This is a genomic window from Amycolatopsis sp. NPDC003676 (assembly GCF_053587275.1).
In genome coordinates this window covers 1-57671 of record NZ_JBSFNS010000006.1, presented here as the reverse complement: position 1 = coordinate 57671, position 57671 = coordinate 1, and the positions used below count along the sequence as shown (strand labels likewise).

The window sequence follows — 57671 nt, the reverse complement described above, 5'->3', positions numbered from 1 at the left end:
AGCTGCCTTCGGAACATGCCGTTCACCGGTCTGGATGCCTGGTCGAGTGCCCGAGCCGCCGCCGACGAGTTCTCCGGGGCGGTGCTGATCCAGCGCGGCGCGGAAGTGCTGTTCTCGGGCGCGTACGGGCTGGCTACCCGTCGATGGGCCGTGCCGAACCGGCTCGACCTCCGGTTCGACACGGCTTCCATCACCAAGTTCTTCACCGCGGTGGCCGCGTTTGCGGCTGATGGACCAAGGACGACTGGACCTGCTCACGCACCTCCGGGATCGCCGACGACGCTGACGAGGAAGCGGGGGAGAGCTACGGGGCGCTGAGGGTCGGCAACCGGTCTACTCGGTGACGCGAACGCGGGACCATCTGCCGAATTTCGTCCGCAAGCCACCCCATTTCCCGCCGGGGGAGGTGCAACACTGGGTACGTCCTCGTCGGCCTGGCGATCGAGGAAATCACCGGAACCGCCTGCCGCGACCACATCCGGAGCGCTGTTTTCGCGCGGGCGGGCATGACCGCGGCGGACTTTTACGACCGAAGGGAAGCCGCACCGATGTCGCGGAGGGCTGGGATCCGGTCACCGATTCCGAGGGCCGGATCACCGGGTGGAAGCAGAACATCTTCAGCTATCCGCCGATCGGCTCGCCCGATGGCGGCACGCACGTCACGGTGGCTGATCTGGTGCGGTTCCTGCGCGCTGTCCGCGGCGGCGAGCTCATGTCGGCCGAGCGGACCGAGCAGTTCCTCACCCCGCAAGTGCTGCATCACCGCGCCGAGGAAGGCGACGTGTGGTACGGCTTCGGACTGGAATTCACCTTGGGGCAGAACGGTTCTGTCCGGAACTACTACAAGGACGGCCGCAATGCCGGCGTCGGCGGCATCGCGCGGCACTATCCGGCCTAGGACCTCGACGTGGCGGTGCTGTCCAACGCCGCCCGCGGCGCGCCGGCCGTGCTCCGCGAAATCGACCGCCGCATTTAACTGATGGCGGGTTAATTGTCGGTGCAAAGTATGCGACAGTGCTCCAGTTGAGTTTTCAACCTGCTACGCAATGGCCGCGCACGAGTGTGCGAATGTCCGAGTTTATTGGGTTGTGATAGGTGTGTTCATCTGTTGTTAACCTGTACGTTCCTGTCTGGTTAACCTGGGCAGCGTCACCATAGTGCACCATGCCCACCCCCGCCCAGGCTAGTGAAAATGCTTTCCTGACCCCGCCGGGAACCCCCCTTTCTCCCGGCGAACTCGCCGTCTTCCTTCGGTTGGAAGAAACTGAAAAGTTCGCACCGCCGGACCTTGCCGCGCACTACGCGGAATGTCTTCCGGAGGCGCGAGCGAAAACGATGTCCCGGCTGCTCTCCGCTTTGGCGCGCGAAGGTTTGCTGAAAATGGACCTGGCCCGCGAACGTGGTCTGGACCTGGTGCTGCGCGAGGCGACCAAGACCGGTCGCCTGGTCCTCGCCGGTCCGGTGCGCCTCGATGGCCACGAGGTCGCCGACCCGTTGCGGCTCTGGGATTTCCTGGTGAGAGAACAGTTGTGTTCCGGCGACGGCGACTCTTGGGACCGGCTGCGCGCCGAACTCGCCGACAGCGTCGCCGGTCACGCGCTGTCCCTGGCGGCCGCCAGTCTCTTCGCGGCCGACCTGCGCGATCAGGATGATTCCGACAACGAGCGCGCAACCCGGCCGTTCACCGCGCTGGTCGCCGCGCTCCGCGATTCGGGAGAGACTGGGTCGCTGCTGGTTCCTTTCGAAGGAATGGTCGTCGAAGGGCACCCATTGCATCCGGTCGCCAAAATGAAAGTCGGGATGGCCGTCGAGGACGCCGTCCGCTATTCTCCGGAATTCGGCACGGAATTCGGGCTGCCCCTGATTTCGGTTTCCCGGGACTTCGCCACCGGAGCGAATGACCTTGATTCTTCGCAAATACTGCTGAGCGAAGCCTTTCCGCGAACTGTCGCCGCGGCGACAGTCGAGATGCGCGCGGCCGGGCTGATCCCGGAGCAGCGCGTGCTGATTCCCGTTCATCCGCACCAGCGGTTCCATGCCTTACCGGTGCTGCACGCCGACGCGATCGCCGACGGCACGGTGGCGCCGCTGCGGACCCGGATCCCGGCGCGCCCGCTGATCTCGGTCCGGACCCTGTCGGCACGCGAGACCTCGGCGAGCACGGGGCTGCACGTCAAAACCGCGCTGGAAGTGCAGCTCACCAGCGCCGTCCGCGGGGTCTCGCCCGCTGCGGTGCACAACGGCCCGCGGCTGTCCGCGCTGCTCGAACACATCGTCGCCGGAGACCTGGACCTGTCGCTCGCCACGCCGGACGGGCGCCCCCGGTTCGCGGTGCTGCGAGAGCTGGCCAGCGTCGCGTATGTGCCGCCGGAAGGGGACCCCGCCACCGCCCAGGCACGACGTCGTTCGCTGGCCGCTGTTCTCCGCGAAGACAGCGAAGATCTGCTCGGCCCGGACGAACTGTCGATGCCGATCGCCTCGCTGTTCGCGAAATCTCCGTTGACCGGTGCCAGCCTGCTCCACGACCTGATCACCGAGACCGCGTCGGCCACCGGCGCTCCGCTGACCGAAGTGGCGCAGCAGTGGCTGGCCGCACACGTCGAATGCTGCGTCCCGCCGGTGCTGACGCTCCTCGTCCGCTACGGAATCGCGCTTGAACCCCATCCGCAGAACACCGTTCTCGTGCTGAAAGACCGCTGGCCGCACCGCGTTCTGGCCAGGGATCTCGGCGCCGCGCGGCTGCTGGAATCCCGCCTCGCCCGGCGGGCGATGTCCGGCGAGTTCCTGCCCGGCTCGCCCCTGCTCGCCCGGGACGCCGCGACGCTGCGCGCCAAGCTGTACTACCCGCTTTTCGGCCACCACCTCGGAGAACTCGTCGCTGAGCTCGCGCACACAGCCGGGTGCTCGGAGGACCTGCTGTGGCCGGTCGTGGGGGAGTGCGTGCGGCGGACGTTCCACCGGCTCGCCATGTCCGCCAGCTGTCCCGAAGAGGCCGAGGACGCCAGAGCGGACGCCGAGGCGCTGCTGAGCGGGCCGTGGCAGCACAAAGCGTTGCTGACGATGCGCTTGAAGAACCTCGTCACCGACCAGCAGTACGTCGAAGGCCCGAATCCGCTCGCCGCACCGGACACGGAGCCGGAACCGCCGGACCTCAACGAGGCGGAGCGGGAAATGTTCGCCTGCCTGCGGGATCGTCGGCCGGAACTCGTGCGGCCGTGGCTGGCCGAACTCGCCGGGGCGCGGCTCAGCACCCTCAACGGAGCCTGCAGCGCGTTGCTGCGGGAGCGGAGATCGTTGTCCGCCAAGCGGATCACCGAGATCGTCCTGCCCTTCACCGGAATTCCGCCGGTGTCCCCGAGCGTTCTCGCGCTGCTGGGGCCGCGCACGGGTCGGCTGATCTGCGTGACCTTGGCGTCCGGACGACGGCTGGCCGCGGTGTGCGAGCTGGAGAACGGATTCGGGGCCAACGAAGTGGTGAGCCCCGTCGTGGTGAGCGACGGAGTCGAAGTCCGCGCGCTCGACCGTCCCGAACAACTCGTCGACGCCGTCGCTTCACCCGGCGGAGAGATGGATTGGGGAGCGCTCCGCGACGATCTCGTCGACTCCGCGCGCAACCTCGCCCTGTCTCGCGCCTGCGTCCGGCGCAGCCTGCCTATGCACCGGCTGCGTGCCGCGTCCGACCTCACGCTCGACCTGGACGCGGCAAGCGCGGAAGGGCACACGATCCACCTCTGCCCGAGGGTTCGCCGCGGCTTCACCCCGGCGGATTCCCTCGCCTACTGCCCGGAAAGCGCTGACACGGTAGGCCTTTCCTTCGTCGCGGTGCGCAAGGACTCGGTGCGCTCGACCCCCGATCCGTCGGGCGCGTCGGTGGGAACGATCGTGGCCGACCACTTTCCTGCGATAGCCGCCCGCGCCATCGACGGACTCGCCGCGCGCGGGCACGCTCCCGCCGAGTACGAGCTGATTCCCGTGCATCCGTGGCAGATGCGGAGCCGGCTGGCCGCCGAGTACCACGAGGAACTGGTGGCGGGCAGCATCGTCCCGCTCCCCGAAGCGCAACTGGCGTGCCGTCCGACCGTCTCGGTGCGCACCCTGGTCACCGCCGCCGCGGGCAGGCACGGACGCCGCCTGACGGTCAAAACGTCGCTCGACGTCCAGCTCACCTCGCGGCGGCGCACGATCTCGCCCGCCACCACCGACAACGGCCCGCGGATGAGCTCTCTCCTGCAACGCCTCCTCGCGGACGACCCCGCCACGCGCGGCAGGGTCATCTGCGTGCCGGAGCTGGCTGGCATCGCTTTCTCCCCACCGACCGGCGACGCGGCGCCCGAGCGAGAGCGCGGCCTTTCCGCGCTGCTCCGAGCCGATCCCGCCGACTATGCGATGCCCGGCGAGATCGTCCTGTCCGCCTGCGCTCTGCGAGGCGCCTCGCAGCCGGACGGAACCGTTCTGGCGGAGTTGGCCAAGGAACGCCCGCACGAGTTCTTCGAGCAGTACGTGGAGCTGATGCTGACCGCGGGGCTGCCTTTGCTGTGGCGGTACGGCATCGGCCTGGAAGCCCACTTGCAGAACACGCTGCTGGTGGTTCGCGACGGACTCCCGGTGCGAGTCCTCGTCCGCGACTTCGGCGGGATCCGCGTCCACCCCGGCCGGATGCGGGAGGCGGGCCTCGATTTCGCCCCGCACCCCGATTCGATCACCTTCAGTGACGACATCGACCACGTCCGCCGAAAGGTTTCGTATGCGCTGCTGCAGGCCAACATCGCGCAGGTGGTGACGATGTTCGCGGCGACCTGGAACCTGCCCAGTGAACAACTCTGGGCGACGGTGCGCACGAAGATGACCGACCTGCTGGCTGGCCTGCCGGAGAACCTGCTCGCCAGGGCGTCTGCCGACGTGGCGTTCCTCCGGACTTCCCATCTTCCGCAGAAAGCGTTCGGGCTCATGCGGTTGCTGGCGGCCGACCACGACATCTACCTGCCACAAGCCAATCCTCTGCACGGCGCGGGCGACCCCGTGCGATGAGCACCGGCCCTGCCGGACGGCTCCCGCTGCGCCTGTTCCTGGCGGGCACGCTGTCCTCCCGGATCGGCGACACCGCGGATCTCGTCGCCCTCAACTGGTACGTGGTCGAGCAGACCGGTTCGGCGACCGCGCTGGCGACGGTGAACGTAGTGCGGCTCGCGCCCATCCTGCTGTTCACCGCGCCGGCCGGGTGGCTCGCCGACCGCTACGACCAGCGGCGGCTCCTCGCGGGCCTGCGCGTGGCGCTCTTCGGCTCGACCCTGTGCCTGGCCTGGATCGTCACCGCTGGCGGCCCGCTGTGGCTCGTGTGCGCGATGGTGTTCGCGCGAGCCTCAGCGGGCAGCGCCGAACCCGTGCTGAGACAGACGCTCCTGCCGCTGCTGCGGGGCCAGCGACCGCTCACCGCCGTCATCGCGATGCACTCCGCCTGCCTGAACGCGGCGATGATCCTCGGCCCCGCCGTCGGCGCGCTCGTCCTCGCGGTCAGCTCGGTTCCCACCGCGTTCTGGTTCAACGCTTTCTGCACGCTGGTCGCCCTGTGCTGCCTGACCGTCCTGCCCGAGTCCGCGCCGCCGGCACCGTCCACTTCGGACTCGCCGACGGACTCGGTCTGGCATCTCCTCCGGCGAAACCCGGCGATGCGCCGCCAGATCGCTCTCGCGATGGGACCGATGCTGTTCGCTTTTCCTTACACCGCAATGATGCCGCTCCTGTCGAAAGACCTCTTCGACGGCGACGGCAGCACCGCGGCCCTGCTGCTGACCTGCGGCGCGGCGGGCGCATTGGCCGCATCGACCACCATGTCCCGCCGCCCGCCAGCCAACCCCTCGCGACTGGCCGCGATCGGCGCGGTGCTCCTCGGCTGCGCCCTGCTGGTCCTCCTGGTGCCGAGCGGCTTCACCGGAAAGCCCGCCGCAGTAGGCGCCGGAGTGACGATGGTCGTGGTCGGCCTGGTCGGGCAGTGTTACCGCACCGCCAACCGGGCGGCCCTGCAAGCGACCGCCCCCGGCAACCTCCTCGGCCGGATCATGGGCATCGCGAGCACCGACCGCGCGATGATCCCGGTCGGCACCGCGGTGCTGGGCCCGATCGCGGAACTCGCGGGCACCCGGGCGATGCTCGCGTTCATGGGCCTCGGATGCGTGCTCACGACCCTGCTGACGATCCGGATCTACCGGGCCCCGCCGCGGCCGGAACCGGGTCTGGCCCCTGGCTGACTCCGTCGCGTACCGCCGCCCGGGTGAGCCAGGGTTGCGCAAAACGGGCGCCCCGGCGGTACTTTGGCGGCATCGCAGCACAGCCGCTGTCTTCGACTACCGGCTGGAGAGGGGGTTCCAGCGCCGCGTTCCCGGTCCCCGCCCCGCTTTTCGCGAGGAGGGAACGAAAACCATGCACAGCAACGCCCCGCCGTTGAGCCTGACCGTCATGTGTCCCGCCAGCCGTCCCGCCACGACGCTGACCCGCACCGCGAGGTCGACGGTGGTAACCCTGGCGGGGGAGCTCGATTCCGCCGACGTCCCGCGGCTGCGCCGGATCCTGTCCGGCGAACTCGGCCCGCGGCCCGCGACCCTGCTCGTCGACCTGACCGAGGTGGCCTTCTGCTCGGCCCGGGTCCTGGAATTCCTCGCCGAACAGGCCACGACCGCCCGCTTCGCCGGGGTGCGGTTCGCGGCGGTCGCGCGGCAACGAGCCATCCTGCGCCCGCTGGGTCTCCTGGGCCTCGACCGCGCGCTGCCGGTCGTGCGCAGCCTCGACGAAGCCGCCATGCACGCGAGGACGCGCCGGAGAACGGGCTGGCTGACCGAACCGGGCCAGCCCATCCCGTCGCGGCCCGAAAGCGATCGCTGACCAACTGTCCGCTGCGGATCTTCCAGCTGGGGGATTGCTCCATCTGCCCCCATGGCGCCGGACCACAGCGGGTATCCCCACCTCATGAACCGGATCGCCCACACGGTCGCCCGCGGCGAAAAGACCGACACCGCCCAGTTGCTCGGCCGGGCGGGGATGGCGTGTTACGCGCTCGTGCACCTCATCCTCGCCTACCTCTGCGTGCGAGTCGCCTTCGGAAGCGGCGAACAGACCGACCAGAAGGGCGCCCTGCAGGAGGTCGGCTCGACAGTGCTCGGCCAGGTTCTTTTGTGGGTGCTCGCGGCCGGCCTGGCCGCCTTCGGGCTGTGGCAGTTCCTCATGGCCGCGACCGGATACACCTGGACCAGCGGCGGAAAGCGAACCCGCAAACGGTTCGGCGTCGCCGCCCGCGGAATCGTGGTGCTCGCACTGAGCGGCACCGCCTTCCGCCTCGCCGCGGGCGAGGGCGGGGGAGGTTCGAGCGATCAGACCCAGCAGGAGTTCACCGCGAAGCTGCTCCAGCTCCCCGCTGGTCCGGCTTTGGTGGTGGCCGCTGCCGCGGTTGTGCTCGGCGTCGCCGTTGCCGCTGGGGTCAAAGGCGTGAAGCAGACCTTCCTGGAGGACCTAGACCCCAGCGGACTGCCCGGCAAGACCCGCCGCTGGGTCGGTTGGCTGGGCAGTACTGGATATCTGGCGAAGGCTGTCGTGTTCGCGGTGACCGCTTTCCTGCTGGGCTACGCGGGTTTCCGCGCTGATGCGAGACAGGCGGGCGGGTTGGACGCCAGCCTCAAGACCCTCGCCGCCCAGCCGTTCGGGACTGTGTTGCTGACGGTGGTCGCGCTGGGTCTGGCGGCGTTCGGTGTCTATTGCCTGGCCGCGGCTTGGGCACACCGGCGCTAAGGAGGCTCAGTCGGTGCCCGCGAGCAGGTCGACGACGTCCTCACCGCGGCCCCGCTCCGCGAAGCGCTGTCGTTGCCGGTCCGCGCCGCTGCCCTCGGCACACAACCGCGCCACGGCCTCCTGGGCGAATTCCAGGTCCCCAGCTGAGTCCAGCGCCGAAGAGGCCAACTCGACCAGATCAGTCAGCACGGTCTTCGTCGGCGCCAGATCGCCGCTCCGCGGGTGCGGGCAACTGCCGATCACCCCGTCCCGCGACGCGCGCCAGAGCTGGGCGCGCAGCACCTCGTTCGACAGCTCCGGAGGGGGAGCGTCGTCCGCCAGCGCGGTGGCGACCAGGCCGCGAGCCAGCACGCCGAGCAGGACCGCCTCGTTCGGGGTCGCGGCGACGTCGGCCATGCGGAACTCGATGGTCGGCTGCTTCTCCGAGAGCCGGACGTCCCAGTAGACCATCCCGCGGTCGAGGATCGCGCCCGAACGCAGCCACGCGTCGACCACGCTTTCGTACTCGTCCAGCGACGCGAAGCGCGGCGGCGGGCCGGCCGAGGGCCAGCGGCTCCATTGCTGGTAGCGCCAGCTGCGGTATCCGGTGTCGTAGCCGTCGGCGATCGCGGAATTCGCGGTCACGGTCAGCAGTGCCGGCAGCCACGGCCGGATCCGCCCGAGCACCTGGATTCCGGTCTCCTTGTCCGGGACGGCGACGTGCACGTGACAGCCGCAGGTCCGCGCCGTCCGCGCGGTGGCCCCGAAATGCTCGGCGATCCGCTCGTAGCGCGGATTCGGCGTGACGCCGGGCAAACCCGCTTCCGCCGCCGGCGGCGAGCCCGCGGGCAGCAACCGGCAGTCCCGCCGGCGCGCGGCCGCGGCCAGGTCCTCGCGCAGTTCGCGCAGCCGCTGCAGCGCCTCGTCGCGGGTCCGGCAGACGTCGGTCGCGATCTCGGCCTGCGGCTGGATGAGTTCGTGCTGCAGTTCGCCCTTGTCGCCGCCCGTTTCCGCGGCGTCGTCGACCACGTCGTCCGCCTTGGCCAGCCTGCCCTCGCGGTCGACGACGAAGAACTCCTCCTCGATGCCGAAGGTCAGCTCGTCGCCGGTCTGGTCGTTCACCGAGGTTCTCTCCTGGGGTCGGGGCATCGGAATACCCCCGTCGGCGCCCGCGCAAACAGCGGTTCCCGGGCGGCGCTAAGTCCACAAAGGACCAACTCAGGTGAGTGTGCCGCCACCGGCAAGCGAACTCTTCAACGCGCCAGCCGCCGCGGTGAGCGCCTTGGTCGCGGCAGTGACGTCCATACTGTCGTCCCAAGTGCTCATGACCGCGACAGCGAACGTCCGAGACTCAGTCCGCACCAAGCCGGTCGTATTGAGCACCCGCCGCCCGTCGGAAGTGCCCCATCCTTGTTTCACCGCCCATTTCGCGCCGGGGAACGCGCGCGGGATCCCGAAGTGCTGGTCGAACCCGTCGGCGGCGTTGCGCGGGGCGCTTTCCAGGGCCTCGGTGAGGAATTCCCGCTCGTCGTCGGACCGGCCCGAGGTGATGTGCCGGTAGACCGCGACGACGTCGTCGGCCGACATCTGGGTGGAACCCCATTGGCCGGGATCGGCGGGCGGCGAGGTGTGCGCGAGCCCCAGTTTGCCGGCCTGCCGCCGGACGATCGCCGGTCCGCCGAGCTGCTGCCACAGGCGGTTGGCGACGTGGTCGTCGCTGGCCGAGAGCATGGTGCGGACGGCGGTGGCGTCGTCGTCGGAGGGAACCCCGGAACGGTCCATCAATTCGAGCGCGATCAGCAGTTTCACCACGGACGCGGTCGGCTGCGGCTGATCGGCTTTCCAGCTCACCTCGGCCGCGCACGCGTCGAGATCGACGACCTCGATCTCCAGCCGGGGATCGTTTCCGTTGCTCAGCAACGCTTTCCGTGCTTCAGCGACGGCTCCCGGATGCTTGCCCGCCGCCGCGGCCGGAGCCGTTCTGCACGAGGCGCTCCAGTCGGTCCCGCCGGAACTGCCGGCGACGGCGATCGCTGCGACCAAACCTCCCGCAACCGCGAGCGCGGCCACCCCCACGAGCATCTTCATCGATGCGACTCCTTCGGCAACGGTCCGCTTCTCCGGGAAGCGGGAGCGAGCCGAAGGTATTGAGAGCGGGGGAATGGCAGGATCGTCCGAAGAGTCCGTCCATTCAGGCCAGTCGGCGGGCAACGCTGTCCGGGCATCGGCCATCTGGCCGACCCGCGAGGCGCTGAACTGCGAAGACGCGACGGCCGTCAGCGATGCGGAGACGGCGGCCGGGAGCGCGCACAAGACGGCGACGGCGAAAGCCGGAGGACGTTCAGGCAGATCCGCTTGCCCGATCTTGCCTTTCCGGCCGCCTTTTCGCCGTCGTCGGTTTCCGGGGTTCGTTCAGTCGGTTTCGGGTTGCTGCCACGTCCGTCCGGCCCGCTGGGCGGCCAGCTGGATTTCGTCGCCCACCTCCTGCCAATTCTGGTCCGTCGGGTCGTGGTCGCCGATCCACGTGCGCCGCGGCGCCGCGAGGGAGCCGCCGGCCGGCTGCGGGTTTTCTGTCATCTGAGCCATGATTCCTCCGTCTCCTGGCGAAGACCACCACGGACTGCCCCTATCGAGCCCCACGAAACAGGCCCGCGTTTGAACTCGGCCCGGATGGGTACGCGGGGCGCGTGGCCGATCATTCCCGCGCACCAGTGCTCGAAGCGATCCGGCGGTTTCGCGCGTCCGGGCACGTGTCCTTCCTGCCGCCCGGACACAAACAAGGCCGAGGCGCAGACCCGAGACTGGCCGAGATCGTCGGCCGCGACGTGTTCGCGTCGGACATCATCCTGATGAACGGCTTGGACGACCGGGCGCTCAACCGCGGCGTGCTGTCCGATGCCGAAGACCTCATGGCGGACGCGGTGCACGCCGACCGCGCGTTCTTCTCGACCTGCGGCAGCTCCTTGTCGGTCAAATCGGCGATGCTGTCGGTCGCAGGGCCCGGCGAAGAGCTGCTCATTTCCCGCAACGTGCACAAATCCGTGGTCGCCGGGCTCATTCTCAGCGGCATCCGGCCGGTGTGGGTGTCGCCGCGCTGGGACCGGACGCTGAACTTCGCCCACCCGCCAGGCCCGGAGGAAACCGAGGCGGCCTTCGCGGCACATCCGGCGGCGAAGGGAATGCTGCTGATCACGCCGACCGATTACGGTTCCTGCGCGGACATCCGCGGCGTCGCGCGCGTCTGCCACGAGCGCGGGGCGCCGCTGATCGTCGACGAGGCCTGGGGCGCGCACTTCCCGTTCCACCCGGACCTGCCGGCCTGGGCGATGGACGCGGGCGCCGATCTCTGCGTCACGAGCGTGCACAAGATGGGCGCGGGCCTCGAACAGGGCTCGGTCTACCACCTGCGCGGCGACCTGGTGGACCCCGATGTGCTCGCCATGCGCGCCGACCTGCTCGACACGACCAGCCCGTCGTCGCTCATCTACGCCGGGCTCGACGGTTGGCGCCGGCAGATGGTCGAGCACGGAAAGAGCCTGCTCGACGACGTGCTCCAGTTGGCCGCGGACACCCGCGAGCGGCTGTCGAGGATCGCCGGGATCACCGTGCTGGGCGACGCCGAACTCGTCGGTCCAGGCCGGGCCGACGATCGGGATCCGCTGAAACTGCTGATCGACGTGTCCGAACTCGGGTGTTCCGGCTACGCCGCCAACCACTGGCTGCGAGACCGGCAACGGGTCGACGTCGGGCTTTCGGACCACCGCCGGATCGCCGCCCAGTTGACCGTCGGCGACGACGAGGAAACCGCCACCCGGCTGGTCGACGCACTTCAGGCATTGTCCGAGCACGACCTGCCCCGAGCCACCCCCGTGGACCTGCCCGCGCCCGAGGACCTGGAACCTGACCAGGCCTTGCTGCCGCGCGACGCGTTCTTCGGCCCGGCCGAACAGATTCCGGCCGAGGACGCGGCAGGACGGATCGCGGCGGAGACGATCAGCCCGTACCCGCCCGGTGTCCCGGCGGTGCTGCCCGGCGAGGTGCTGACCCGCCCGGTCCTCGACTACCTGCGGAGCGGAGTGGCCGCGGGCATGTTCCTGCCCGACCCGGTGGATCCGTCGCTGCGCACTGTGCGAGTCGTCGCCCGCTGAGGAGGCGATCGAAAATTCGCGCCGAGGGGTGTCGATCGGTGCTGCGGTCGTTCGACGCGCAGTCGAAGGCCCCCGCAACGGGCGGCTGCCGAGACCCCAAGGACCTTCCCATGACTGAACTGCCCGCGGAACTCGTCCGTAAAGCGATCGTCGACCACACCCGGCGCCTGGCGGAATCAGCCGTCGCCGCCGGACCGGACGCGGCCGTGCCGACTGCTCCGAAGTGGACCGTCGCGGACCTGGTCGCGCACGTCGGCCAGACCCAGCACTGGGTCGCGGAGATCATCGAACGCCGCATCACCGACCCGACCCAGCTGCCCACCGACATGGCCACGCCGCCCTCGGACCCGGCTGAGTGGCAGGCTTGGCTCTCGGAATCCGCGCAACGGGTCGCGAACGCGTGCTCGGACGACGCGCTCGACGCACCGGTCTTCAACGCCTCCGGAGACGCCCGGTCCGGGACGCGATTCTGGATGACCAGCATGCTCAACGAGGCGGTCGTCCACGGCTTCGACGCCGCCAACGCCGCGAACCACCCGCTCGACATCGACCCCGGCATCGCGGCCGGGCTCGTCACCAACCACCTCACGATGCTCACCTCGCCCACGTGGGAGATGCAGCGATCGGAGTCCGCACACGCTATCCGAGGCACCGGTCAGATCCTGCAGTGGCTGGCCACCGACACCGCAGGTGCCTGGTCCGTCGAACGAAAGCCGGACGGCGCGACCTGGCAGCCGGGAACCCGTGAAGCCGACGTGACCGTGACCGGCCCGGCGCGATCCCTGCTCCTCATCTTGACCCGACGCCTCCCGCTAGCCGACTGCGAAACCGTCGACGGCGACGCGGCCCTCGCCCAGCACTGGCTCGACCACACCGCCCACGCCAGCGACTGAGCGCTGGCTAACGGCGCGGAACCGGCCGGGAGAGCCGCAGTTCGATCAGGTCCGCCCCGCGCCGCAACAGGTCGACCCACTGCTCGGGATCGTGGTCGAAGCGCGCGGAGGACCAGCCGACCGACAGGCTGCCGTACGGTTCGCCGCGCAGGAAAACCGGCACCGCGAGTGTCGCCACGCCGGTGTCGTACTCGCCGGTGGTGAACGCCCAGCCCCGGTCGGCGACCTCGGCCAGCTGCTCGCGCAGGACGGCGAGGTCGGTGACCGTGTCCGGCGTGAACCGCGCCATCGGCCGGTCGGCGAACAGCCGGTCGCGCTCCGCTTCGGGCAGGAACGCGAAGTACGCCTTGCTGGTCGCGCCCGCGTGCGCCGGGTACAGCTCGCCGACCAGCGAGTAGCCGCGCAGCCGCCCGTCGCTGCCTTCCGCGGCCAGCACGCACCGGGTGTGCGCGCCGTCGGGCAGCGACAGCAGGGCGGCGTGCCCGGTCTGGGCGGCGAGGTCGGAGAGGACCGGGACCACCAGCAGGTCCAGCGCGCCTGCCCGGTCCCACAACCGGCCGAGGTGCAGCGCGGCGGGTCCGATCCGGTACCGGCGGGTGCTGTCGTCGCGGACGAGGAAACCGCGATGCGCCAGCACCGCGAGCAGCCGCTGCGCGATCGACGTGTGCAGCCCGAACTCGCGCGCCACCGCGGTGACGCCCCATTCCGGGCGGGCGCGGTCGAACGCGAGCAGCACCTGCAGCGCCCGGTCCGCGGTCTGCGGCAGACCGGCCGGGGTGGCGCGTTCGTCGTGGTCCGGCATCCGGCCATTGTGCGAATAACGGGAAATGTTTGTAAAGCCGGTGTGCGCGGGCTGAGTCTGGTCGGACCCCCGCGGCCTGACTTTTCAGAGGAACCACATGCTCAAACACGTCCTGGAACTGCTCGAAATCCTCGACGACCCGGCGGTGACCGGGAAAGAGGTCGTCGCCTACCTCGACGCCGTCGCCGGCGCAGCGGGCAGCGGCGCGGAGATCACCACCGTCACCGGCGACGCCGGCCAGACCGACTTCGTCCGGGTGCGGGTGCCCGGCAGCCGCGGTCGCACCGCTGGCGGCGACGCGCCCACCCTCGGCGTGGTGGGCCGCCTCGGCGGGGTCGGCGCCCGGCCGGAGGTGACGGGTTTCGTGTCTGACGGCGACGGTGCCGCCGCCGCGCTGGCCGCCGCCGCCAAGCTGCTGTCCATGCGGGCTCGCGGGGACGTGCTGGCCGGCGACGTGCTGATCGGCACGCACATCTGCCCGGACGCGCCCACGCTGCCGCACGACCCGGTGCCGTTCATGAACTCGCCGGTCGACATCGCCACGATGAACAGCTACGAGCTGTCCGCCGAAATGGCCGCCGTGCTGTCGATCGACACCACCAAAGGCAACCGCGTGATCAACCACCGCGGACTCGCCCTGTCGCCGACCGTGCGCAGCGGCTACATCCTCCGGGTTTCCGAGGGGCTCGGCGAACTGCTGGAGACGGTGACCGGCGCGCCGTTGGTGACCTACCCGATCACCACGCAGGACATCACGCCCTACGGCAACGGCGTCTACCACCTGAACTCGATCCTCCAGCCCGCGACCGCGACGGACGCGCCGGTCGTCGGACTTGCGATCACCTCGGCCGCGACGGTGGCCGGCTGCGCGACCGGGGCGAGCCACGAGACGGACATCGCCGCCGCCGCGCGCTACGCGGTCGAGGTCGCCAAGCAGTTCGGCACGGGCGCGCTGCGGTTCCACGACGAGGCGGAATTCGCCAACCTGCAGACCCGCTACGGCTCGATGGCGCACCTGCAAACCCTGGGCACGGAGGTGGCCGGATGAGCACCGCGACGAAACCCGCGAAGCACGCGAAAAAGCGGATCGGCAACGACGACTACTCGCTGCGCCGCGTCCCCGAAGAGGCCCGCTACGGGTTCGGTTCGATGCTGCTGCAGTGGCTCGCGCAGTCCGGGTCGCTGTCCCAGTTCGTGCTCGGCGCGACGCTCGGCGTCGGGATGCGGTTCTCCGACGCGTTCTGGGCGTTCACCCTCGGCGCGGTGATCCTGGAGGTGGTGATCTTCCTGATCGGCCTCGCCGGGCAGCGCGAGGGCCTGACGATGACGATGCTGACCCGGTTCACCGGCTTCGGCCGCAACGGGTCCGCGCTGGTGAGCCTGGTGATCGCGATCAGCCTGGTCGGCTGGTTCGGCGTGCAGAACGGCATCTTCGGCAAGAGCATGAACGCGCTGGTCGGCGGACCGGTGTGGCTGTGGTGCGCGGTGTCCGGCGTGGTGCTGACGCTGCTGGTGATCTACGGCTTCAAGTACATGATGTGGCTCGCGAAAATCGCGGTGCCGCTGTTCTTCGGGCTCGTGGCGTGGAGCGTCATCTCGACCCTGTCGGAGCACTCGGTGGGCGCGCTGATGTCGGCCGCGCCGACCGCGACCGCGATCTCCATCCCGGCCGCGGCGACGATCATCGCGGGCGGCTACATGACCGGTGCGGTGGTCGCTCCGGACATGACCCGGTTCAACCGCAAGGGCTGGCACGTCCTGCTGCAGAGTTCGGCGTCGATCGTCCTGTCCGAGTACATCGTCGGCATGACCGGCGTGCTGCTCGGGCACCTGGTCGGCAGCTCCGACGTCACCCACATCGTGCTGTCCACCTCGGGCTTCGTCGGGCTGATCGTGGTGGTGCTGGCGACCGCGAAGATCAATGACTGGAACCTGTACGGCTCTTCGCTGGGCGTGGTGAACTTCGTCCGGACCGTGTTCGGCCGCCCGCTGCACCGCGGCGTGGTCACGCTGGTGATCGGGATCGCCGGGACGGTGCTGTCCGCGATCGGTTTCCTGCAGCACTTCACCGCGTTCCTGTCGCTGCTGGGCGTCGCGATCCCGCCGGTGGGCGGGATCATCGTGGCCGAGTACTTCCTGGTGCGGCGGCTTTCCACGCCGCTGCGGGAAACCCGGGCGGCCGGGCGGGTGCCCGCCACGATGCCGGTCTGGGTGCCCGCGACGCTCGCGGTGTGGGCGGCGGCGTTCTGCGTCGGCAAGTTCGTGCACTGGGGCATCCCCGCGCTGAACTCGCTGCTCACCGCCGCGATCCTGTACACGCTGCTGGGCCGGGCCGGGCTGATCCGGCCGGTGGGCTCGGCGGAACTCGAGGAGGTGCCCGCGTGACGAGCGCACAGGACGAGGTGGTCGACCTCTGCCGGGACCTGATCCGGATCGACACTTCCAACCCGGGCGCGACCGAACGGCCCGCAGCGGAGTACGTCGCGGAGAAACTCGCCGAGGCCGGGCTGGAGCCGACTCTCGTGGAAAGCGCGCCAGGCCGGGCCAGCGTGTTCGCCCGACTGTCCGGAGTGGACTCTTCGCGGCCCGCGCTGCTCCTGCACGGGCACCTGGACGTGGTGCCCGCCGATGCCGGCGAGTGGAGCGTCCCGCCGTTCTCCGGAGAGATCGCCGACGGCATGCTGTGGGGCCGCGGCGCGATCGACATGAAGGACTTCGACGCGGCGATCCTCGCGCTGGCACGGCAATTCGGCCGCACCGGCGAGAAACCGCCGCGCGACATCGTGTTCGGCTTCCTCGCCGACGAGGAGGGCGGCGGGAAGTTCGGCTCGCACTGGCTGGTCGAAAACCGCCCGGAGCTGTTCGAGGGCGTCGGCGAGGCGATCACCGAGGGCGGCGGCGTGTCGTTCGACCTCGGCAACGGCAGCCGGCTGTATCCGATCGAGTGCGCGCAGCGCGGTCAGGCGTGGCTGCGCCTGGTCGCCACCGGCCGCGCCGGGCACGGCTCCTCGCCGAACGACGAGAACGCGGTCACCGATCTGGCCGAATCGCTGGCCCGGATCGGCCGCCACCGGTTCCCGGTCCGGCTGATCGAACCGGTGCGGGCGCTGCTGGAACGCGCGGCGGACCTGCTCGGCGTCCCGTTCGATCCGTCCGATGTGGACGGAAGTCTCGCGCGGATGGGCCGGGTGAGGGAGCTGGTGAACGTGATCCTGCGCAATTCGGCGAACCCCACCATGATCTCCGGCGGATACCAGGTCAACGTCATCCCCGGCCGGGCCACCGCCGCCGTCGACGGCCGGTTTCTCCCCGGGTACGAGCAGGAGCTGCTGGACACCATCGACGAGCTGCTGCTTCCGTCGGTGCGCCGCGAATTCATCCACCACGACATCGCGATGGAGGTCGGCTTCGACGGGCCCTTGGTGGATGCGATGTGCGCGGCCATCACCGCGGAGGACCCGGATGGCCACCCCACCCCGTACTGCAATGCCGGCGGCACCGACAACAAGGCGCTGTCCGCGCTCGGCATCCGCGGCTTCGGGTTCAAGGCGCTGCGCGTCCCGCCGGAACTGCCCTACAACCGGCTGTTCCACGGCGTCGACGAACGGGTGCCGCTGGAGTCGCTGCGGTTCTCCGTCCGGGTCCTGGACCGGCTGCTGCGGACTTGCTGAACAATAGCGGGCGAACCGAGGAGAATCGCGTGACTGACTTGCTGTTGCTGTCCAACTCGACCAACCACGGCCGCGACCCGCTCGAACACGCGCTGGACGCGGTCGCCGAGGTGCTCGACGGACGCACCGAGCTGGTGTTCGTGCCGTTCGCGCTGGCTGACCACGACGGCTACACCGAGCGCATCGCGACCGCGGTGGCACCGCTCGGCGTACAGGTGCGCGGGCTGCACACCGCCACCGACCCGGTCGCCGCGGTGCGCTCGGCTCCGGCGGTGTTCACCGGCGGCGGCAACACCTTCCGCCTGCTGGCCGAGCTGTACCGCCGCGAGCTGCTGGAACCGTTGCGGGACAGGGTGTCCGAGGGAATGCCCTACCTCGGAGCGAGCGCGGGAACCAACATCGCCGGGCCCACGGTGCGCACCACCAACGACATGCCCATCGTGGAGCCGCCGAGCCTCGCTTCGCTGGGCTTGGTGCCGTTCCAGCTGAACCCGCACTACCTCGACCCCGACCCGGCCAGCAGGCACATGGGCGAGACCCGGGAGAAGCGGCTCGCGGAATTCCACGAGTGCAACGACATTCCCGTGCTCGGCCTGCGCGAGGGCACGTGGCTGCGGGTGCGCGGAGACTGGGCGGAACTGGCGGGAGTGTCCACGAGCGGCGGCGCGCCCGGGCGGTTGTTCCGACAGGGTGTGCCGGGCGAGGACGTGTCCGGTGATGTCAGCGATCTGCTCGCTCCGGCGAGCGAACCGGTGTGGGGCTGACTGCCCGACTGTTCTGCTGCTCGATAACGGGGAAGGGCTGGGCCAGCGGGCTCGGCCCTTCCCCGTTGCTGTTTTCTCGGCAGCCGTAGGCCCGCAGCGGTGATGCGGGGCAACCGCTGGGCTGCGCCGGGTCGGGTGCCTCTCCGCTCCGGCGAAGGTTCGTGAGGGGAACCCTGAGGGAATCTGATTCCGTCAGGGTTCCCCTCACGAACCTCTGCAACCGCGGCCTCGGACCCCGAACCTCCGCAACCCCGGCCTCCGGCCCCCGGGCCGCGCCTCGCCCATCGGCATCAGGGAAGAGGACTCTGCCGGAATAGCTTGACACAAGCATCTTAGGACAAAGATACTTCCCGGCGACCCCGCCGGCCGAGGCGGCCGGTCCGGTCTCGCGGCGGTTCCGCGCGGTCCGGGCCGCCTCGCGATGGTCCGGCCCGGAAAGGAACCGTCGTGACCGTGCTGAGGGAAGGCCGCCCGTCCCGTGCGCCGCTGTCCGCGTGGCTGGGCGTGCTGGCGCTCCTGGCGGTCGTGGCGGTTTCCTACATCGACCGGGTCAATGTGTCCGTCCTGATCACCGATCCCGCCTTCACCCGGCATTTCGGGATCGCGGGCAACCGGGCGGCGCAAGGCGCGCTGATGACGGTTTTCCTTGCCGGCTACGGAATCGCGGCCATGCTGATCACCCCGTGGTACGAAGCGGTGTTCGGGGTGCGGCGCGGGCTGCTCGTCAGCCTGGTCTGCTGGGCGCTCTTCACGCTCGCGTCCCCGTACGCCGGGGGAGCAGTGGTGCTGCTGACGCTGCGGTTCCTGCTCGGCGCCAGCGAGGGCCCGCTGTTCTCGCTGAAAACCATGTACGTCAAGGACAATTTCGCCGAAGGCGCCTGGGGCAAGCCCAACGCGGTCAGCTCGATGGGCGTTTCCCTGGGCACGGCGCTGGGCATCCCGGTGATCACCTTCGCCCTCGTGCACTTCGGCTGGCACGGCTCGTTCCTCCTGCTCGCGGCCCTCAACCTGGTGGTCGGGCTGCCGCTGGTAGCCGTGTTCGTCCGCGCCTCCAGGCACCGCACGGCCACGCGGCAACCGGCGTTGCGGCGGTTCGCCGGAGCGCTGCGCACGCCCAAACTCGGCTGGATCCTGCTGATCGAGGTGGCCACGCTCGGCTATCTGTGGGGCAGCACCTCGTGGCTGCCGTCCTATTTGCTTCAGGCGCGGCATTTCTCGCTCGCGCAGATGAGCGCGCTGTCGGCACTGCCGTTCGTGGTCAGCCTCGGATCCGGTTTCCTCGGCGGTTATTTCATCGACCGGATGCCCGCTCGCCGGGTGCCGCTCGTGCTGGTGATCGGCAGCGTCGGCACCGCCCTGTGCGCGACGGCCGTGACTTTCGCCGATTCGCGCTGGCTGGCGGCGGCGACGCTCATCCTCGCCAACGCGTTCTGGGGCCTGCAAGGACCGGCGATTCCGACGCTGGTGCAGCAATACGCGCCGGCGGGCACCGTCGGGAGCGCCTACGGCCTGATCAACGGCGTCGGCAATCTCGTGTCCGCGCTGCTTCCGACCTTGATGGGCGTGGCGATCGCCGCGGGCGGCGACCACGGATTCGCCGCCGGGTACGCACTGCTCGCCGCGACCCAGCTGCTCACGCTGCTCGGCGCCGTCGTCCTGCTCCGCGGCCGCGGCCCAGCCGAAAAAGCGCCCGCCGCGGCCGATCTCCCGGCGGTGCCGGAAGAGTCCCGTTAGGACGCGAACACCGGATAGGCTCCGTCCGCACCCTGGCGAACAAGGAGTCGATGACGATGGACACGGTCGATCAGGTGGTGGCGGACTGGGCGCGGCAACGCCCGGACCTGGACGCCTCGCCGATCGCGATCTTCGGCCGGGTCCGGCGGATCGCCGACCTGGCCGCCGGAAGCCTCCGCGGATACCTGGCCTCGTACGGCCTGACCCCCGGTTCGTTCGACATCCTGTGCAACCTGCGCCGAGGCGGCCGCCCGTACCGGAAGACACCGTCCGAACTGGCGGCCTCCGCGCTGGTCACCTCTGGTGCCCTGACCGGCCGCCTGGACGCACTCGAACGCGACGGCCTGATCCGCCGCCGCGACCACCCGGCCGACCGCAGAGTCAGCTACGCCGAACTGACCGCCGCTGGCCGCAGGCTCATCGACCGCGTCCTGGAAGGACACCTGGACCGGGAGGAAGCGCTCCTCGCCGGTCTGAGCGAAGCCGACCGCAAGGACGTCGAACGCGCACTCGCACTGCTGGAAGACACGGTCCGGGAAGCTTCTCCCGCGCAGTAGCCCACCGGTGGTCATTCGGGCAGACAACGAACCCGCCGAAGCCAAGCGAACTCCGGGCCTCGGCGGGCGTAGCTAGCGTGATCATCATGAGAGCCGGGAAGCCGACGACGTTCGTCCTGGTACACGGAGCCTGGCACGGCCCGTGGTGCTGGGAGCGGGTGAGCGGGCACCTCGCCGCGCGCGGTCACGAGGTGCTCTGCCCGTCGCTGCCGTGCGACAACGCCGAGGCAGGCCAGGACGAGTACCTGGCGGTTCTCGAAGACGCGCTCCGCGGCCGGTCCGGCGTCGTCCTGGTCGCGCACTCGATGAGCGGCATGGTGGCGCCGCTGGCGACCGGCAACCCGGCGGTCAGCTCCCTGATCCTGCTGGCCGCCCTGCTGCGCGAACCCGGCGCCACCCTGGCGGACGACGGGGCAGCACCGCTCGCCGAGCCGTTGCGCAAAGCTCTCGCCAGGGCCGCCTTGGACGAGTCCGGCTGCTTGGTGCTGGACCCGGCCGACGCCTCCGACGTGCTCTACCACGACTGCACCCCGTCGGACACCGCCGACGCGGTCAGGCAGTTGCGCCCCAGCGCGAATACCCTCGGCGGGCAAATCTGTCCGGCGTTGCCGGAACGCCGCGTGCCGACCACGTACGTGTCCTGTCGCGACGATCGCGCGGCGAACTGCGACTGGAACGCCGCCCGCGCCCAGGAACTGCTCGGCGCCGAAGTCCGCGAGATCGACGGCGGACACTCGCCGTTCTGGGCGGCGCCGGAACAAATCGCCGCGCTGCTGGTCGAATCGGCCTGACGGAACGTCTCGCCCGCCGCACCAAGAGCTCGACTGCGGGCGAAGCGAGCCCTCCGCCGCGAGTCTGGACCGAAAGCGACCTGTCGGGGGTACGAAATTGTCGTGCCCCTGTGTGATCGTAGGGCAGCCCGTTGTTCCTCGGGGGAGGAGAACCGACGATGCCCGCAGCTCGGCCGACACCGGAGCAGGAGGCCGCGGCGGACGTGTTCCGTCGTGGCGGTCATCTGGTCTTGCAGGCCGGAGCCGGCACCGGCAAGACCACCACGCTGACGATGCTCGGGGCCGCGACGCGCCGGCGAGGCCGGTATCTGGCGTTCAACAAGGCGATCGCGGCCGAGGCGCGGCGGAAGTTCGGGCCGAACGTGCGGTGCTCGACCGCGCATTCGCTCGCCTTCCGCGCCGGCGGGCACGTCTACGCCGACCGGCTGGACCGGCCGCGGATGGCCACCGCGAAACTCGCGCGGCTGCTGGGGATCACGATGACCGTGACGATCGGGGCCCGGACGCTGCACGCTTCCACGTTGTGCTCGATCGCGAAGGCGACGGTGCTGCGGTACTGCTACTCCGCCGACGACGTCCTCGGCCGCGAGCACGTGCCCTGGCCCAAGGGGATCGCCGACGAGCAGCAGCACGACCAGCTCGCCGAGCTGGCGCTGCCGCTGGCCGAACGGATGTGGGCCGACCTGCAGGACCCGCACCGGGGCAAGGTGCCGTTCAAACCGGACCACTACCTGAAGATGTGGGCGCTGAAACGGCCCCGGTTCCGGGGAGATTTCCTGCTGCTGGACGAGGCCCAGGACACCAACCCCTGCGTCGAGCAGGTGTTCCTCGCCCAGGGCGAGCACGCGCAGCTGGTGATGGTCGGCGATTCCGCGCAGGCGATCTACGGCTGGCGCGGCGCACGGGACGTGATGACCGGCTTCCGCGGCCGCCAGCTCGCGCTGTCGCATTCGTTCCGGTTCGGCGGCGCCGTCGCGGCCGAGGCCAACCGGTGGCTCGCGCTCGCCGACGCCCCGATCCGCCTCACCGGTTCCCCCGCGGTCTCCAGCCGCCTCGAGACGGTCCGCGCGCCGGACGCGATCCTGTGCCGCACCAACGGCGGTGCGATGGCCGAGGTCCTCGCCCTGCTGTCGGAGGGAAGGCGGGTCGCGCTGGCCGGGCGTTCCGAGGAGTTGCGGAGGCTCGCCGAAGCCGCCCGGGATCTCCAGGAAGGCCGCCGCACCGTCCATCGCGAGCTGCTGCTGTTCTCCACCTGGGGCGAGGTGCAGGACTACGCCGAATGGGATCCGGACGGACGCGACCTGCTGCCTTTCGTCGAGGTGATCGACGAGCACGGCGTCGACGTCGTACTGGCGACCCTGGACCGGCTCACCGCCGAAGCCGACGCCGAGATCACGGTGTCCACCGCGCACGCCGCCAAGGGCCGCGAGTGGTCCGCGGTCCGGATCGCCGACGACTTCACCGAGCCCGTCGACCCCGACAGCACCGGTCCCGCGGGCGAGCCGCTGCCCGCCGAGATCGAACCCGCCGAAGCCCGCTTGGCCTACGTCGCGGTCACCCGCGCCCGGCATCGGCTCGACCTCGGCGGACTGTCCTGGATCAACCAGCGTCCGGACAGCGTCGCGGCCGGAGCGGTCCGGTGAGCGGCGTGTTCGGCGTCCTCAACGAGCAGGTCGCTCCGCCCGGGCTCGGGCTGGTGCTGGCGCTGGGGGTGTTCGCGGTCGCGGTGTCGGCGGCGACCTTCGTGCTGATGCTGGCCGGTCCCGCGCGGTGGCGGCCGCTGACCCGGGCCAACGTTCTGAGCACCGTCGTGCACGAGGGCGGGCACGCGCTGCTGAGCATCGTGACCGGCGGCGGCGTGTTCCAGATCGCGGTCACCAGCGCCGAAACCGGGCTCACCCGCACTTGGAGCACGTCGCGCTGGTCGCGGGTGCTGACGCTGGTCGCCGGATACGCGACGCCGCCGCTGGCCGGTCTCGGCGCGGCCGCGCTGCTGCATCGAGGGCTCGCCCCGGCGGTGCTCGCGCTGACTGTGCTGGCCATGGTGCTGGTGCTGCTGGCGACCCGGGACGTGCTCACGCTCGGGATCGTGGTGGCGCTGGGCGCGGCCGCGTTCGCGACGCTGAAGTGGGGACCGGGCTGGCTGCGGAACACCGTCGCCTACCTGGAAGCGTGGCTGCTGCTGACGAGCGAACTCGGCGGCGTTGCGGCGCTCGTGGTCGGCCGGCTCCGGCACGGCTACTACGGCATGGAAGACGACGCCGCCGGGCTGGCCGAGGCGAGCGGGATTCCGGCGTTCGCGTGGATCGCGGGCTGGGCCGCGCTGATCCTTTGGACGGTCTGGACCGCGGTGCCGCTGCTCTGGCCGACCGCCTGAACATCCATATTGACGGAGCGTTCGAGACAGGACACCGAGGATCTGCGGAGTCAGGCGTCGCCCTTGATTTTCTTCATCGTCAGATGGGACGTGACCCGCAGGACGCCGGGCAGGCCCGAGAGTTTCCGGGTCTGGAACTCCTCGTAGGCGGCGTGGTCGGCGACCGCGACGCGGATGAAGTAGTCCGGGCGGCCGAAGAGCCGCCGGAACTCGATGACTTCCTCGTAGGAGGCGATCGTGTCCTCGAGCGCCTCGATGGTCGCCCGGTCGGTCGCGTAGACCTCGAGGTCGATCAGCGCCTCCAGCCCCCGGCCGACGGCTTCGGGATCGATCACCGCGCGGTAGCCGGCGATCACTCCGGCCTCTTCGAGGCGCTTGACCCGGCGCAGGCACGGGGGAGGGGTGAGCCCGACCCGTTTGGCGAGTTCGACGTTGGTCAGCCTGCCGTCCTGACGCAGGTGAAACAAAATATCCCGATCGAGCGCATCCAGCCGCACAACATTGCTCACTGACCCATGTTAACGCCATGATCGGACACCAAATTAGCCAGGAGCTGACGTAGTGTTCCAAGGGTGGAAACCGTCTCCGACCTGGCTGTTCGCGATCGCCCGCCCGCTCTGGCCGCGCTGAAGGACTGCGGGTCCGTCGGCATCGGCCTGGTCCCGCTCGGACTCGCCTTCGGCGCGTTCCTCACGCATTCGGGCCTCGCCTGGTGGTGGGCGACGGTGTTCACGACGTTCATCTACGCGGGCTCGTTCGAGTTCCTGCTCATCGGCCTGGCCGCCGCGGCCGCTCCGCTGGCGTCGATCGGGCTCTCGGCGTTCCTGGTCAACGTCCGCCACGTCTTCTACGCCCTTTCCTTTCCGCTGCACCGCGTGCGCGGCCGCCGGGCGCGCGCGTACAGCACCTTCGCCATGACCGACGAGGCGTACGCACTGTCCACAACGGACGCTGCCCGCGAGTGGAACGGCGCGCGAATCCTGTGGCTGCAACTGTTCCTGCACTTGTTCTGGGTCGGCGGAGCAACTGTGGGCGGCCTGCTCGGCTCGCTGATTCCCAGCAGCGTCGTCGGCCTGGACTTCGCCATGACGGCTCTGTTCGTCGTCCTCGCGCTCGACGCGGTCCGCGACCGAAAAGGCGACCTGCCGACCCCGATCCTGGCCGCGCTAAGTGCGGTGGTGGCCCGCGTGGTCTTCCCCGGCCAGATGCTTCTGGCGGCGTTCCTGCTGTTCGTCGGAGGACTCGTCGTCCGTTCCGTGGTGGCCGAACGGAGCTTGAGCAATGCCTGACCCCGTCTACCTGTTAGCCGCAGTCGCGGTGTCCGCCGCGGTCACGTGGGGATTGCGCGCGCTCCCGTTCGCGGTCCTGGCACCGTTGCGCGCCAGTCGGACCGTGCAATACCTGAGCACCCGCATGCCAGCGGGCGTGATGGTGATCCTCCTGGTCTACTGCCTGCGCGACGTGTCGTGGACGTCCTCGAGCGCCGTCGCCCCGACCGTCGCGCTGGCCGTGACGATCGGCCTGCATCTGTGGCGCCGCAACGCAGTCTTGAGCATCGTCGGCGGTACGACGGTGCATGTTCTGCTGGCGAGCCTGCTGTTTCCGGCGTGAGGTTGCCGAAGAATTCTGTTCGCGAGTTCGAACACGGGGGCACCGCCGGTACCTGTATCAAGCGGGCCTCCCGGCCGCCCGCAAGGAGACCTAATCTGGCTTTCACCGGCCCCGGCTGAACAACGGGCCAGATCCCTTTTTAGCTAAGGAGCACTCTTCAGTGCGGAAACGCGAACTCGGACAGCACCTCGAAGTTTCAGCCCTGGGACTCGGGTGCATGGGCATGAGCTTCTTCTACGGCTCGCCCCCGGACCCGGCCGAAATGACGAAGCTGCTGCGGGCCGCAGCGGACCGCGGCGTGACTTTTTTCGACACCGCCGAGGTTTATGGCCCTTTTACGAATGAAGAGCTGGTCGGCCAGGCGCTGGCGCCGGTCCGCGATCAGGTGGTGATCGCCACCAAGTTCGGTCTCAAGCACGGAGAACACGGCCCGACCCCGGCTTCCGGACTCGACAGCCGGCCCGAGCAGATCCGCCGGGTGACCGAGGCCTCGCTCCAGCGTCTGCGAACGGATCGCATCGACCTGCTTTACCAACACCGCGTCGATCCCGACGTGCCTATCGAAGAAGTCGCGGGCACGGTCAAGGAGCTGATCGCCGAAGGCAAGGTCAAGCACTTCGGTTTGTCGGAGGCCGGCGCGACGACGATCAGCCGCGCCCACGCCGTGCAGCCGGTGACGGCGCTGCAAAGCGAATACTCGCTCTGGACGCGAGAGCACGAAACCGAGATCATCCCGGCCTTGGAGAAACTGGGCATCGGCCTGGTGCCGTACAGCCCGCTGGGCAAGGGCTATCTGACCGGAACCATCGACTCCCGTACCTCGCTCGCCGACAACGACCTCCGCCGCATGCTGCCGCGCTTCACTCCCGAAGCGCGGCAGGCCAATCAAGCGCTGATCGACTTGCTCCAGGAGATCGCCGGAGACAAGGGAGCCACCCCGGCCCAGATCGCTCTCGCCTGGGTGCTGGCGCAAAAGCCGTGGTTCGTGCCGATTCCCGGAACCACCAAACTGCACCGCTTGGAAGAAAACCTGGGAGCACTCGACGTCGAATTGACGTCCGGCGACCTGCAGCGCATCGAGGCGGCGGCGAGCCATGTCCACGGTGAGCGAATTCCCGAAGCGGTGAAGTCTCAGTTCGGCCGCTGAGCCTCGGAACGTCGAATAGCGGAATTGCGCTCTTCAGCAGTACGGCTGTAAGCACGCTGTTTGCGAGACCAACTTTCCTGATCAAGTAGCGGACAGGGCACGGCTGCGCCGGAGCCGGATGCTTCTGGCGGAAAGGTACCGGCGGCGGTCGGTGACCAGAATCGAAACGAGGCCGCCGACCAGCAGCCACGCCGCGAGTTGGGCGACACCCGTGGCGAGCCCGGTTCCGTCGGTGGCGGCGGCGCGCAATGCGAGCACCGCGCCGTGGGTGGGCAGGTAGTCGGCGAGTGCGTACAGCGGTCCCGGAAGCGTCGAGACCACACCGGTCGCTCCGGCCAGGACCAGTACCGCCAGGGAGGCGATCCGGCCGGCGCGGCCGAAGATCGCCGTCGCTGCCTGGTTGAGGGCCACGAACGCCGACGCGGCCAGCAGTGCGATCAGCAAGAACCCTGCGGTGCCGCCGAGGCCGAGTTTGAGCACCGGGACCGCGATCGCGGTGATGGCGACAGCGGCGAGGGCGGCGGCGGTCGCGCCGGGGATGGCGGCGCGCAGGATGATCCGCCAGGTGGGTTCGCGGGCGGTGAGCACCGCGTCGGGAACGGCGCGGGTGATGAGGTAGGTGGCCAGTGCCAGCGCCCACAGGCCCAAAGCGGCGAACAGCGTCAGGGCCAAGGTTCCGGCCGGGGTTCCGTCGGCGGCCGAGGTGCTCGGGGCGGCGGCGACCGTCTTGAGGTGCGCGCGTTCGGCGTCGGTGTAGCTGGGCACTTGATCGCGGCCCTTGTCCAGTTGCGTGGCCAGTTCCTGCGCGCCGCGGTCGGCTTTCTTGGCGCCGTCGGTGAGTTGCCCGGTGCCGGTGGCGAGCTTGTGGGCACCGGAATTCGCTTGCCGGACACCGTTGTCGAGCTGGCGGGCGCCGTCCGCGGCGGACGCGATTCCGGCGGCAAGCTGGCCGGATTTGCCGGCCAGCTGGGCATTGCCGTCGGCGACCTTGCGGGCTCCGGCGGCCAGTGCCTGGATGGAGTCGCGAGCCTTGACGGCGTTGGCCCGGACTGCGGCTTTGGCGCCGTCGATCTTCTGCGCGTCGGCGGTGAACCGGTCCGCGGTCTGGCTCAGGTCGCTGCAGAAGGAGGTCGAACCGCCGTTGGCGGGGCACTGGTCGGCTAGGCGCCGGAACTGCTTCGCGGCGCTGTCGGCCGACGGGAGGGCGTCGATGGCGGCGATGATCCGGTTGGCCAGCGGCACGACGACGCTCGCGAGTTGTTCGTTGCCGTCGGCGACCTGGTCGGCCCCGTCGGCCAGTTGCCGGGTCAGCGCGGGCAGTTGCGCGGTGTCTCGTTCGGCTTGGGTGAGTCCGGTGGACAGTTTCCCGGATCCCGCGGCGAGCTGCTGGGTCCCGTTGGCGAGCTGGTTGGCGCCGTCGTTGAGCTGACCGGCGGCCTCGGCCAGCTGATGGTTCCCGTCGGCGAGTTGGGCCGCTCCGTCCGCGGCCTGTCCGACCTGCTTGTGCAGCGTCGTGAACCCGACATACACGTTGTCCAGATACGTTTCCACGACTTGCTGGTTGAGGGTGCGCTGCGTCGCCTGGGCGATGTGCGTCGCCAGGCTGGGATCGGTGACCCCGGCGGCGTCGGACGTCTGCACCTGCAGCCGCGCTTGCCGGGCGTCGAGCGGTTTGCCGGTGGCGCTGGAGGTGGCGCGGGCGGAGAAGTCCTTCGGGATCGTGACGGTGGCCGCGTAGCTGCCGTCGGCCAGGCCGGAGGCGGCGTCGTCGGCGTCGGTGAGCACCCAGGTGTACGAGGAATCCTCGCTGTGGGTCAGGTATCCGGCGAGCTGCCGGCCGAGCGGGATGGTCTGTCCGTTGACCTGCACCGGTTCGTCGTTGTTCACCACGGCTGCTTTCGCGGTGCCGTGATTGGCGTCCGGCGCCCAGAACGCCCAGGTGAGCAAGCCCATGACGATCAGCGGCACGGCGATCAGGCCGGCCCAGGTGCGCCAGGTCAGCGGCCCGCTGGCCAGTGCACGGGCGGAGTTGGCGAACGGCTTCAGCATCAGCGGACCTCGGCGGGCTGGGCGGCGGTGAGACCGTGCAGGCGAGTGACTCCGGCGGGCAGCAGATCCCGGATGCGGTCGGGATCCTGGCAGGTGAGCACGAAGGTGGCGGTTTCGCCGGAGCGGGTGCGGCGATCGTTGAGCAGGGCACGCACCCGGTCGCGGACATCGGTGCGGAGCACGAGATCGACGTCGTCGACGACGACGAGCCCGGCATCGCTCTCCAGCGCTTCGGCGATCTGGCGCGCCGGGTTTTCCCCGTCGCGGCAGGGAACGACGGCGACGTCCCGGCGAAGAGCGTGTGCGTGCTGCGGAAGTACGCGACCGAGCACCTTCAGGTCGCCGGTGAACTTCGTGACCCGCCCGGCGAGCGTGTACAGCAAAGCTGTTTTGCCGCAAGCGCCCGTGCCGTGCAGCACAAGGACTTCTCCGCCTTGGACGTGCAGCTCGATTCCGGAGTAGACCGGAGCGCCCCGGTCGTCTTCGAGCCGGAGGTCCCGGGCGCTGATCGCTTCAGTGCTGCCTGGCGCGGGCCAGTCGGCCAGGCGCAGTTCGTGGACGAGCGCGTCGCCCTCCGCGTCGAACACCGGCAGGGCGCGGTCGAGCTTCGGCGGCAACCCCCAGGCGCGGCGGCCCAGCAGTGCCAGGACAGCGGGCACCAGGGTCATGCGCACGATGAAGGCGTCGATGAATACGCCGACCGCGAGGCTGAACGCGATCGGCTTGATCGTGGCGCTGCCGTCGGGCACGAACGCGGCGAAGACGGCGAGCATGATCACTGCGGCCGCGACGACCACGCGCGACGCTGAAATGAACCCGGACTCGATGGCGTGGTGCGGATCGCCCTCGTGGACGTAGTCCTCGCGGATCCGCGAGACGAGGAAGACCTCGTAGTCCATGGCAAGTCCGAAAAGGACACCCATGAGGATGATCGGCAGGAAGCTGATCACGCTGCCGACGTGAGTCACGTTGAGGACGTCCGCGAGGTGTCCCTGCACGAACACGAACGACGTCGCGCCGAACGCGGCGGCGACCGAGAGCAGGTAGCCCGCGGTCGCTTTGATCGGCACCCAGATCGACCGGAACACCATGGCCAGCAGGATCAGCGAGAGACCGACCACCAGGATGCCGAACGGCACCAGGGCGTCGCCGAGTTGCACGGACACGTCGATCCCGACCGCGGTGATCCCGGTGACCGCGGTCTGCGCGCCGTAGGCATCCCGGAAATGCGGCTCCATCCCCCGCAATCGGGCGACGAGGTCGTCGGTCTGCACGGAGTCCGGTGCGGTCGCGGGAATGACCTGCACGATGCCGGTGTCGCCCTTGGGATTCGGCGTGGCCAGCGGCACCGAGGCGACGCCGGGCACGTGCCGGATCTCCTCGGCGAGCTTGTTCATCAGCCCGATCGGATCGGTGCTGGTGATGATGTCCGCCGTGACGATGAGGGGACCGTTGTAACCGGGTCCGAAATGTTCGCTGACGACGTCGTAGGTGTCGCGCGCGGGGCTGCCGTGCTCCTCGGTTCCGCTGTCCGGCAACGCCAGGCGCAAGGACAGCGCCGGGATCGCGCAGACCGCCAGACCGGCCACTACGACCAGCACGGTGACCAGCGGCGCCTTGGTCGCGAGCCGGACCCACCCGCGCGCGATCTGCGGCTTCTGGCGGCGCCGGGTCCGCCGGCGCGGTTTCCGGACCCGCGGCCGCAACCGCCTGCCGGCAAAGGACATCAGCGCGGGCACCAGCGTGACGGCGATCGCGACGGCCAGCGCGACCGCGACGGCGGCGGCAACGCCCATGGTGGTCAGGAACGGGATTCCCGCGACCGCCAGCCCGAGCAGGGCGATGACCACGGTCAGCCCGGCGAAGATCACGGCCGACCCGGCGGTGGCCGTGGCCCGGGCGATCGACTCCTCGACGGCGAGGCCTTCCGCCAGCTGGTCGCGATGCCGGGAGAGCAGGAACAGGGCGTAGTCGATCCCGACGGCGAGCCCGATCATCACCGCCAGCATCGGCGCGGTCGAGGAGATCGGGGTGACCAGCGTCGCCAGGAAGATCAAGCCGCCCGCGACGCCGACCCCGAGGACCGCGGTGGCCAGCGGCATCGCCGCGGCGATCAGCGACCGGAACATCAGCACCAGCACCAGCAGGGCGATGACCAGGCCGACGCCTTCGGTCGGGCTGAGCTTCGGGACCCGGTCGGAAAACGCGTCGCCGCCGGTGCGGACCTCCGTGCCGGTCGCCTTCGCGAGGTCGGCGGCGATGCCGGCGATCTGCGTCTTGGCGGCCGGATCGACCTGGGAGAGCTGCACTTTCAACGGAACGGCGAGGAGCGCGGCCCGGCCGTCCTTCGACACCGCGCCGTTGACGCCCTTGTCGAACGGGTTCACGACCGTCGCGACTTGATCCAGCTTCCCGATCCGGCTCACCGCTTGGCCGACCGCGGCCCGGATCTGCGGGGTATCGGCCTTAGCGCCCGCCGGCGCCACGAGCACCAGTTGCGCGGACGTGCCGCTGACCTCCGGAAAGACGCGGCCGAGATGGTCCAGGGCGTCTTGGGACTCCGAGCCCGGAATGGCGAACGCGTCGTCGGTGCCTTGATTGGCCACCAGCGCCGCCCCGCCGGCCGCGGCCAGGATCACGACCCACAGCGCCACTACGAGCACACGCGCCCGGGCGGCGGCGCGGCCCAGCCGGTAGAGGAATGACGACACGGGTGCTCCCAACACGTCGGATACAAGGTGTATCGTAATACAGTGTGCATCCGATGCAACGTGTATCCGATCACCTGGTCGGGGGAGACAGCGTGAACGACATGGCGACGACCGGCGCGAGCCTTGAAACCCCGAAGCGCATGACGCGCCGCCGTGCGGAAACGAGGCGGCGAGTCATGGCCGCTGCTTACGAAGTGTTCGCCGAGACGGGCATCCGGGACGCTCCCGTCGAGCTGATCTGCGAACGCGCCGGCTTCACCCGCGGCGCCTTCTACTCGAACTTCGCCAGCAAGGAAGAACTGTTCCTGGCGATCTACGAGGTGGAGATGCGGGAGCGTGCCGAGCGGCTGCGCGGCGCCGTAGAAGAGGCGGTCGAGCAGGCCGCGCCCGGTTCCGTCGACGAGGTGCTGCCGAAAGCCGGTCTGCTGTTCATGGAATCCCTCGCGGCGGACGAGACGTGGTACCTGCTCAACGCCGAGTTCCGGGCCCAGGCGCTCCGCCAGCCGGACCTGCGCGCGCCGGCCGCGGCCGCGGAACGCCGCTTCCACGACGCCCTCGCCGACATTCTTCAGAACCTGCTCGACCGGCTGGACATGCGGCTGACCGTCGACCCGCGCAGTGCCGTCGTCGCGATCGTGGCGCTCTACGAGACCATGCTCGAACGCGCGATCCTCGACGAACTCCCCGACAAGGCCGACAGCCGCTATCTGACCGACGTGCTCCCTCGGCTGTTCACGGCGCTGACGACCGCGGGCCGGTGATTCAGGACCCGACGGCCCGCGCCAGCCGGGGGAGTTCGCGCAAGCTGTTGGCTCGTTCGATCTGAAGCCGGTCGCCGGCGGTGAAGGTCTGGTCGAGTTCGGGCTGCGGATCTCCGGAACCGGTGAGGGTCAACTGGGAGAACGGCCAGTCGCTGCCGAAAACGACGCGGGATTGCTGCCCGGCCGCGAGAACGCTGCGCATGTCCGTCGCGGCCGGGCTCAATGCGGTGTCGTAGAAGAAGGTCTTGACCAGTGCGGCGACGTCGAACGCCGACGGCCGCGGCACGCCGGGCGGGAACAGATCGGCGGCTCCGGTTTTCGAGAGCACGCCCAAGCGGTAGGTCAGGAACGGAATGGCGCCGCCCGCGTGCGCGAGTTGGAACCTGATGCGGGGATACCGGCGCATCGTTCCGGTGTACATCAGCATCGTCGCGGCGCGGGTGGTGTCGAAGGTGAACTCGTAGAGGAAGTCCGGGAGGGGGAGTTCCGGTTTCGAGTCCCGGGACACGGCCGCGGGGTGGACGAAAACGTACGCGTTGTGCCGGTCGAGAGCGGCCATCAGCGGTTCGAAGCGCGGGTCGCCGAGATACACGCCGTCGTAGGAGGACAGCAGCACGACGCCGTCCAGCTGCAACACGGTCAGCGCGTATTCGAGTTCGGCGATCGACGCTGCCACGTCGGGCATGGGCAGCACCGCGAAGCCGCCGAAGCGAGTCGGATGGGACTTGAACAAGCCCGCGGCGTAGGTGTTGCAGTACCGGGCCATGTCGCGTGCCTCCGCACCCCGGAGGAAGGACACGCCAGGGTCCGAAATGGACAGTGCTTGGGCGGCGATCCCGTAGCGGTCCATGAAATCCAGCGCCGCCTCCGGCGACCAGTCGGGCGTGGGGTAGCCGCCGATCGTGAAATAGCCGTGGCTCAGCAAGGAAGCCCGGTACTCGGGCGGCAGGAAGTGCGCGTGCACGTCGATCCGATAGGCGCCGGAAGGCATCGCGGCCGCTGTGCCGAACAAACCGGCACCGGCTAGGGCCGCGGCAGTGCCGACAGCGCGGCGACGGGTGAACTTTCGGTTCATGGCGGTGGTCCTTCCGAGTCAGGACAGCAGGCGATCAGCGTCGAGCGGCCGGAATCCGGCGGGCGGCGGGGAGAGTGCGGCAGCGGCGTCCGCGGCGGCGTAGACGAAGCCGTCCGGCCGCAGGGCCAACATGTGCGCCTGATGCGCCCGCATCCAGTCGAGGAGGGTGCCGTCGATGTCGACCACGCTCCCGTTTTCCGGCTGTGCTCCGGGAGGCAGGACCGTCAGCCGAACAGCGGCGGTCCACGCCGGGTCCGGAAGGGCGGCGCGGGTGCTCAGCACGGTCCACTTGCCGGCGAGGACGTCGTCGAGCCTGTTTCGGGCGCCGTCGCTGTCGAGGACCCATGGCTGGGGCACTTTGCGGCCCACCGCGGGGGAGCCGCTGCCGAGGAATCCTCGTGGGTAGCGCGCCGCGGGCACCCAGGACAGCTTGACGAGGAGCCGCCGGACCGGCGACAGCCGCGCCAGCGGACGCACCAGCGTGTCGCGGATCCGGCAGAGCGCGCGCCGGCGTTCGGTGATCATCCGGCCCACCAGCACCGCGCGGCGCGTCACCTCGCGCACGTGCGGTTTGCGCTCGGTCTCGTAGGAATCCAGCACGGTCTCGGGAAGTTCGCCGCGGATGACGGCGGCGATTTTCCAGCACAGATTGGCCGCGTCGCGCACTCCGGCGGCCATGCCCTGGCCGATCCACGGCGGCATGGCGTGGGCCGCGTCGCCGGCGAGGAAGACGCAGCCGACGCGCCAGCGGACGGCGGCGCGGACATGGTGGCTGTAGACCACGGCCCGCAGCACGGTCACCTCGTCACGAGTGATTCCTTGGCGGCCGAGCAGACGCCACACGGCCGCGTCGGCGACGAGTTCGCTTTCGTCGTCGCCGGGAAGGACGGGGAACTCCCAGCGGTGGTGCCCCAGCGGGGTCGGGCAGTCCACGGCGGGCCGGAGCGGGTCGCAGTGGAAGCGCAGCCGGTCGTGACCGGGCCACTCGCGCTTGACCTCGGTGTCGACGACCACCCAGCGGGTTTCGTAGGTGCGGCCGTCGAAACCGACGCCGAGCTGGCCGCGGGTGGGGCTGGAACCGCCGTCCGCGGCGATGACCCAGGAGGCGCGCACCCGTTTGAGCTGCTCGCCGCCGTCCTCGGCCAGCAGCAGTTCAGCGCCGCAGGCGTCCTGGCGCACGCGCAGGCATTCGTGGGCCAGCAGCAGGTCGACGTTCGGGAACCGGGCGACGCCCTTGCGCAGGGTGTCTTCCAGGACCGGCTGGTAGATGAACAGCTGAGGCGGATAGCCATGGCCCGCCGAGTCGAAGGAAGCGGACAGGAACGGCTTTCCCTGATGATCGACGAATTCGATCGGCAGCCCGGCCAGCATGTCGCGCCGCAGTTCTTGAGCGAGGCCGACCTGTTGCCAGATGCGCAAGACCTCCTCGTCGGTGGAGATGGCGCGGGCGCGGGTGTAGACCTCGGCGTCGCGTTCGACGACGACCACCTTCAAGCCTTGCGCGCCAAGCAGATTGGCGGCAGTGACCCCGGTGGGCCCGTACCCGATGACGGCCACGTCGTAGCGGGGGATTTCGGACACTTCCCTGTGCCTCCTTGGCTGGGACGGATGTCAGCGGCGGGAACCCAACGCGGTGGCGGACAGGGCCGGGACGGTGTCCTCCCGCTCGCGCAGCGATCGGACCGCGGCTTGGAAACGCGACATGAGCGCGGCGACGCCTGCGCCTGCCGTGGTGTGTCCCCAGATCGAAATGCCTTGGTACGTAGTGGGTTCCCAGGTCTGCTCCCGTTCGGGGGTGACGACGACCGGGTTCCAGCCGACCTCGAGTTCGAATCCGGACGGGGTGACGCAGTAGTAGGACAGTTCGCGGTCGTTGGTGTGCTGGCCGATCGACCAGGCCATGGCGAAGCCGAGTTCGGTGACCCGGTGAAAGCTGTCCAGGAGGTCTTCCAGGGTGGCGATCTCGATGTTGACGTGCTGCACGGAAGTGCGGACCGGGTCGAGCGCCAGCCCGGCGACGTTGGCGAGCGCGATGGAGTGGTGGCGCTGCCCGCTGCGCAGGAACCGGATGTTCAGCTTCGCCGGGCCGACGCGTTCGACGATCCGGTCCGACAGGCGCAGGTCCAGCAGGTTGTTCCAGTAGGTGTGCAGCTGCTCGGGCCGGGTGGTGGTGATCGCCAGATGCCCCATGCCGGAACGGCCGGTGACGAACGCGGTGTTGCGCATCCGCAACGGCGCGGCGGTGGTGCGGGCGCGGGTGAAGGCCTCGGTGGCGATGCCTTTCGGGCCCGGGAATCGCCACAGCCGTTCGACCCCGCGCAGCGCGGCCTCTTCCGAGGAGCCTTCGGTGACGGGAAGCCCTGCGGCGGCGACCCGTCCCAGCACGATCTCGAAGGTTTCGTGGTCGTCGATTTCCCAGCCCGCGGCGATGACGTCCTCGGCGGGGCCGCGCTGGACGAGGAACCGGCATTCGCGGTCGTCGAGGCGGAAACGCAGGGTGTCGCGGGTGAGTTCGTCGACGTGCAAGCCGATCGCGTCGGCCCCGAAACGGTTCCAGTCGGTCAGCCGCCGGGACTCGACGACGAGGTAGCCCAGCCGCGCGGCGCCGAAGACGTCCGGGCGGCTTTTAGTGTCCGCAGCGGTCACTTCGCGGCTCCGAGCCAGTCGAGCAGCAATCGGTTGAACCGTTGCGCCTGCTCGTATTGCGCCCAATGGCCGGTGCGGGCGAACAGGTGCAGATCGCAGTGCGGCATCGTGCGCGCCAGCCACGGTCCGCCGGACGGCCGGTTGACCTTGTCGTGGGTGCCCCACACGACCAGCGTGGGCGCCTGGCAGCGCGCGAGCCGGTCGCGGTCGCGGGTGAAGTCCATGCGCCACAACGTGCGCAGCGCTCCTCGCCCGGACGGGCGGCGCAGGGGAGGGTTCGCCACCACCTCCGGGTCGATGCTGGCTTGATAGCGGAGTTCGATCAGTTCTTCCGGTACTTCGGACGCGTCGAAGACCAGGTGGTCGCGGATGAACGAGGCGATCTTCGCCCGGGACGGTCCCTCGCCGCCGTAGTAGCCCAGCAGCGCGTTCAGCCCCTTGGTCGGCGGCCGACGGGTCGTGCCGATGCCGCCGGGGCCCATGAGCACGAGCGTCTCCACACGGTCCGGCCGATCGAGCGCCAGCCGCAATGCCGCCGCTCCGCCGTAGGAGTTGCCCACGACGTGCGCCTTCTCCACGTCCAGCGCATCGAGCAGGCCGCGCACGAAGATCGCGAGGTCGCCGAAGGGGTCGGCATGGTCCAGTTCCTTCGACGACCGGCCGTACCCGGGCATGTCCGGAACCAGCACCCGGTGACCGGCCGCCGCGAGCGCGTCGACATTGCGCGCGTAATTGGACGCGCCAGTCGCGCCCGGACCGCCGCCGTGCAGCAGGACCACCGGTGTCGCATCCGCCGGGTTCGCCGCGCCGGTGATCTCGGTGAGGAAGATGTCGCGGGCGCCGACCCGGACGGTGCTCTGCACCGAAGCGGACGTTGGTGAGCCAGTCGACGGCACGAGGCCTCCACGTCGAGTCGGGAACAGTGTTCCTGTAGTCATCACTACAATTGGATCGATCGCTACGGTAAGCTGAGCGGGCAGCGTCGGTCAACCCCTTCCTGTAGTGACCGATACGGTAAGGTGCGAGAGTGAACGTGAACGAACGAGGTACGCGACGCCGTCGAGCAAACGGCGAGGAGTCGCGCCGGAAGATTCTCGACGCGACCGTCGAGGTCGCCGGGGAGCGCGGCTACGAGGGCACCAGCATCGCCTTGGTGAGCAAGAAATGCGGGCTCCCGGCGAGTTCGATTTACTGGCATTTCAAGGACAAAGACGACCTGATCGCCGCGGTCATCGAGCGCAGTTTCGACAGCTGGCTCGCCGCGTTGTCCTTGCCGGAGGAAGACGGAACGCCGCTGGCGCGGGTGACCGGGCTGGCTCAGCAGGTCGCGAAGGCGCTGCTCGACGCCCCGGATTTCTTGCGCCTCGGCCTCATGCTGACCCTGGAACGCCGCCCCGAAGAGCCCAGCGCGCGGACGATGTTTCTGCAAGTGCGCGGCATCGCGCATGAACGCGTCGCGGGCATGATGGCCGAATTCATGCCGGAACTGGACCCCGCGTCCGTGGAACTGCTCACGACGTACGCCATGGCCGGCGCCGACGGACTGTTCGTCGCGAAGGAAATCGGCGGCGACAGCGTCGACCTGATGCGCCTGTTCGAACTGCATGCCCAGGCGGTGCTCGACCTCGCTGCCCGGCTTCGCTGACCCCGCCCGAGAAAGGACGCCTCCGATGAGCCGTGCCCAGCGCATCGACACCCACCAGCACCTCGTGCCGCCCCGCTACGCGAAATGGATGCAGGACAAAGGAATCCGCCCTGGCGGCATCGATCTGCCGTCCTGGTCGGCACCGTCCGCGCTGAAGTTCATGGACGGCCACGGAATCGCCACCGGAATTCTTTCCCTCTCCACGCCCGGGGTCTATTTCGGAGACATCCCGGAGGCCCGCCGCTGGGCGCGCGAGGTCAACGAATACGCCGCCGAAGTCGTCGCCGACCGGCCGGACCGGTTCGGATTCTTCGCCACCCTCACCCTGCCCGACGTCGAGGGTGCACTCGCCGAAGCCGAATACGCGCTCGACACGCTGCACGCCGACGGAATCGTCCTGCTGGCCAACAACGACGGCCGCTACCTCGGCGACCCCGGATTCGAGCCGCTGCTGCGATTCCTCCACGAGCGCCGCACCCCGGTCTTCGTCCACCCCGGCGAACTGCCCGGCCCGGAGGTGCCCGGAATCCCCACTTTCACCGCGGACTTCCTGCTCGACACCACGCGCACCGCGATCAGCCTGATCCTGTCGGGATCGATGGAAAAATACCCCGGGATCACATTCATCCTCGCCCACGCGGGCGGGTTCGTGCCCTACATTTCTTATCGCATCCTGCTCACGATGCTGAACACGAAGAACAAGGCACAGCAAGCGTGGGCGCTGCTCGACCAGAAGCACCAGGTGCCCAAGCAGCTCTCAGTGCTGCGCCAGTTCTACTACGACATCGCCCTTTCGGCGTCGCCGTCGGCCTTGCCGAGCCTTCTGGAGGTGGCGGCCCCAGACCACATCACGTACGGCAGCGACTTCCCGTTCGCCCCCGCGGTCGCCGTCGGTTTCATGAACAAAACCTTCGAACGCTATCCCTTGGCCGACGGCCTGCGGGCGGCGATCGACCGCGGAAACTCGGAGAAGCTGTTCCCTCGCCTCAAGGGCTGACTGCTTCGCGCTCGCGGATCGGGAGGAGCAGCAGGACACCCAGCAACGGGCCGATCGCCAACACGCCGAACGCCAGGAACAGCGAGCCGGTCGCGCTGAACACGGCGCCGACCGCGACCGGTGCGAACACGCCGCCCAGCTGCCAGGCCGTGTTGGCGAGACCGAAGGCCCCGCCGACGAACCGCGGGTCGGCGTACTGCGGGACGGTCGAGTTGGTCAGCACCGTGTAGCCGTACACGCCCAGACCGAGCAGCGGGGCGAGGATCAGCAGCACGGAGTAGTCGCGCACCAGGCCGAAGACGACCAGGATGACCGCGAAGTACCCGCTGAGGATCATCAGGTGCGCCTTGCGGGTGCCGCGCAGGCGGTCGGACAGGAAGCCGACCAAGGGTTTCACGCCGATCGCGGTAGTGCTGACGATGACCATGACCAGCGCGGCCTTCCCGGCCGAGAGCCCGAGCGATTTCACCATCAGCGAGTTGCCCCAGGCCAGGAACCCCAGGGTGGCCCACTGCATGCCGAGCCCGGCGGTCGCGAGCGACATCAGGTTGCGGTTCTTGAACATCGCCGCGAAGCCGAGCCGTCCGCCCGGTTCGGTCGTCTCGACGGAACCGGGCGGGTCGTTGCGCAGCAGGACCCAGCAGATCACGCCCACCACGACGGTGAGCACGCCGAACAGGTAGTAGACCCCGTTCCAATCGAGCCGCGCCATCAGCGCCGGGATGGAGGCGTTGGCGAGCACGCTGCCGAACGCGGTCGCGGTGATGTACAGCCCGAACGCGGTCCCGCGCTCGCGCGGCGGGAACCAGCGGCTGAGCAGCTTCGTGAAGGACGCGACGTCGGCGCCGCTGACCAGCCCGATGAGGACCTGGAGCGCGATCCCCACGCCGAGGTTGTGCACGGTGCCGAAGGCGAACGTCAGCATTCCCGCCAGGACAAGGGAAATCCCCACGGCGAGGCGGCCGCCGATCAGGTCCGCGACGATTCCGCCGGGAATGTTGGTGACCACGTAGCCGATGGACATCGCGGTCGCGAAGATTCCCAGCTGCGCCACCGACAGCCCGATGGAATGCGAAGCGTCGACCGCGACCACCGACCAGGCGGTGCGGTTGAGGTAGATGAGGGTGTAGGCCAGCCAGCACACGGCGAGGATCACCCACCGGTAGCGAGATGCTTTCGCGACCAGGGGCACCGCGGTGTCCGATGCGGACTTTGTCGCATCCATTGTGGACCTCCTTGTCCAGTAACGGGAAGCTCAGTGCAGCAGGCCCCACTCGCGGAGCTGGGCCGCGTTGTGGCGCAGGGTCGAGACGGGCGGGCGGTCCAGGCTCATGTCCTCGACCGAAACCCAGCCGGGGTAGCCGCGTTGGCCGATGAGGCCGAGCACCCGAGGGACGTCGACCTCGCCGTCCTCGAGCGGAGTCCACCCGGCTTGCCAGCCGCCGCCTGGCGAACGGAAGTGCGCGGCGTTCTTCAGGTGCACGTGCCCGAGATACTCGCCGAGCAGGTCGAGCGCGATCTCGTGCGCCTCATAGCCTTCGAAGACGAGATTGCCGAGGTCGTAGATGACCCCGACGTGCGCGGGGTCGAAGCGCGAGACGACCCGGTGCGCGAGCGAGGCGCTGGGGCAGATGGTGTTGTGGTGGATCTCCAGCAGCGCGCGGATTCCGGCCGCTCTCGCAGCGGTTTCGATTTCCCCGAAGAACGAGACGGTGTGCTCGAACAAGTCCGAATAGGACTTTCCCGTTCGGGAAATTCTCGGTGCCTGCAAACGAATTTGCGGAGCGTCAGCGGCCCGGGCCAGATCGCACGCGAGCTGGAGCATCTCGGTGTCGCCGACCTCGATGTAGGGGGCCAGGCCGATCACGTCGAGTCCCGCCGCGCGCGTGTCGCGGGCGACCGCCTCCGCCGTCGGCACGTCCAGCGGGAGGGTGGCGTGGTGGTCGACCAGGTAGGGGTGCGCGGGCCGCGGGTCGCGGATGCTGCCGGGACGCGGCTCGACCCGCCATTCGATCCCGCCGAACCCCGCGGCGCGCACCTGGGCGATGCACTCGGGAATGTCCACTGTGGGCAGACAGATCGTCGCGACGCCGAACTTCACGGCAGGGCCGGGTGCTCGACGGCGAGCGGGGTCTGGGGGAGCGGGGCGAGCTGCGCGCCGCCGCACACGTGCAGGACCTCTCCGGTGATGAACGACGCCGCGGGCGAGGCCAGGAAGGCGACGGCCTCGGCGACGTCACGGGGTTCCGCCATCCGCGGCATCGGCGTGATGGCCTGGTACTCGGCGATGAGCCGCCGCATCTGCCCTTCGTCGCGGTCGTAGGCGGTGAAGTCGGAGAGGATGAAGCTGGGCGCGACCGCGTTCGCCGTGACGTTGTACTTCGCGAGTTCGGTCGCGAAGGAGCGGGTCAACCCGACGAGTCCGGCTTTCATGGCGGTGTAGGCGACCGGCCCGCCGGAAACCCAGTTGCGCGAGGCGATGTTGACCACCGCGCCGCCGCGTTGCGCCTTGAAGAACTCCAGTGCCCGGCTGACGAGGAACGCCGGGCCGCGCAGGTTCACTTCGCTCATGAGGTCCCAGTCGTCCGGGGACAGCTCGGCGAGCGTGGAGCGGCGGTTCACGGCCGCGTTGTTGACGATGACGTCGATCCGGCCGAAGCGCTCGCCGACTTCCGCGATCAGGTCCTCGATCGACTGCACGGACCCGAGATCCGCGGCGATGCCGACTGCGGGCGGGGCGAACCTGGCGTCGAGGGCGGCGGCGGTCGCGTCCGCCGCGTCCGCCTTCACGTCGGCCACCACGACCGCGACGCCGTCTTCGAGCAGGCGTTCGGCGATGGCGGTGCCCAGCTTTCCCGCGGCTCCGGTGACAAGGGCGACACGGCGGGGTTCAGTCATGGTGTGCTTCCTTCTTTTCCGTCCAGGACAGGAATTCGGCGATCGCGGCCACCACGTCGCCGGGGTGCTGGTGGTGCGTCCAATGCCCGCCTGGCAGGACTGTGATCGTGGCGCCGGAGAGGAACTCGCGGGCCAGGTGGGCGCGTTCGCGGTTCCGGTAGATCGCGAGCAGCGGTACGGGAAACTCGGCGAAGAACTCTTCCGCCTGCGACTGGAAATGCAGCGCGTCCGTGCCGAAAGCGAACTCGATGAACAGGTCGCGGACGGCCGCCGGCGTGGCGGCGACCAGGTCGCCGGTGCCGGGGAGCACGGGGCAAGGCCCGTGGCTGGCGAAGTGTTCGCGGGCGACCGCGACGGGATCCTCGCACCGGAGCCGCTTGGCGATCGCCTCGATGCGGGCCCGGTCCTCGTCGGGAAGCCCGAACGCCGGGTCGATCGCGACCAGCCCGGCCACCGATTCCGGCTCCTGCCGGGCGAGGAACGCGGCCGCCTCGCTGCCCGCGGAGTGGGCGACCAGCACCACGCGGCCGAGACGGAGCCGGTCCGCCAGCGCGCGCACGTCCGCCGCCACGTGCGGCAGCCGCATGTCCGGCCCCGGCCCGGACTCGCCGTGCCCGCGCAGGTCTACGAGCACGACCGGAGCGATCCGTTGCAGGCCAGGCAGAACGGGATGCCAGTCCGAGCGCGAGCGCGCCCAGCCGTGGACGAGCACGAAGGTGAACGGAGCCTTCTCCGGTCCTGGCAGCCGCTCGAAAGCCAACTCGACGGTCATCGCGTCCTCTCCGCTCGTCTGCTCGCTGGGACGATCCTGAGCGACCAGCGGTTATAGATCAAATGCCTATCGACCGACCCCGCCATGCCTGAGAGGCATATGCTCGGTGCATGCTGGAGCTGCGTCACCTCGACTATTTCCGCGCCGTCGCCGAGTACGGCTCGATCTCGCGCGCCGCGGCGGCCCTGCACCTCACCCAGCCGACGCTGAGCAGGCAGATCGCCCGGCTGGAGAAGTCGCTCGGGCACCAGCTCCTGCGGCGCACCGCGACCGGAGCCGAGCTGACCGCGGTCGGCGAGGGCCTGCGCGAGCACCTGTTGTCCATCTTCGAACTGGTCGACCGGGTTCCCGAGGTCCTCCAAGCCGCCGCCAGCGCCCGGCGCCTCGTCCACTTGGGAGTCCCGTCGGGGATCCCGGCCGGCTGGATCGAGGACTACCTGAACGCGGTGCGCGAAGCCGCGCCTGAGATCCATTTCGCGATCGTCGAAGCCACCAGCGAGGAGCAGCGCAGGTTGCTGCTCAACGGTTCGCTGGACCTGAGCCTTGTGCACACCCAGCCGCCCGAGCTCCACAAGGAATTCCTTTTCCGGCAACGGCTCGGCTGCGTCTTCCGCGAAGGCACCGGGCCGCGCGACCGGGAGGAGCTCGATGTCACCGATCTCGACGGGCTGCGCGTCATGGCCCATTCCGCCAAGGGCGAAGAGGTGAGCCTGCGCGCGGCGGCGACCGCGACCGGAACCGAAGTCGACTGGCTGTTCCGGGCGTTCTCCGAGCACAGCGAACTGATCGCCACGAGCTCACAGGTCGACACGGTGCTGATCGGCGCGACGTCCGCCCGGAAGTGGTTCCCCGCGTGGCACTGGCTCCCGTTGCGGGCGGAGCGTCCCGAACACTGGATGCGGACGTGGGCCGCCTGGGCGGGCAACGATCCGAAGCACGGCGATGTGCTGCTGGGCTGCCTGCGGGAAACCGCCCGGCGCTACCGGGCCGATCCCACCTACGAGTTCACCGCCTGACCCTCAGCGACCCCGCGCGCCCTTGGCCACGGCAGCGGCACCCCGCTATAGCAACCTCTAGACGGCAGCACACCAGTCAAACGCACCCCACACCTTCGCCCTGACCACTAACTGAACCGAACCGAGAAATCGCCCCGGTTTCTGGACTGAGCGATCCGCTCGGCCCCCAGGCCGAGCGGATCGGGAGGGAAGAAACCGGATGAAGGCGATTTCTCCGCCGCGACGAAGTCGCGGCCATCAAACACAGTCGCGGCCATCAAACACAGCAATCAAACACGGCGGGCTAAGAGTTCGTCGAGCCGTCCGCCCACGTCGGCACAATTCTGCCGGACCACCGTAAGAAAAGCGGCCAGCGTCGGCGAGGAATCGTTGCCCCGGAAGGACATCTGCAGATCCGGCAGCCGGAACCGCGGCTCGACGGCGCAGAACCGGATGTCCTTGCGCGCGATCAGCCGCATCCGTTCCGGGCCGAGGCCGACTCCCGCGGAGCAGGCGGCGAGCCCGGCGATCGTGTGGATGTCGCGCGCCAGAGTGGCACTGTCGAGGACAGCGGGCTCGAAGACCGATCTGAGATAGGTGCCCGCGGCGTCCGCGCTGAGCACGAGCGGTTCGCGGGCGAGTCGTTCGACGTCGACGGACTTTTGCCCGGCGAAGGGATGTCCTACCGAAACCGCGGCTATCAGATGGTCGGCGCCGATGGGCACGGTGACCAGGTGCTCCGCGCCGGCGCCGCGAGGATTGCCCCGTCCCACCGCCACGTCCAGTTCGCCCGCGAGCAATGCCGCGGACCCGGCCGAACTGTCCAGCTCCTGCAAGGTCATCCGGACTTCCGGATGGGTCCTGCGGAACCGGCCGATCACCCCCGGCAGCGGGTCGAGCAGCGCGGACCCGATGAACCCGATCCGCAGCCTGCCGGTTTCCCCGCGTGCCGCGCGGCCCGCGTCGACGAGCGCGAGGCTCATTTCGGCGAGCGCGCCGCGCGCTCTGGCGAGGAACGCATCCCCTGCGGCGGTGGGAAAAACGCCACGGGCGGTGCGATCGAAAAGCCGCTCGCCGACCTCTCGCTCAAGCGCGGCGATCTGCGTCGACAACGGCGGCTGGGCGATGCCCAGTGCCGCGGCGGCGCGGCCGAAGTGCTGGTGCTCGGCGAGGGCCAAGGCGTAACGGAGGTGACGGGCTTCCACGCCGTCACTATACGTAGAAAGTATTGCGAAGGCATTCGTGAGATATAGCGATGGATAACGGGGTGCGGTGAGTGTGCTCTGGGGAGGTCCCTGATCGACTCTCGAAGGACCCCCAGTGACCCGTCCCTCCTCGTCCGAGACCGTCATCCTGCTCGTGCACGGCGCCTGGCATTCCGCCTTGCACTGGACCTCGACGCAGCGCTCGCTCGCGCGGCACGGCCTCGCCAGCGTCGCCGTGGACCTGCCGGGGAGCGGGCTCGACGCGCCTGTCCCCAGCGGGTACTTCCTGCCCGGTCAACCCGGTTTCGCCAGCGAAAGGTCGGCCCTGCGCGACGTCACCATGCAGGACAGCACCGACGTCGTGCTCGATGCGCTCGTCAGCGCCCGCACCCGGTACCGGAACGTCGTGCTGGTCGCCCACAGCGCGGGTGGCGCGGCCGTGTCCGCCGCCGCGGAGCAGGCTTCGGAACTCGTCGACCGGCTCGTCTACCTGTCCGCGTTCGTGCCCGGGGGCCGCCCACGGTTCGCCGACTACATCGAAGCGAAGGAGAACGCGGGAGCGGTCCAGGTGCCGCCGGTCGGCGATCCGGCCGAACTGGGCGCGATCCGGATCAACCCGCTTTCCCCCGACCCGGCCGTCGCCGGCGTCATCCGCCGGGCGTTCCTCGACGATCTCCCCGAGGGCAGCCCGGAATCGTGGCGGCAGTTCCTGCACCCCGACCTCCCGTTCGCGAACTTCACGACGCCGGTTCCGGTCTCCGCGGCGCGCTGGGGACGGATCTCCCGCTCCTACGTGCGGCTGGCCGACGACCTCGCCCTGCCGCCCGCGACCCAGGACCTGATGATCGCCGAGGCGGATCGGCTGACGCCGGAGAACCCGTTCCGCGTGCACTCCCTGCCAGGCGGCCATTCCCCGTTCGTGACCCGGCCGGACGAACTGGCGACCACCCTCGCCGTGGCTGCCCTGCGCCGGTCCGACCGATGAACTCGGTGCGTCTTTCCCCGCCGGCGCAACGACTTCTGCTGCCGATCGTCCTGTCCGGCACCTTCGTGCAGTTGTTCAGCGTCACGGTCATGCAGGTGGGCGTGGTCGACGTCCAGCGGGACCTGCACGCCGGGACGGCGGAGACCCAGCTGGTCCTCGCCGCCTACACCCTCACTTACGCCTGTTCGCTGATCGTCTCCGCGAGGCTGGGGGACACGTACGGCTACCGCCGGATGTTCGTCACCGGAATGGCGTTGTTCACCGCCGCCTCGCTCGGGGCCGCCGCCGCACCGGACGCGTGGGTGCTGATCGCCGGGCGCGCCCTGCAAGGTTTCGGCAGCGGCTTGATGGCGCCCCAGATCCTGTCGATCATCCAGTCGGCGCTTCCCGCGAACCGCCGCCCCGCCGCACTGAGCGCCTTCGGCGGAACGATGGCGGCGGCCTCGCTCGCCGGCCCGGTGCTAGGCGGCGTGCTGACCCAGCTCGATCCGCTGGGACTGGGCTGGCGGGCGGCGATGCTGCTGGTCGTTCCCGTCGGGATCGCCGCCCTCGCGCTCTCGCCCGCACTGCCGTCCGTCCACAGTGCACGCAAACCCCAGCGGGTCGATCCGGTCGGTGCGACCCTGAGCCTCCTGGGTTTCGCCCTGCTGGTGTTCCCTCTGACCATGGGACGCGAGACCGGCTGGCCGCCGTGGACCTGGGCAAGCCTGGCGCTGGCCGTGGCCGCGCTGACCGGTTTCGTGATCTCCCAGCGCAGGTCGGCGGAACCGCTCATCCAACCGTCCACATTGGCCGAACCGGCGACGAGGTGGGGACTGGCGGCCGTGCTGATCTTCAACGCGGGTGTCCCGTCCTTCACCCTGCTGCTGTCGATGCACCTCCAGGGCGCCAAGGGCTGGAGTCCGCTCGAGACGGGCCTGAGCATCACGCCGTATGCCGTCGGAGCACTGGCCGGGAGCCGGATCGCGAACAGCCTGGGCAACCGGTTCGGCCCCCGCGCGCTCGCCGCTTCTTCCCTCGCGATGGGACTGGTGTCCGTTGCCGTCCCGATGCTCATCGACCTGCGCTGGTGGTACTGGCTCGCGTTGTGCGCCGGCGGAGTCGCGTTCGGGGTTTTCACCGCGTCCGCGTTCACCCAGATCATCGCCAGAGTGCGCCCCGAGGCCGCGGCCTCGGTTTCCGGCCTGCTTCCCACCGCGCAACAACTGGGCGGCACGCTGGGCGTCACATTCGCCGGCATCGCCTACGCCGCCCCGGCCGCGACCTCGGGCGCCGCGTTATGGCACGCGATGACCTACGAGGCGGTGGCATTCGCGGTCGCTGCCCTGTGCACGATGGGCGGCCAGCGGGAACGGACGGCTGCGAGGTCTGCCGCGCCCAGCTGAGAGGAGCGCGTCCCGCACCCGGACGGCCGCGGGGAGGCGGCTGCGTGGTCAGTTCTGGACGCCGTCCTTGTGCGGGTCAAGGTCGATGCGGCCGCGCTGGCGAGGGCCGCCTTCGCCGAGCAGGTCCCACTGTTTGATTGTCGCGTTGAACCGGTCTCGTTGTTCAGCGTCGCTTTCGGCGTATTTCTTGGCGGCGGCTTTGATGCGGTCGGCCGCCGTGAGGTAGCGCGCGGTGGACTTCTGGAAGAACGACTCGACCTCGCCACGCAATCCGATCAGGGCGGTGTCCGCCGCGACGGGGACGACTCCGCGGCCGGCGAGCTGGCCGTCGGCGTAGGAGACAGTCGCGATGTTTTTCAGCTGGCCGGAGTAGAGTTCGGCGACGTCGTAGCAGTGCTGGGCGATTTCCATGACCAGGTTGACGTCGACGGCGTACCTGCCGGACGCGGGCGGGTCGCTGTCGTCGCCGTCCGGGCTGTGCTGGGCGACGTCGTAGAGTTCCAGCAGCGACCGGTCGACGCCCGCGATGCGTTCCTGGATCGCTGTGACGACCTTGAGGTAGTCCGCTTCGGCGTGGTCCAGCTCGCTGCCGAGGGTGCGGACGGCGCCGTCCAGGTGCGAGAAGAACGTGCTCAGGGCGGGGAACCGGAAATTGTCCCTGACTTCTTCGGTGTGGTTCAGCACGAAGTCGACCAGCGTCAGGGCGGTGCCGACGCCGCCGGGAAGCGACTTCCCCAATGCCTTGACGACAGTTTCGGCGACGCCCCACACCTCGCTGACGGCGTTCACCTTTTGCTTGACCAGCTGGATGTCGGTCGGCGGCGGCGTCGCAGCGGTTTCGAAGAGTTCCTTGGTGGCTTGGCCGATGAGGTGCAGGTTGTTGTTCCGGGCGGCGTTGATCGTCGTCGCCCGGAGCGCGTAGCAGTTGGCCAGCCATCGCACGAGGACGCGCTGGTTCTTCAGGGCCGGGCCGACCGTCGAGAGGAAGCCGCCTTTGAGGCTGTTCGCGGCGAGCCCGGTCCACCCGGCCATCCAGGCCCGGTTGTTGTTGTCGTCGCTGCTGATGGAGAGTTTGTCGACGAGCCCGTTCAGCGCGTGGTCGCCGACCGAGTCGTCGGTGTCCATAGCGTCGTTGATCGCGACGAGACTGGTCCTGGCCTCTTCGAGGAACGACAGGTCCGGCCCGCCCGCGAGGTCCGGGATCGAGTTCGCGAGATGTTCGCGTTGCTGCCAGGCCCAGTCGCCGATCTGGGCGAAGGCGTCGGAGGCGTGGCATTCGACGTAGGCCTGCCGCGAGGGGTCCCATCCGTCGCAGGAGCCCGGCCGCTTCGCCGGGGTGCCGTCGTCGACCGCCCACGCGACGATCGGGCAGGTCTGCAAGTGGATCATCGACTGGACCGGGATCGGCCGCAGCGCCGACGGCGCGCCGTCGATCTGGACTGTTCCGTGCTGCAGTGCGCGCCCGGCGTCGTGGAGCCAGCGGCGCTCCAGCGTCTGCCAGTAGGCGTTGAGCGCCGCGGAAAGCAACGACGAGTACTGGCTGGCACCTAGGTATCCGCTGCTCACTGCCGGTACCTCCTCGAGCGGGGTTCGCCAACCGGACGGCCGGTGAGCAAGGAGGCTAACAGCAAAAACAGCCCGATTGTGACTGTTTCCGGCAAAGTGTCACTCGGCTGGGCGCCGGGACATGGACGGCGACGCGGTGCACGAGATCCGGACCCGGCGGGAGGGCATCGTCATCGATCCTGCGTCGGACGCCTCGGCACGGGCAGTTGATGCTGCATCGTCGGAAACATCCGAACCTGGCGGCTCGATCAGTCCTGACGCGCGGGGGATTTCCGCGGAATGGCGCGTGTCGCTGCCGCCCGCTTCCGGCGGCAGCGGAGAAGCTGTGCGCCGCCCGTCCCTGGGCGCGCGTGATTATTGCTGCCAGGAAAGGAAAAACGTGCTGAAGAAGGGTCTACGTCCGATTCAGGCGGTACGTCTTGCCGGGGTCATCGCCGCGGGGATCGTGGCGTGTTCCGCGTGCACGCCCGGCCATGCGACAGGGCAGCAATCGAGCAGCGGCAAGGCTGGCGGCACCGCGCTGGCCGCCGGGAACTCTTCGACGCCGCTTCCGGCGGCCGGTGCCTGCCATCTCGGCGACCGTAACGGGCAGCCGACGCCCGATCCGTCCTGCACCCCCGGTGCGGTGAATCCGCAGGTCTCCCAAGCGAATATCGCCACCACGGTGTGCAAGAGCGGCTGGACCAAAACCGTCCGTCCGGCCACCGGCAAGACCAGCCGCATGAAGGACACCACGGCGAAGGCATACACCCTCCCTGCCGGTGAGTCCGGCGAGTACGACCACCTCGTCTCTCTCGAACTCGGCGGTGCGCCTGACGATCCCCGCAACCTGTGGGTCGAGCCGGGGAAGATCCCCAACCCCAAAGACGCGGTCGAGAACAAACTCAAAGACGCCGTCTGCAGCGGCCTGATCCCGCTCGCCACCGCGCAGACCGCCATCGCCCGCTCCTGGACCACCGCCTTCGACGACGCCGGCCTGCGTGTGAACGGCGGCAGCGTGTGTCTGCGCGCCGAGCCCAGCCGATGCGCCCACGGCCGGCGCGGAGACAGCACCGGCGAGTAACCCGGCTGGTCGGCCGCGGTTACTCGCGGACGAGCTTGATCGCCAGTCCGCGGAAGAAGAACGACGCGAGAAAGAGCGGCAAAAACCGCTTTCCAGTACACCGGAAAGCGACGGTTTCCCCGTCGGCGGCGTCGAACGTCTCCGTCCGGCTCGAGTTCCGGTCGTCGCGGAGGAACAAGGTGTGCCGACCTGGGTCGACGGGCGTCTCGATCGTTTTGTTCATGGCAACCGACCCGACCGGTTCACCGTCGACTTCGACCTCGTAGGCGCCACGACGCACCTCGACCCCGATCGCCTTGTGCGTCAGCTTGAGCATCGCGGACATCAGCGACCTCCTCACTCCTGGACGCGCTCTCCGGCAGCCGATGAGCGACATGCCGCCCCTGCCCTTCCCCGAGAGTAGTTCCCGTCCCGCGCGGAGCCCAGGGCCAAAGCGGCCCACCGGCGATCGAGGAGCCAGGTCAGAGGTCGACGCCCGATCTGCGGTCCGAGACAAATAGTCCTTTGTGGACATCGACGACTGTCTGCTCCTGCCGGGCCTCATTTGCACGCCTTCGTCTGGTGCGCGCCGAACTTGGCCTGGGCATTGGTGAACTGTCCGCCGTACCGCGATGCCAGCTGCTGCGTCAGCCCGGTGCACGAGAACGAGGTGTAGTCCAGGTAGGACTGTGCCGCCTTGGCTGCCTGTGCGTTCCAGTCGACGTCCAGGCTGTCCACTGCCTGAGTGGCGACGTTCTTCGGGTAGCTGTCGCCGTACTTAGAGGACAGCTGATCGATCAAGCCGTTTCGCGAGAAAGCGGTGTAGCCGAGATACGACTGCGCGGACTCACGGGCCTGCTCGACCTGAGGCGGATATTGCGGAGCCTCGCCGGTCGGACTGGACTCGACCAGGGTCGGTGATTGGGGAGCTTCGATGGTCGGGCTGGACGCGACCGGGGGCGAAGCCTCGCTGGTCGGGCTGGACTGGACCAGTTGCCCGTTGATGCATGACTGTCCGGCCTGCAGCGGAGGGCAAGTGCCGGGTGCCGAAGCAGCGGCGGGAGTCACATTGGCGGCACCGAGATCGCCAGCGTCCCGACTGGAGCAGGCGGTGAGGGTGGCCGCCGCCGCGGCCGCGGCGGCGAAGAGGGCGACGCCCTTGATCATAGGGATTCTCCTTGGCAAGAGGTGATTTGTAGTCGTGTGTGCTGTTCCGTTCGTTACGCCGGTGATGTCCGCCCTCGACACCCGCGCTCGCCCTCACGACGACAGGTCTCCAGCACGGTTGCCGTCGAGAAATTCCTGAGAAAGAGAATTCGTCATGCAACACGCCTATCGGATCCATTCGGCTCGAATGGAAATGCGTTGTTGCGGGCGAATGGGCGGTGACAACCGGACGGGACCCCGGGACATCGCACTGATCAAGCCGGGATGGCAGCTCCGCCCGCCACGCTGAGAGCACGAGAAGCCGTTGCGGGCAGCGTATGTTTCAGTGCCCAGCGACGCCGGTTCGCCTGCTGCGTTTGCAACCCGCTGAACAACAACCGGGGGAGAGGGCAAGTACGAGGGGCACCGCAAAGCGGGCTACGTCCGTGAGGATGCAGTCGTGCAGTTTCTGACCGGCCGGGTGCCCGGGCAAGAACGGGCACAGCAGCATGTCGCTCGCAGGGTGCGGTCGCCGACATCGAGAAGGGCCAGCAGCCCGATCCTCCGGCAAGCGCAGGGCGGAGGCCCGGTCGATCCGTTCACCTGCGGCTTGCGGCAGCCGTGCTGCATCAGGTCTATGCCCCAAGTCGATCACCGGACCCGGTCGACGGCGGGAAGGGCGGGTCCCGTAGAGTTTTCCGCACTGCGCCCCCGTAGCCCAACTGGCAGAGGCAACGGATTCAAAACCCGTCCAGTGTGAGTTCGAATCTCACCGGGGGCACTCGCGAGCACCTGTGGAAAACGGCTCCTGACCAGGACGTACCTGGACAGGGGCCGCGCTTGTTTGGTCCGGCTGTGTCCGGGGCTGTCCGGTCGTCTACGGCCCTGCACTCCCCATGCGCCCCCCAAGTCCGCGGAGCGTCCGTCCTCCCGGCCGAGTGCCTTATCGACGCGGCTGTCGGCGGCGGACTCCAGCTCAGCGATGACCTTGCCGGGGCTGGGTGTCTCCCGCCACTTCGTGGTGAACGCCATCGTGGGATCTGGATCGGTCCCGGTACGCTGGGCTCTCGCGGGTGACCGCGTGTCGAAGACGTCCCGCCGAGCCTTCAGGAGGACACCGGTGACCGAACAGGCTGCCGAGTCGAACGGCGCCGCCGCCGGCGTGCCGCAGCGACGGGTGCTCGTCGCGGAAGACGAGGCGCTCATCCGGCTCGACCTGGTGGAAATGCTGCGCGAAGAGGGCTACGAGGTCGTCGGCGAGGCCGGCGACGGCGAGGAGGCCATCGCGCTGGCCACCGACCTCAAGCCGGACCTCGTGATCCTCGACGTCAAGATGCCGAAGCTCGACGGCATCGAGGCGGCCGCGCGGATCACCGGCGACCGGATCGCGCCGGTCGTCATTCTCACCGCGTTCAGCCAGCGCGACCTCGTCGAACGGGCCCGCGACGCGGGCACCATGGCGTACCTGGTGAAACCGTTCGCCAAACGCGACCTCGTGCCCGCCATCGAGCTGGCCGTCAGCCGGTTCTCCGAGCTGCAGGCCCTCGAGGCCGAGGTCGCCGGGCTCACCGACCGGCTCGAGACCCGCAAGGTCATCGACCGGGCGAAGGGCCTGCTGATGAGCCGCCAGGGGCTCACCGAACCCGATGCGTTCCGCTGGATCCAGCGCACCGCGATGGACCGGCGCACCACGATGAAGGCCGTCGCCGAGGCGGTCGTCGAAAGCATCGGCTGAGCAAACGGGCAAAACCCAAAAAGCGGGCGTGACCAAAGTGGTCGCGCCCGCTTTTTCATGGGCCCGAAACCGGAAATCGCGCCGGAGAGTGACCGCCCGGCCCCGGAGTGCGCTCCCGGCCAGCGGGACCCCGTCCGTTTCGCCGCATCCGTCCGCCACCGCCGTGTCGCGCCGGAACTCGGCTGCTGACCAGCGAAAACCCTGCCACCGCACCGGCCCCGGACCCACCCGTGCGGGTTGATCTGCCCTGCGCGAAAGGGCAAGGTTGCTACCTTGGAGGCCGGGGCATCGTGGTGTCGGTCACGGTGACGGAGGGGATGTTCCTAGACTGCCCCCATTGATCAGGCGTCTGGTCAAGGTCCTTTCGAGGGGCACTCGGACACGAAGAGTCATTCACTCGGTCGTTGCAATAAGACGATCGAGTGTAAATCGTCCGTTAATTCTCGTGACGACCGTCACGATGTGGATACAAGACTCGCTGTGACTCTGTGCAACACCTCACCCGGCGGCTACGTTCAGCGCCCAGTCGAAGTCCCACGCAGGGACCCGCCGTTCCCCGGGAACGTCGCGGGTGGCATTTGGAGGAACGAGTGCAGAGAGCACGACTCACTAAGGTCATCGTGCTGGCCGCGGCGGGAGTCATCTCCCTTGGCGCCTGCTCGGCGCGGACCGGCGGTGACTCGGGTGGCGACAGCGGCGCGCCGCAGGCCGCGGCCCCGTCGGCGGCGGCGAACGCGGCGGACCCGGCGGGAGACGGCAAGGCGCAGTGCGCGCCGACCTCGATCGCCTACGCCGGCACGATCAACGGCGCGAACGCGGCCCTTGGCCAGAACATCCTCAAGGGCGCGAAGCTGGCGGTCGACCAGCACAACAAGGCGAACCCGGGCTGCCAGGTCAAGCTGGAGCAGTTCGACACCGAGGGCACCCCGGACAAGGCGCCGGGCATCGTGACCCAGATCGTCAACACCCCGGGCATCATCGGCGTCATCGGCCTCCCGTTCTCGGGCGAGTCGAAGGCCGCGGGCAACATCTTCAACTCCGCGGGCCTCGTCGCCGTGACCCCGTCCGCGACCAACCCGTCGCTCGCCCAGAACGGCTGGAAGACCTTCTTCCGCGCACTGGGCAACGACAACGCGCAGGGCCCGGCCGCCGCCAAGTTCATCACCGGCGAGCTCAAGGCCAGCAAGGTCTGCGTCATCGAGGACGACTCCGAGTACGGCACCGGCCTCGCCGCCTCGACCATCAAGGCGCTCGGCGACAAGGCGAGCTGCCAGGACAAGGTCAAGACGAAGCAGACCGACTTCTCCGCCGTGGTCAACAAGATCAAGAACGAGAAGCCGGACGCGATCTTCTACTCGGGCTACTACCAGGAAGCCGCTCCGTTCGCGCAGCAGCTGAACGACTCGGGCGTCAAGGCCAAGTTCGTCGGCCCGGACGGCGTGAAGGACGACCTGTTCGTGAAGGGCGCCGGCGACGCCGCCGCCAACGCGTACTTCACCTGCCCCTGCGTGCCCGCTGACCAGTTCACCAAGTTCACCGACGCCTACAAGGCGGCGACCGGCGCCGACCCGGGCACCTACTCGCCCGAGGCCTACGACGTCGCGACGATCCTGCTGAAGGGCATCGACGCCGGCAAGAAGACCCGCGCCGACCTGCTGGACTTCGTGAAGACCTACGACGGCCAGGGCATCACGAAGCACTTCAAGTGGGACGACCACGGCGAGCTCGCCGCGACCACCGTGTGGACCTACAAGGTGGACAACGGAAAGATCGTCCGCAACACCGAGATCAAGTAGCTCACCGCTTTCGGTTCCAGTACCGGGGTGCGTGCCGGGCGGCTGATCCCGCCGGGCCCGCACCCCGGACCCACATGGAGAACTAGTGTGTCGATGACCCCTGACCTCAGTTCGCTCGTCCTCGCGCAGGGCGGCGGCAGCTGGATCACCTTCGACGTGAATTCGTTCCTGAACCAGTTCTGGGACAACACGATCGACGGTCTTTCCTACGGCAGCATTTACGCGCTCGTGGCGCTGGGCTACACCCTCGTCTACGGCGTGCTCAAACTCATCAACTTCGCCCACTCCGAGGTGTTCATCTACGGCGCCTTCGCGACGTGGTTCACCTTCTACGGCTTGGGTTTCCGCCCCGGCGCGACGCCGGAGCTGCCGATCTTCGAGCTGATCGGCTTCCTGCTGCTCGCGCTCATCGCGTCGATGGCGGTGTCCGGCGGCACCGCGGTCGTGCTGGAACGCGTGGCCTACCGGCCGCTGCGCAAACGCAAGGCGCCCCGGCTGGTCTTCCTGATCACCGCGATCGGCGCTTCCTTCGTGCTGCAGCAGATCCTCTTCATCTGGCGCGGCGGCAACCCGGAGGACAGCATCCGGCTGCTGCGCAACGACGAGGTGTTCACGATCTTCGGCGGCAGCGTCAAGATCGTCACCATCATCACCGTGATCGCGTCGATCCTGCTGATGATCGGCACGGACATGTTCGTCAATCGCACCAAGTTCGGCCGCGGCATCCGCGCGGTGGCGCAGGACCCGGACACCGCGACGCTGATGGGCGTCAACAAGGAACGCGTCATCACGCTCACGTTCCTCATCGGCGGCCTGCTGGCCGGCGCGGCGGCGCTGTTCTACATGATGAAGATCCCGCAGGGCGCCTCGTACCAGGGCGGATTCATCCTCGGCATCAAGGCGTTCACCGCCGCGGTGCTCGGCGGCATCGGCAACCTGCGCGGCGCGCTGCTGGGCGGCCTGCTGCTCGGGGTCGTGGAGAACTACGGGCAGTCGCTGTTCGGCGGCGCGTGGCGCGACGTCGTCGCGTTCGCCCTGCTGGTGCTGATCCTGATGTTCCGCCCGACCGGCATTCTCGGCGAATCGCTCGGAAAGGCACGGGTATGACGACGACTACGACGCCGCCCGCCGCTCCGGCGAAGGCGCGCCGCCGTCCCGTTTCGGACTGGTGGAACCGGCTGTCCCGCGTCCAGCAGTGGGGCGTGCTCATCCCGCTGGTGGCGCTGGTCTACCTGCTGCCGGTGCTGAACCCGCCGCTGATCACCACCCAGCCCGGGTACGACTTCCCGATCGCGATGTTCGAGGTGTCCCGCTACGCGCTGGTCGCCATCGGGCTCAACATCGTCGTCGGCCAAGCCGGTCTGCTGGATCTCGGCTACGTGGGATTCTTCGCGATCGGCGCCTACGTGATGGCGCTGTTCACGAGCCCGGACTCGTCGCTGGCGAAGCTGCCGTTCCTCGTCGTGCTGCCGATCGCGATGGTGGTCACGATGATCTTCGGGGTCATCCTCGGGACGCCGACGCTGCGACTGCGCGGCGACTACCTGGCGATCGTCACGCTGGGCTTCGGCGAGATCGTCCGCCTGCTGGCCGACAACATCGACCCGCTGCGCGGCAACCGCGGTTTCCAGGGCGTCGGGCATCCGCCGGGCGTGAAGGCGGACGGGAATCCGCTCTTCAACAACACCGACGGCATCCCGTGGTACTGGCTCTGCGTCACGATCATCATCGTGATCCTGTTCGTGGTCGGGAACCTGGAGCGCAGCCGCGTCGGCCGCGCGTGGGTCGCGATCCGCGACGACGAGGACGCGGCCGAGATCATGGGCGTGCCGACGTTCAAGTTCAAGATCTGGGCGTTCGTCGGCGGCGCCGCGGTCGGCGGCCTTTCCGGCGCGCTGTACGCGGGGCAATTGGGCTTCGTGAACAACCAGAAGTTCGACGTGGTCACGTCGATGCTGTTCCTGGCCGCGGTCATTCTCGGCGGCGCGGGCAACAAGGTCGGCGTGCTGCTGGGTGCGATCGTGGTGGCGTACGTGCCGCTGCGGTTCCAGGCGATCGCGGAGTACAAGTACCTGATCTTCGGACTCGCGCTGATCGTCCTGATGATCTTTCGCCCGCAGGGCCTCCTCGGCGCGCGGCAGCGGCTGCTCGCGTACGGCAGACAGGCGTACCAGCGGCTGCTCGGCAAGGGCGAGCAGGTCAGCAGCGACGGTTCGCTGGTGTCCGACAAAGCAGGGGAGAAGGCATGACGGTCCCTGGCAACGGAAACGGGCCCGAGGTCCCGGCCGAGGGCGGCCTCGTGGCCGAGGTCGCGAACATGACCGCCGACGAGCTCGCCGAGCACGAGGCCGAGGTCGCCGAGGTCGTCGCGCCGGACCGGGAGATCCAGGCCGACTACGGGCAGACGCTGCTCAAGGTCGACGACGTCACGGTCCGCTTCGGCGGCCTGGTGGCGCTGGACTCGGTGTCGTTCGAGATCCGGCGCGGCGAGATCCTCGGCCTGATCGGGCCGAACGGCGCGGGCAAGACCACCTGCTTCAACGCGATGACCGGCGTCTACCGGCCGTCCTCGGGGCAGGTGCTGCTCGAGGACAAGCCGCTCGGCAAGGCGTCGCGGCACGGGATCACCCAGCTCGGGATCGCCAGGACGTTCCAGAACATCCGGCTGTTTTCCGAGATGACCGCGCTGGAGAACGTGGTCGTCGGCACCGACGCGCGGCACAAGACCAGCCTGCTCGGCGCGCTCCTGCGGGTCCCGCGGCACCACCGCGAGGAGAAGCAGGCGATCGAGAAGGCCATGGCGCTGCTGGAATTCGTCGGCATCGCCGACCGGGCCGCGGACCGCGCGAAGAACCTGCCCTACGGCTATCAGCGGCGGCTGGAAATCGCGCGGGCGCTCGCCACCGAGCCGAAGCTGCTGTGCCTCGACGAGCCGGCCGCCGGGTTCAACCCGGCGGAGAAGGAAGAGCTCATGGGGCTGATCCGGACGATCCGCGACGACGGCTACACCGTCCTGCTGATCGAACACGACATGAAGCTCGTCATGGGCGTCACCGACCGGATCGTAGTGCTGGAGTTCGGCAAGAAGATCGCCGACGGGCTTCCGTCCGAGATCCGGGAGAACCCCGCCGTGATCGCCGCTTACCTGGGAGTTCCCGACGATGACGTTGCTTGAGCTTTCTGACGTTTCGGTCCACTACGGACGGATCCAGGCCGTGTCCGGGTTGTCCATCACCGTGAACGAGGGCGAGATCGTCACCCTCATCGGGGCGAACGGCGCCGGCAAGTCGACCACGATGCGGGCGATTTCCGGTATCCGGCCCATTTCCGGTGGTGCTATTCGCTTTGACGGCGAGGATATTTCGCGGCTGCGCGGGGATTTGCGGGTGGTGCGCGGGATTTCGCAGGCGCCGGAGGGTCGGGGGATTTTCCCTGGCATGACGGTGCTGGAGAATCTGGACATGGGCGCTTATGCGCGCAAGGACCGGAAGAATCTGCAGCCGGATTTTGATCGGGTTTTCGAGTTGTTTCCGCGGCTGGCTGAGCGGAAGACTCAGGTCGGCGGGACTATGTCCGGGGGTGAGCAGCAGATGCTCGCTATTGGGCGGGCGTTGATGGCTAAGCCTCGGTTGTTGTTGCTGGACGAGCCTTCTATGGGGTTGGCGCCGCAGTTTATTCAGCAGATTTTCCGGATTATCACGGAGATCAATCGGCAGGGGACGACCGTGCTGCTGGTTGAGCAGAATGCGCAGCAGGCGTTGTCTCGGGCGCATCGGGCTTATGTGCTGGAGACTGGGCAGATTACCAAGACTGGTACTGGGCAGGAGTTGCTGGCTGATACCAGTATCAAGGAGGCTTATCTCGGGGTTGGGTGATTTCTTGCTCGGCTCGTCGCCTGGCGGCGACATTGCGTCCGGGCGCTGCCGCTGGGCCGACGGCTCGCCGGGCCCGCCGCACGCAACGCCAACAAGCCGTCGCTGCGCGAATGGCGGCTGCTCGCGTCCGCCGGGTT

Annotated in this window: 53 protein-coding genes and 1 tRNA gene (1 of these 54 running past the window's edge); 35 read left to right on the top strand and 19 right to left on the bottom strand. The window is 69.1% G+C overall.

Annotated elements, in window-relative coordinates:
• The 7 genes from ACWDNU_RS05515 to ACWDNU_RS05485 all read left to right on the top strand — a co-directional run.
• Position 1, top strand: a 1-nt sliver of a protein-coding gene (locus ACWDNU_RS05515; protein WP_449667882.1) for a vWA domain-containing protein. 1202 nt of this gene lie to the left of the window's left edge; just 1 of its 1203 coding nucleotides falls inside the window; its start codon lies off the left edge, out of view; its stop codon straddles the left edge of the window (only 1 of its three bases is visible, at position 1).
• A 14-nt stretch (positions 2-15) separates the two neighbouring features.
• Entirely contained in the window at positions 16-318 is a 303-nt protein-coding gene (locus tag ACWDNU_RS05510; RefSeq protein WP_449667881.1) for a serine hydrolase, read from the top strand.
• 22 nt (positions 319-340) lie between these two features.
• On the top strand, positions 341-898 hold the full coding sequence (locus ACWDNU_RS05505; protein ID WP_449667880.1) for a hypothetical protein: 558 nt from the start codon (positions 341-343) through the stop codon (positions 896-898).
• Between the two features lie 356 nt (positions 899-1254).
• Positions 1255-5028: an IucA/IucC family protein gene (locus ACWDNU_RS05500; RefSeq protein WP_449667879.1), complete on the top strand. Its 3774-nt coding sequence runs from the start codon at positions 1255-1257 to the stop codon at positions 5026-5028.
• Entirely contained in the window at positions 5025-6245 is a 1221-nt protein-coding gene (locus ACWDNU_RS05495) for an MFS transporter (RefSeq protein WP_449667878.1), read from the top strand. The genes ACWDNU_RS05500 and ACWDNU_RS05495 overlap by 4 nt, the downstream gene beginning before the upstream one ends.
• Before the next feature lie 172 nt (positions 6246-6417).
• Positions 6418-6876, top strand: a complete 459-nt coding sequence (locus ACWDNU_RS05490; protein WP_449667877.1) for an STAS domain-containing protein — start codon at positions 6418-6420, stop codon at positions 6874-6876.
• 84 nt (positions 6877-6960) lie between these two features.
• Positions 6961-7776, top strand: a complete 816-nt coding sequence (locus tag ACWDNU_RS05485) for a DUF1206 domain-containing protein (protein WP_449667876.1) — start codon at positions 6961-6963, stop codon at positions 7774-7776.
• 6 nt (positions 7777-7782) lie between these two features.
• Here ACWDNU_RS05485 and ACWDNU_RS05480 read toward each other — a convergent pair whose 3' ends face one another.
• From ACWDNU_RS05480 to ACWDNU_RS05470, 3 genes are all read right to left on the bottom strand, one after another.
• Positions 7783-8877 carry a carboxylate-amine ligase gene (locus tag ACWDNU_RS05480; protein ID WP_449667875.1) on the bottom strand — a complete coding sequence of 365 codons (1095 nt, stop codon included), beginning with the start codon at positions 8875-8877 and terminating at the stop codon, positions 7783-7785.
• Positions 8878-8973: 96 nt separating this feature from the next.
• Positions 8974-9843, bottom strand: coding sequence for a serine hydrolase (locus ACWDNU_RS05475; RefSeq protein WP_449667874.1), 870 nt, complete (start codon positions 9841-9843; stop codon positions 8974-8976).
• A 324-nt stretch (positions 9844-10167) separates the two neighbouring features.
• A complete protein-coding gene (locus tag ACWDNU_RS05470; protein WP_449667873.1) occupies positions 10168-10341 on the bottom strand; it encodes a hypothetical protein in 174 nt (57 codons plus the stop codon).
• 101 nt (positions 10342-10442) lie between these two features.
• On the opposite strand from ACWDNU_RS05470, the gene ACWDNU_RS05465 reads away from it, so the two are divergent.
• Together ACWDNU_RS05465 and ACWDNU_RS05460 are read left to right on the top strand one after the other, a co-directional pair.
• Entirely contained in the window at positions 10443-11903 is a 1461-nt protein-coding gene (locus ACWDNU_RS05465; RefSeq protein ID WP_449667872.1) for an aminotransferase class I/II-fold pyridoxal phosphate-dependent enzyme, read from the top strand.
• Positions 11904-12013: 110 nt separating this feature from the next.
• Positions 12014-12796: a maleylpyruvate isomerase family mycothiol-dependent enzyme gene (locus tag ACWDNU_RS05460; RefSeq protein WP_449667871.1), complete on the top strand. Its 783-nt coding sequence runs from the start codon at positions 12014-12016 to the stop codon at positions 12794-12796.
• A 7-nt stretch (positions 12797-12803) separates the two neighbouring features.
• On the opposite strand, the gene ACWDNU_RS05455 is transcribed toward ACWDNU_RS05460, so the two are convergent.
• Positions 12804-13598 (bottom strand): IclR family transcriptional regulator, encoded by a 795-nt coding sequence (locus ACWDNU_RS05455; RefSeq protein WP_449667870.1) that lies wholly within the window; start codon positions 13596-13598, stop codon positions 12804-12806.
• A gap of 97 nt (positions 13599-13695) precedes the next feature.
• Here ACWDNU_RS05455 and ACWDNU_RS05450 point away from each other — a divergent pair, with 97 nt between their 5' ends.
• The 9 genes from ACWDNU_RS05450 (at position 13696) to ACWDNU_RS05410 (ending at position 23492) form a co-directional block, all read left to right on the top strand.
• Positions 13696-14646: a DUF1177 domain-containing protein gene (locus ACWDNU_RS05450; RefSeq protein ID WP_449667869.1), complete on the top strand. Its 951-nt coding sequence runs from the start codon at positions 13696-13698 to the stop codon at positions 14644-14646.
• Entirely contained in the window at positions 14643-15983 is a 1341-nt protein-coding gene (locus tag ACWDNU_RS05445; RefSeq protein WP_449667868.1) for a cytosine permease, read from the top strand. The genes ACWDNU_RS05450 and ACWDNU_RS05445 overlap by 4 nt, the downstream gene beginning before the upstream one ends.
• Entirely contained in the window at positions 15980-17269 is a 1290-nt protein-coding gene (locus ACWDNU_RS05440) for a M20/M25/M40 family metallo-hydrolase (RefSeq protein WP_449667867.1), read from the top strand. Before ACWDNU_RS05445 ends, ACWDNU_RS05440 begins: the two co-directional genes overlap by 4 nt.
• Positions 17270-17298: 29 nt before the next feature.
• Positions 17299-18033, top strand: coding sequence for a dipeptidase PepE (gene pepE, locus ACWDNU_RS05435; protein WP_449667866.1), 735 nt, complete (start codon positions 17299-17301; stop codon positions 18031-18033).
• A 447-nt stretch (positions 18034-18480) separates the two neighbouring features.
• Entirely contained in the window at positions 18481-19767 is a 1287-nt protein-coding gene (locus tag ACWDNU_RS05430; RefSeq protein ID WP_449667865.1) for an MFS transporter, read from the top strand.
• Between the two features lie 50 nt (positions 19768-19817).
• A complete protein-coding gene (locus ACWDNU_RS05425; protein WP_449667864.1) occupies positions 19818-20324 on the top strand; it encodes a MarR family winged helix-turn-helix transcriptional regulator in 507 nt (168 codons plus the stop codon).
• 86 nt (positions 20325-20410) lie between these two features.
• Positions 20411-21115 carry an alpha/beta fold hydrolase gene (locus tag ACWDNU_RS05420; protein ID WP_449667863.1) on the top strand — a complete coding sequence of 235 codons (705 nt, stop codon included), beginning with the start codon at positions 20411-20413 and terminating at the stop codon, positions 21113-21115.
• 158 nt (positions 21116-21273) lie between these two features.
• Entirely contained in the window at positions 21274-22758 is a 1485-nt protein-coding gene (locus ACWDNU_RS05415) for a UvrD-helicase domain-containing protein (RefSeq protein WP_449667862.1), read from the top strand.
• Positions 22755-23492, top strand: a complete 738-nt coding sequence (locus tag ACWDNU_RS05410; RefSeq protein ID WP_370936217.1) for a M50 family metallopeptidase — start codon at positions 22755-22757, stop codon at positions 23490-23492. Before ACWDNU_RS05415 ends, ACWDNU_RS05410 begins: the two co-directional genes overlap by 4 nt.
• A 50-nt stretch (positions 23493-23542) precedes the next feature.
• Here ACWDNU_RS05410 and ACWDNU_RS05405 read toward each other — a convergent pair whose 3' ends face one another.
• The gene (locus ACWDNU_RS05405) at positions 23543-24001 is read right to left on the bottom strand and encodes an Lrp/AsnC family transcriptional regulator (protein ID WP_370936218.1); all 459 of its coding nucleotides are present in this window, start codon (positions 23999-24001) and stop codon (positions 23543-23545) included.
• A gap of 63 nt (positions 24002-24064) precedes the next feature.
• On the opposite strand from ACWDNU_RS05405, the gene ACWDNU_RS05400 reads away from it, so the two are divergent.
• From ACWDNU_RS05400 to ACWDNU_RS05390, 3 genes are all read left to right on the top strand, one after another.
• Positions 24065-24781, top strand: a complete 717-nt coding sequence (locus ACWDNU_RS05400; protein ID WP_370936219.1) for an AzlC family ABC transporter permease — start codon at positions 24065-24067, stop codon at positions 24779-24781.
• Positions 24774-25103 carry a branched-chain amino acid transporter permease gene (locus ACWDNU_RS05395; protein WP_370936220.1) on the top strand — a complete coding sequence of 110 codons (330 nt, stop codon included), beginning with the start codon at positions 24774-24776 and terminating at the stop codon, positions 25101-25103. The genes ACWDNU_RS05400 and ACWDNU_RS05395 overlap by 8 nt, the downstream gene beginning before the upstream one ends.
• 160 nt (positions 25104-25263) lie before the next feature.
• The gene (locus ACWDNU_RS05390; protein WP_370936221.1) at positions 25264-26250 is read left to right on the top strand and encodes an aldo/keto reductase; all 987 of its coding nucleotides are present in this window, start codon (positions 25264-25266) and stop codon (positions 26248-26250) included.
• An 81-nt stretch (positions 26251-26331) separates the two neighbouring features.
• Here the strand turns inward: ACWDNU_RS05390 and ACWDNU_RS05385 are convergent, their stop codons facing one another.
• Both ACWDNU_RS05385 and ACWDNU_RS05380 read right to left on the bottom strand, forming a co-directional pair.
• Positions 26332-28299, bottom strand: a complete 1968-nt coding sequence (locus ACWDNU_RS05385) for a YhgE/Pip family protein (protein WP_449667861.1) — start codon at positions 28297-28299, stop codon at positions 26332-26334.
• Complete coding sequence (locus ACWDNU_RS05380; protein WP_449667860.1) at positions 28299-31010, bottom strand: MMPL family transporter; 2712 nt, start codon at positions 31008-31010, stop codon at positions 28299-28301. The genes ACWDNU_RS05385 and ACWDNU_RS05380 overlap by 1 nt, the downstream gene beginning before the upstream one ends.
• Positions 31011-31063: 53 nt before the next feature.
• On the opposite strand from ACWDNU_RS05380, the gene ACWDNU_RS05375 reads away from it, so the two are divergent.
• Complete coding sequence (locus ACWDNU_RS05375) at positions 31064-31771, top strand: TetR/AcrR family transcriptional regulator (protein ID WP_370936224.1); 708 nt, start codon at positions 31064-31066, stop codon at positions 31769-31771.
• A 1-nt stretch (position 31772) separates the two neighbouring features.
• Here the strand turns inward: ACWDNU_RS05375 and ACWDNU_RS05370 are convergent, their stop codons facing one another.
• From ACWDNU_RS05370 to ACWDNU_RS05355, 4 genes are read right to left on the bottom strand one after another with little or no spacing between them, the layout of a single operon-like run.
• Entirely contained in the window at positions 31773-32846 is a 1074-nt protein-coding gene (locus tag ACWDNU_RS05370; RefSeq protein WP_370936225.1) for an amidohydrolase family protein, read from the bottom strand.
• An 18-nt stretch (positions 32847-32864) separates the two neighbouring features.
• On the bottom strand, positions 32865-34427 hold the full coding sequence (locus ACWDNU_RS05365; protein ID WP_449667859.1) for a bifunctional 3-(3-hydroxy-phenyl)propionate/3-hydroxycinnamic acid hydroxylase: 1563 nt from the start codon (positions 34425-34427) through the stop codon (positions 32865-32867).
• 30 nt (positions 34428-34457) lie between these two features.
• A complete protein-coding gene (locus ACWDNU_RS05360; protein WP_449667858.1) occupies positions 34458-35492 on the bottom strand; it encodes a VOC family protein in 1035 nt (344 codons plus the stop codon).
• Positions 35489-36355 (bottom strand): alpha/beta fold hydrolase, encoded by an 867-nt coding sequence (locus ACWDNU_RS05355; protein ID WP_370936228.1) that lies wholly within the window; start codon positions 36353-36355, stop codon positions 35489-35491. The genes ACWDNU_RS05360 and ACWDNU_RS05355 overlap by 4 nt, the downstream gene beginning before the upstream one ends.
• A 164-nt stretch (positions 36356-36519) precedes the next feature.
• Between ACWDNU_RS05355 and ACWDNU_RS05350 the strand changes: the two genes are divergently transcribed.
• Together ACWDNU_RS05350 and ACWDNU_RS05345 are read left to right on the top strand one after the other, a co-directional pair.
• A complete protein-coding gene (locus ACWDNU_RS05350) occupies positions 36520-37137 on the top strand; it encodes a TetR/AcrR family transcriptional regulator (RefSeq protein WP_449667857.1) in 618 nt (205 codons plus the stop codon).
• A 25-nt stretch (positions 37138-37162) separates the two neighbouring features.
• Positions 37163-38134: an amidohydrolase family protein gene (locus tag ACWDNU_RS05345; RefSeq protein ID WP_449667856.1), complete on the top strand. Its 972-nt coding sequence runs from the start codon at positions 37163-37165 to the stop codon at positions 38132-38134.
• On the opposite strand, the gene ACWDNU_RS05340 is transcribed toward ACWDNU_RS05345, so the two are convergent.
• From ACWDNU_RS05340 to ACWDNU_RS05325, 4 genes are read right to left on the bottom strand one after another with little or no spacing between them, the layout of a single operon-like run.
• Positions 38124-39359, bottom strand: a complete 1236-nt coding sequence (locus tag ACWDNU_RS05340; protein ID WP_449667855.1) for an MFS transporter — start codon at positions 39357-39359, stop codon at positions 38124-38126. The genes ACWDNU_RS05345 and ACWDNU_RS05340 overlap by 11 nt on opposite strands.
• A gap of 30 nt (positions 39360-39389) precedes the next feature.
• Positions 39390-40235, bottom strand: a complete 846-nt coding sequence (locus ACWDNU_RS05335; protein ID WP_449667854.1) for a sugar phosphate isomerase/epimerase family protein — start codon at positions 40233-40235, stop codon at positions 39390-39392.
• Positions 40232-41032, bottom strand: a complete 801-nt coding sequence (locus ACWDNU_RS05330; RefSeq protein ID WP_449667853.1) for an SDR family oxidoreductase — start codon at positions 41030-41032, stop codon at positions 40232-40234. Before ACWDNU_RS05330 ends, ACWDNU_RS05335 begins: the two co-directional genes overlap by 4 nt.
• Complete coding sequence (locus tag ACWDNU_RS05325) at positions 41025-41804, bottom strand: alpha/beta fold hydrolase (protein WP_449667852.1); 780 nt, start codon at positions 41802-41804, stop codon at positions 41025-41027. The genes ACWDNU_RS05330 and ACWDNU_RS05325 overlap by 8 nt, the downstream gene beginning before the upstream one ends.
• 110 nt (positions 41805-41914) lie before the next feature.
• Between ACWDNU_RS05325 and ACWDNU_RS05320 the strand changes: the two genes are divergently transcribed.
• Entirely contained in the window at positions 41915-42820 is a 906-nt protein-coding gene (locus tag ACWDNU_RS05320; RefSeq protein ID WP_370936235.1) for a LysR family transcriptional regulator, read from the top strand.
• A 269-nt stretch (positions 42821-43089) separates the two neighbouring features.
• On the opposite strand, the gene ACWDNU_RS05315 is transcribed toward ACWDNU_RS05320, so the two are convergent.
• On the bottom strand, positions 43090-44004 hold the full coding sequence (locus ACWDNU_RS05315; RefSeq protein WP_449667851.1) for a LysR family transcriptional regulator: 915 nt from the start codon (positions 44002-44004) through the stop codon (positions 43090-43092).
• 115 nt (positions 44005-44119) lie between these two features.
• Between ACWDNU_RS05315 and ACWDNU_RS05310 the strand changes: the two genes are divergently transcribed.
• Positions 44120-44989 (top strand): alpha/beta fold hydrolase, encoded by an 870-nt coding sequence (locus tag ACWDNU_RS05310; protein WP_449667850.1) that lies wholly within the window; start codon positions 44120-44122, stop codon positions 44987-44989.
• The gene (locus ACWDNU_RS05305) at positions 44986-46374 is read left to right on the top strand and encodes an MFS transporter (RefSeq protein ID WP_449667849.1); all 1389 of its coding nucleotides are present in this window, start codon (positions 44986-44988) and stop codon (positions 46372-46374) included. The genes ACWDNU_RS05310 and ACWDNU_RS05305 overlap by 4 nt, the downstream gene beginning before the upstream one ends.
• Positions 46375-46422: 48 nt before the next feature.
• Here the strand turns inward: ACWDNU_RS05305 and ACWDNU_RS05300 are convergent, their stop codons facing one another.
• Entirely contained in the window at positions 46423-47940 is a 1518-nt protein-coding gene (locus tag ACWDNU_RS05300; RefSeq protein WP_449667848.1) for a hypothetical protein, read from the bottom strand.
• Between the two features lie 121 nt (positions 47941-48061).
• Between ACWDNU_RS05300 and ACWDNU_RS05295 the strand changes: the two genes are divergently transcribed.
• A complete protein-coding gene (locus ACWDNU_RS05295) occupies positions 48062-49003 on the top strand; it encodes a hypothetical protein (protein ID WP_449667847.1) in 942 nt (313 codons plus the stop codon).
• Between the two features lie 19 nt (positions 49004-49022).
• Here the strand turns inward: ACWDNU_RS05295 and ACWDNU_RS05290 are convergent, their stop codons facing one another.
• Positions 49023-49328: a hypothetical protein gene (locus ACWDNU_RS05290; protein WP_449667846.1), complete on the bottom strand. Its 306-nt coding sequence runs from the start codon at positions 49326-49328 to the stop codon at positions 49023-49025.
• A 215-nt stretch (positions 49329-49543) separates the two neighbouring features.
• Positions 49544-50149 carry an Ltp family lipoprotein gene (locus ACWDNU_RS05285; protein WP_449667845.1) on the bottom strand — a complete coding sequence of 202 codons (606 nt, stop codon included), beginning with the start codon at positions 50147-50149 and terminating at the stop codon, positions 49544-49546.
• Positions 50150-50835: 686 nt separating this feature from the next.
• Here ACWDNU_RS05285 and ACWDNU_RS05280 point away from each other — a divergent pair.
• The 7 genes from ACWDNU_RS05280 (at position 50836) to ACWDNU_RS05250 (ending at position 57534) form a co-directional block, all read left to right on the top strand.
• A tRNA-Leu gene (locus ACWDNU_RS05280) sits at positions 50836-50909 on the top strand.
• A 339-nt stretch (positions 50910-51248) separates the two neighbouring features.
• Positions 51249-51863, top strand: coding sequence for an ANTAR domain-containing response regulator (locus ACWDNU_RS05275; protein ID WP_009079762.1), 615 nt, complete (start codon positions 51249-51251; stop codon positions 51861-51863).
• Positions 51864-52483: 620 nt separating this feature from the next.
• Complete coding sequence (locus ACWDNU_RS05270) at positions 52484-53659, top strand: branched-chain amino acid ABC transporter substrate-binding protein (protein ID WP_370940727.1); 1176 nt, start codon at positions 52484-52486, stop codon at positions 53657-53659.
• A gap of 93 nt (positions 53660-53752) precedes the next feature.
• Entirely contained in the window at positions 53753-54766 is a 1014-nt protein-coding gene (locus ACWDNU_RS05265) for a branched-chain amino acid ABC transporter permease (RefSeq protein ID WP_449667844.1), read from the top strand.
• Entirely contained in the window at positions 54763-55908 is a 1146-nt protein-coding gene (locus ACWDNU_RS05260) for a branched-chain amino acid ABC transporter permease (protein WP_370936245.1), read from the top strand. The genes ACWDNU_RS05265 and ACWDNU_RS05260 overlap by 4 nt, the downstream gene beginning before the upstream one ends.
• Positions 55905-56834 carry an ABC transporter ATP-binding protein gene (locus ACWDNU_RS05255; protein WP_449667843.1) on the top strand — a complete coding sequence of 310 codons (930 nt, stop codon included), beginning with the start codon at positions 55905-55907 and terminating at the stop codon, positions 56832-56834. Before ACWDNU_RS05260 ends, ACWDNU_RS05255 begins: the two co-directional genes overlap by 4 nt.
• Positions 56821-57534: an ABC transporter ATP-binding protein gene (locus ACWDNU_RS05250; RefSeq protein WP_116203489.1), complete on the top strand. Its 714-nt coding sequence runs from the start codon at positions 56821-56823 to the stop codon at positions 57532-57534. Before ACWDNU_RS05255 ends, ACWDNU_RS05250 begins: the two co-directional genes overlap by 14 nt.
• Positions 57535-57671 lie beyond the last annotated feature (137 nt).

Coding starts and splice junctions, on each gene's coding strand:
- ACWDNU_RS05285 (WP_449667845.1), bottom strand. CDS start 50,149: ATGATCAAGGGCGTCGCCCTCTTCGCCGCCGCGGCCGCGGCGGCGGCC.
- ACWDNU_RS05455 (WP_449667870.1), bottom strand. CDS start 13,598: ATGCCGGACCACGACGAACGCGCCACCCCGGCCGGTCTGCCGCAGACC.
- ACWDNU_RS05250 (WP_116203489.1), top strand. CDS start 56,821: ATGACGTTGCTTGAGCTTTCTGACGTTTCGGTCCACTACGGACGGATC.
- ACWDNU_RS05260 (WP_370936245.1), top strand. CDS start 54,763: ATGACGACGACTACGACGCCGCCCGCCGCTCCGGCGAAGGCGCGCCGC.
- ACWDNU_RS05345 (WP_449667856.1), top strand. CDS start 37,163: ATGAGCCGTGCCCAGCGCATCGACACCCACCAGCACCTCGTGCCGCCC.
- ACWDNU_RS05385 (WP_449667861.1), bottom strand. CDS start 28,299: ATGCTGAAGCCGTTCGCCAACTCCGCCCGTGCACTGGCCAGCGGGCCG.
- ACWDNU_RS05485 (WP_449667876.1), top strand. CDS start 6,961: ATGAACCGGATCGCCCACACGGTCGCCCGCGGCGAAAAGACCGACACC.
- ACWDNU_RS05370 (WP_370936225.1), bottom strand. CDS start 32,846: ATGAACCGAAAGTTCACCCGTCGCCGCGCTGTCGGCACTGCCGCGGCC.
- ACWDNU_RS05330 (WP_449667853.1), bottom strand. CDS start 41,032: ATGACTGAACCCCGCCGTGTCGCCCTTGTCACCGGAGCCGCGGGAAAG.
- ACWDNU_RS05420 (WP_449667863.1), top strand. CDS start 20,411: ATGAGAGCCGGGAAGCCGACGACGTTCGTCCTGGTACACGGAGCCTGG.
- ACWDNU_RS05510 (WP_449667881.1), top strand. CDS start 16: ATGCCGTTCACCGGTCTGGATGCCTGGTCGAGTGCCCGAGCCGCCGCC.
- ACWDNU_RS05445 (WP_449667868.1), top strand. CDS start 14,643: ATGAGCACCGCGACGAAACCCGCGAAGCACGCGAAAAAGCGGATCGGC.
- ACWDNU_RS05320 (WP_370936235.1), top strand. CDS start 41,915: ATGCTGGAGCTGCGTCACCTCGACTATTTCCGCGCCGTCGCCGAGTAC.
- ACWDNU_RS05255 (WP_449667843.1), top strand. CDS start 55,905: ATGACGGTCCCTGGCAACGGAAACGGGCCCGAGGTCCCGGCCGAGGGC.
- ACWDNU_RS05415 (WP_449667862.1), top strand. CDS start 21,274: ATGCCCGCAGCTCGGCCGACACCGGAGCAGGAGGCCGCGGCGGACGTG.
- ACWDNU_RS05290 (WP_449667846.1), bottom strand. CDS start 49,328: ATGTCCGCGATGCTCAAGCTGACGCACAAGGCGATCGGGGTCGAGGTG.
- ACWDNU_RS05490 (WP_449667877.1), top strand. CDS start 6,418: ATGCACAGCAACGCCCCGCCGTTGAGCCTGACCGTCATGTGTCCCGCC.
- ACWDNU_RS05460 (WP_449667871.1), top strand. CDS start 12,014: ATGACTGAACTGCCCGCGGAACTCGTCCGTAAAGCGATCGTCGACCAC.
- ACWDNU_RS05295 (WP_449667847.1), top strand. CDS start 48,062: ATGGACGGCGACGCGGTGCACGAGATCCGGACCCGGCGGGAGGGCATC.
- ACWDNU_RS05425 (WP_449667864.1), top strand. CDS start 19,818: ATGACGATGGACACGGTCGATCAGGTGGTGGCGGACTGGGCGCGGCAA.
- ACWDNU_RS05265 (WP_449667844.1), top strand. CDS start 53,753: ATGACCCCTGACCTCAGTTCGCTCGTCCTCGCGCAGGGCGGCGGCAGC.
- ACWDNU_RS05395 (WP_370936220.1), top strand. CDS start 24,774: ATGCCTGACCCCGTCTACCTGTTAGCCGCAGTCGCGGTGTCCGCCGCG.
- ACWDNU_RS05340 (WP_449667855.1), bottom strand. CDS start 39,359: ATGGATGCGACAAAGTCCGCATCGGACACCGCGGTGCCCCTGGTCGCG.
- ACWDNU_RS05475 (WP_449667874.1), bottom strand. CDS start 9,843: ATGAAGATGCTCGTGGGGGTGGCCGCGCTCGCGGTTGCGGGAGGTTTG.
- ACWDNU_RS05470 (WP_449667873.1), bottom strand. CDS start 10,341: ATGGCTCAGATGACAGAAAACCCGCAGCCGGCCGGCGGCTCCCTCGCG.
- ACWDNU_RS05325 (WP_449667852.1), bottom strand. CDS start 41,804: ATGACCGTCGAGTTGGCTTTCGAGCGGCTGCCAGGACCGGAGAAGGCT.
- ACWDNU_RS05305 (WP_449667849.1), top strand. CDS start 44,986: ATGAACTCGGTGCGTCTTTCCCCGCCGGCGCAACGACTTCTGCTGCCG.
- ACWDNU_RS05450 (WP_449667869.1), top strand. CDS start 13,696: ATGCTCAAACACGTCCTGGAACTGCTCGAAATCCTCGACGACCCGGCG.
- ACWDNU_RS05495 (WP_449667878.1), top strand. CDS start 5,025: ATGAGCACCGGCCCTGCCGGACGGCTCCCGCTGCGCCTGTTCCTGGCG.
- ACWDNU_RS05375 (WP_370936224.1), top strand. CDS start 31,064: ATGCAACGTGTATCCGATCACCTGGTCGGGGGAGACAGCGTGAACGAC.